This window comes from Shewanella nanhaiensis (assembly GCF_019457885.1).
GTDB lineage: Bacteria > Pseudomonadota > Gammaproteobacteria > Enterobacterales > Shewanellaceae > Shewanella > Shewanella nanhaiensis.
In genome coordinates this window covers 1-49,073 of the sequence record NZ_JAHZST010000025.1, presented here as the reverse complement: position 1 = coordinate 49,073, position 49,073 = coordinate 1, and the positions used below count along the sequence as shown (strand labels likewise).

Genomic DNA, 49,073 nt, shown 5'->3' with positions numbered 1-49,073 from the left:
CGCGGATCTCATCGTAGAGCTGGGACTAATGAAGGTCTCAATAGACTCTGAATACATTAGCGCAAACCAACTCCTGTTATCTTGCTTTATTATTTGCAATAACGGGGCGTACCATACATTCTGTCCAGAAATGAGTAATAACGATAAAGCCTAATTCGAAGAGATAAACACTCAGGTGTAGATGCGGCAGTGAGCTTCGATGACATGGATGTCATCGTAGAGACTACAGGGATTGTACTTGCGTCGTCTCACTGAAGTATCTGCACGGAAGCATGCTGCAAGCAATTAACTGGATTAAAGTAATAGCTTGCTGTCAGCTAACTAAGTACCAATCTCGCCCAATGAACCAAACCCCAAAAAATATTTGAAACTTGCTATCAGGAAAGTCAGCAAACTTTTGTCCATTTATGACTTAGAGTAACCGCTCTAAGCCTTGTGATCACCAAGGGACTTTGTCGTTTCAATCATTAGAAGTTGAGTCGAAGAAATAAACAATCAGGTGTGAACGCGGCTGTGGGCGTTGGTGGCAAGGCCGTTCTATGACATCCTGTCACCACGGCATTTGTGAATCCATTCACATCAGATGCCACCGTCGAGCGTATAGGGATATATTTATAGCGTCCCGCAGAAGTATTCACACATAAGGGTCGTTCATTCACATCCATGTGATCACGACATTGGTGCATCCTTGCACAGCACATGCTGCAAGCAATTAACAAGATTGAAGCTATGGTTTCCTAGATACCATCAAATACCAAACCTGCCCAATGAAACCTCAAAAAGAGACTTACCACTTGTTATCTGGCAAGTGGCTAGAATTTGTTATCCGACAAGCTACTTCTTAGTGCCATAAAGTGAACTTTGTGGGTGCGGCTCACTTTCCGTCACTTCAACCTTAGCCTCTGCTTCTGTCGAGGAAGCCTCAAAAGGCTCTGCTTTCTTGCTAATCTTCTGTGCTTGCAAGATCACAAACTTACCGTTTGACGCCACTGTGGTGCAGTTTTTAAAGATGCGCTGTAACTTGATATGGTATGCCAAGTGACGATTGCCAACGACGTGTAAGATACCGCCATTCTTAAGGGCCCGCCAAGATTGTAGGAACATCTGCCAGGCGATGTGATCGGTAATCGCTTCACCTTGATGGAAAGGTGGGTTACATAGCACGAGATCGGGGCGTACACCTTCACTCATATGGGTTAAGCAGTCATCCCAGCCAAATGTGGCTTGCTCGCCGACTAGGCCTTGTGTGTCTAGTTTGTTGAGTGCCCAGTTCTGCTTAGCTGATTCAATAGCCATCTCTGAGTCGTCGACAAAGTGAATATAAGCTTGTGGGAACAGCTGCTTGGCGTGTAGGCCCAGTATGCCGTTGCCACAGCCAAGATCGATGATCGATTTAAAATCACCCTTAGGCATATTCTCTAACATGATCTCAGCGCCAATATCTAGCTTATTCGCTGCGAACACATTGCTTAGGTTGCGTATCTCAAGATTTAGCTGTGGTACTGACCATTGCACCTCTTTGGGAAGGGCGCGGCTCTTACCATCGCTGATGCAGGTGATCACTCGGGTCTTTTTCCAAGTTAAGCTGGCAGAAGCTGGCCCTAAGTTTTTACCAATCAACTCTAATACAGACTTGTTGATGGATTTGGCTTTGGCACTGATAAGCACTTGAGTGCCTTTAGGTAACGCTTGAGATAAACGATTAAGCTGGTGAGCAAAGTAAGTTAAGTTTTTTGGCAACTTCATCAATACCAGTTCAATTTGCCCTGGTAGTGCTTCACGGCTATTGAGCCACTCAATCCCCTCTGACGAAAGGCTATTTGTGGCCAGGTTTTGCAGGTTCCCTAAAAGGCTGGTCTTTGCATCGGTTTCAACCATGAGTGGCCAAGTTGGCGCGATTGAGCGAAGACAAGCGGTTAAGGCGCCGAAGTTATCATTGATAATGGCAGTAACAACAGGGGCTTGTTCAGTCTCTATAAGATGTTTTATCAGGTGTTCATCTGCAGCATCCCATGCTTGTAAATTTGATTCCTGATCTTTTGGGTAGCGGGCTAACTCAAGCTCGATACCAGCGACTGAAAATTGTGTTGTCATATGCCAAAATGTACCAATAAAATAGGGGCACGCATTATCGCAGATTAAGATTGGTAGGTATATACGCCTAAGGCCTCAGTTATTGGAGAGGATAATGAAGCAGCAAGGCCTGAGTTTTGAGCCATTTGAGGTGTTAGTTAATAGTAGTGACACTCAGCAGTCACAGCCTCCTATCACATTGATCCCCGGTTATCTCAATCAGGAGCAGCAAGCGGCCCTATTAAACGAAGTTAAAAGTTACCCGCTATCTCGCCCTGAGGTTCAGGTTTATGGTCAAGCTCATCCAATTCCTCGTACTCAGGTTTGGTTTGGAGATTCAGGCTGTGATTATCGCTACTCAGGCCTCTTTGTGAGCGCCTTACCTTGGCCTAAATACGCCAATAAGCTGAGGGAGAAGCTCTATCGTGATTTTAAGCTTGAGACCAATGGGGTATTGGTGAACCGCTATGCCGATGGGCGAGACTCTATGGGATGGCACTGTGATGATGAGGTTGAGATAAGAAGTGGAAGCGACATCGCCTCTGTGAGTATTGGAGCACGGCGTGACTTCTTTATTCGCCATAAGGTAAGCCTACAAAAGTACCAGATCCCATTAAACAGTGGCGATCTATTGATTATGCATTGGCCGATGCAGAATGAGTGGGAGCATAGTGTGCCTAAGCGGCTGAAAGTGATGGAGCCAAGAGTTAACTTTACCTTTAGGTTGCTGACAAAACATTATCACTCTAAGTAGTTTGGGATATGTTACTCAACTCTCACTATTCGGTGGGTAAATACTCTAAGCTGAATATGAAATCGCATTGAGGAGTATCAGATGAAAAAGTTATTTATTGCTAGCGTTGTTGGCCACATTGCTCCGGGAGTGATTAAGTCTCTTGCTGAAGTGACACGTCGCTTTGGTGGTGAGTGGGTGACGAGTAAGGTGATTAAGCTCGATGGCCATTTCTGCGCAATGATGAAGGTTGCGATAAAGCCCGAGGCTGAAGATGAGCTTAAATCTTGTTTAATCTCGGAGTTTGATGGACTGCACTTCATCTTTGAGCAAGTGCTTATTAATAGTGACTGCGTGTCTAGCTCCCTTCATTTGAGTGTAGATTGCGGTGATCGCTCAGGCTTAACCCGAGATATCGTCAATATCCTCACTAATCTAGATCTGGTGATTGAGCATATGGAGTTTAATCGGGTACATGTGTCGACTATCGGTCAAACTGTGTTCTCCTCAAGGTTAAATTTAGCGGTTCCTGAAGGGGTGAGCACTGAGAGTGTTGTTGAACTGCTTGAAGGGGTAACTGATGACGCGAGAGTTAAGGTACTTTGACTAATGTCATTGGTACTGCTCGAGGGGAGTTGACCTCAGCCCCTCTATCGCTGTAACCTGCCGCCATGAATTTTAGGCTGAATTGAGAGATCGTATGTCAGTAGCACAAAGCATCATTGAGCATTTAACCGCTAGTCTGTCACCCACTCACCTTGAGGTGATCAACGAAAGCCATAATCACCATGTGCCACCTAACTCAGAAACTCACTTTAAGGTGATCATTACCTCTGAGTTCTTTGAGGGTAAGCGTCTTCTTGCTCGCCACCGCGCTGTTAATGAAGCGCTGGCTCCTGAGTTCGCTAACGGCTTGCATGCGCTTTCTATGCACACCTACTCCCCCGATGAGTGGGCGGCCGAGGTGGCAGTGCCGGACTCGCCTAAGTGTAAAGGGTAAAGCGAACACTTTGCTGAAATAGCCTGAGAATAGCCCCTATTTTCAGGCTCTTTTGTTTAATAAGTCCCTATTATTTTTCATGTTATTGTCAACTGTCTCCTCCTCCCTCTATTTTCTGATTTAGCCTGCTTTTTGTTTATCTATTGCGTTATTTCTGTTATCAATAAGTTAAATGATGGCTAGTGATTAAAATGGATGAATCGAGTAGAGAAGTTAACTGAATTTATCGGTAAGGGGGTAAGCTGGTTTACACTCTTTATTGTATTGATGACCTTAGCGGTTGTTGTGCTTCGTTATGCCTTTGCTACAGGTGCGACGGCAATCCAAGAGGGCGCGTTATATCTTCATGGCGCGGTATTAACTTTGGCGGCAGGGTATACCCTTAAACATGATGGGCATGTTCGGGTGGATATCTTCTATCGACACTTCTCCTCCCGTGGTCAGCATTGGGTTGATCTGCTTGGCACTCTTTTTCTACTTTTCCCTGTTTGTATCTTTATCACCTACTCCTGCTTCGATTATGTTTTAGCTTCATGGCGTTATGCTGAAACCTCTGTTGAAGCGGGCGGTTTGGAATATGTTTATCTACAGAAAAGTCTGCTTTTATTACTGGTTGTGAGCCTGTTGCTTCAAGGCAGTGTCGAACTCGTGCGTCATGCATCGGCTCTGTGGTTTAAGAAGAGTGCAGAGAGTGAAAAGAGGGGAGAGCAGGGTTAATGGCTATCTTACTCTTTTTAGTTGTCTGTCTGGTATTGATGCTGGGCTATCCGGTTGCATTAACGCTAGCGGGCGTTGCGTTGATGTTTGCAGGTATTGGGGAGTTAACGGGTACTTTTGATAGCAGTTTATTAGGCGCGCTGCCTAATCGCTTATATGGCGTGATCAATAACCCTATCTTAATGGCTGTTCCGCTCTTTGTGTTTATGGGAGTGGTATTAGAAAAATCAAAAGTGGCAGAGCAGCTTTTGACTAGCATGGCAGAGCTCTTTGGCCGTTTTAGAGGCGGGCTTATCTTCAGCGTTTTCTTTGTGGGTATGTTGCTTGCTGCTAGCACAGGGATCGTAGGGGCTACGGTAGTCACCATGGGATTGATGTCTCTGCCCTCCCTGTTGAAACGAGGTTATGACCCGGCATTCAGCGCGGGAGCTATCTGCGCAACAGGCACCTTAGGGCAGATCATTCCCCCTTCGATTGCACTTGTACTCTTGGGTGATGTGCTCTCTAACGCCTATCAACAGGCGCAGCTTAAAATGGGAATATTTAGCCCGAAATCTGTTTCTGTTGGTGATCTGTTTGCTGGTGCACTTATTCCTGGCTTACTCTTGCTGGTGATGTACTGTCTCTATACCTTGATATTAATTAAACGTAAGCCTGCGCAGTTTCCTGCAGTGCTCGATAAACGCAGCATAGATTTGAGTTTTGTGATGCAAACTATCAGCGCTTTAGTGCCACCATTACTGCTTATTTTTCTGGTATTGGGCTCAATATTACTGGGTATTGCTACGCCGACAGAAGCTGCATCTGTTGGCGCATTCGGTGCGTTAATGATAGCGCTTGTTAAGCGGCAGATGACTCTCCCCTTGTTAAAAGAGGTGATGCTCAGCACCACTAAGATCACCTCTATGGTGTTTCTTATCTTGATAGGTGCCTCTATCTTCTCTCTTGTTTTTAGGGGATTTGGTGGTGAAGTGCTTATCCATGACTTGTTCCACAATATGCCAGGTGGCTTGATTGGCGCTACGTTGCTGGTCATGTTAGTGATATTTTTGCTCGGATTTATCTTGGATTTTATTGAGATCACTTTCGTGGTTGTACCTTTAGTTGCTCCTATATTGCTAGCGATGGGACTCGATCCTATCTGGCTTGGGATCATGATAGCGGTCAATCTACAAACTTCATTTTTAACCCCACCATTTGGTTTTGCGCTCTTCTACTTAAGAGGAGTGAGTAAAGAGTTAGTGTCCAGCAGTCAGATCTATAAAGGTGTGATCCCCTTTGTTGGGATCCAGTTGCTTCTGATGTTGATATTGAGCATCTGGCCCGAGTTAATCACTTGGCTCCCTTCTCAAATATATGGTTAGAAACTGCGATTAAATCAAGGGTTATTCGCTCCTGTTTGATGGCCCGTTCTACGGATAGTAAGAAAGAGGAAAAGGATATGATAAAAAGAGTAACTGTGTGCTTTATCTCATTGGCAGTCTTGTTTATATCAGGCTGTCAGGAGAAAGAGGCGCAAGTGGCACAAACTGGTGCTGTTGAGGTTGAAACGATTGAGTGGAAGTTGGTGACCTCGTGGCCTAAAAACTTTCCAGGTCTTGGGATGGCGCCAGAGCGATTCGCTAAGCTGGTTGATGAGATGTCTGCGGGTAGGCTTAAAATTAAAGTCTTTGGAGCTGGAGAGTTGATGCCAGCGTTTGAGGTTTTTGATGCTGTGAGTCAAGGTACAGTGCAGGTGGGACACAGCGCAGCCTATTACTGGAAAGGAAAAACGCCTGCGGCTCAGTTTTTTACTTCAATCCCATTTGGGCTTAATGCACAGGAGATGAATGGTTGGCTGCATTATGGTGGCGGTCTTGCTCTGTGGGAGGAGGTTTACGAGCCCTTTGGCATACTTCCTCTTGCCGGCGGTAACACAGGTGTACAGATGGGAGGTTGGTTTAATAAAGAGATCAACTCCATGGAAGACCTTAAAGGGTTAAAGATGCGTTTGCCCGGTCTGGGAGGTGAGGTGCTAAAGCGTGTTGGTGGCGTGCCTGTGACACTGCCTGGTCGTGAACTCTATACGGCGCTGCAAACTGGCGCCATCGATGCCACTGAGTGGGTAGGCCCATTTAATGATCTGGCTTTTGGTCTGCATAAGGCGGCAAAGTTCTACTATTACCCTGGGTGGCATGAGCCAGGTACAACCCTTGAGTTTTTGCTGAATAAGGAGGCGTTTGCTGCTTTACCTGCCGATCTTCAATCGATTGTGACTATTGCGGCGAGAGCAATTAATCAGGATATGTTAGATGAGTACACCTCTAAACATATTATCGCGTTAGACTCATTGATAGATGAGCATGGCGTTATTCTTAAACAGTACCCTGATGAGGTGATGAAGAAGCTGGCTGAGGTGTCTAAAGTGGTTATCAAAGAGCAATCAGCTAAAGATGACACCATGAATAAGGTTTATAAAGCCTATATGGAATATGAAGCGGGTGTTCGCAAGTATCATAAAATCTCCGAAGATGCTTATAGTCGTCTAAGAGAGTAACAGTTTGTATAGCGATGATGCAGATACCTTTTTAGTGTTGTATAAAGGTATTGTAATAGTTCCTCTATCCGTTTAATGAGAATTAACTGGATAGAGGTGAATTAACTTGGAGAGTTGAGATGCCGTTACTGGATAGTTTTACCGTTGATCATACCCGAATGAATGCACCTGCAGTTCGTGTAGCTAAAACCATGAAGAGCCCCTCTGGTGATACCATTACTGTCTTTGATCTGCGTTTTTGTGCCCCGAATAAAGATATTCTAAGTGAGCGTGGGATCCATACCCTAGAGCATCTCTACGCAGGCTTTATGCGTAACCACCTTAATGGCGATAACGTTGAGATTATCGATATCTCTCCTATGGGATGCCGTACCGGCTTTTACATGAGCTTAATCGGTTCGCCAAAAGAGGCTGATGTGGCAGAAGCTTGGCTTGCTTCCATGAATGATGTGCTCACTGTTGCATCGCAATCGGAGATCCCAGAGCTTAATGAGTACCAGTGCGGTACATTTAATATGCATTCGCTTGAGCAAGCACAGGGGATCGCGCGTTCGATTATCGCTTCAGGGATCAGTGTTAACAAGAATGATGAGCTGAAATTAAGTGAGAAGATCCTTAAGGGTCTATAATGCTTACGTCACTGATAAAAAATGAGCGATTTAAGGTCGCTTTTTTTATACCTATGGTATAGAAAATGGCCTATCGATTTACTTTTTTATCAGTGAATCTTACAGATTATTAGTATTTTACCTTTTATCTTGATGAGCCGAGTCAAACTTTTGTTGGTTAAAAAATGCTCGGTTAGCACTGTGTTGAATTTTGTTGATTTAAGCGGTGTTTATGTATCTAAAATGCTTCCAAAATGGTGGCGAGCTTGCTAGGTCACGGCACGCAATTGCATAAGTTGACGCTAAATCAAATAAAAAATGAAAATGTGAGCTATATAGCCACGCATAAAAGAGGCCAATCCAGTGAAATGGCCCACATTTTTCATGGCGATACATTGATATTTACGGTAAAATGCGCGCGAACAGCGTGATTGCGGTCGCAAATCTGTGATAAATCTGCGCTAGCTCAATGAGATGGGCTTGGTATTTTCCCTGTCATTTATTACAGGAACGCGGCGCATTATCTTTCCTTCATAACGTAGTGCTTGTGGATATGATTACAATAAAGAAAGGATTGGACCTGCCCTTAGCTGGCGGGCCAGAGCAAGTCATACATAATGGCCCTGCCATTAAACGTGTAGCTACTTTGGGTGAAGAGTATATTGGCTTACGTCCCACGATGAAGATTAAAGTGGGTGATAAAGTTAAAAAAGGTCAGATTATCTTTGAAGATAAGAAGAACCTTGGTGTTAAGTATACGGCTTCAGCCAGTGGTACAGTAGTTGAAATTAACCGGGGAGCACAGCGTGTTCTCCAGTCAGTCGTCATTGAAGCTGAAGGGAATGAGTGTGTCTCTTTTGCTAAATATGATACTGCCCAGCTAGATACATTGGACGCGCAACTTGTTCGTGACAACCTGATTGAATCAGGGTTATGGACTGCAATGCGTACTCGTCCTTTCAGTAAAGCCCCTGCCGTAGATTCAAACGCAGCAGGTATCTTCGTTACTGCCATAGATACTCAGCCTCTTGCAGCTAACCCTGAAGTGGTTATCGGTGAGCATAAAGATGATTTTGCTAACGGACTTAAGGTTCTTGCAAGATTGACTGAAGGTAAGGTTTATCTATGTAAAGCGCCTGGTGCTGATATTCCAGCAGCCAACGCTCAAGTAGAAGAGTTTGCTGGTGGACATCCAGCAGGTCTGCCTGGTACTCACATTCACTTCCTATTATCTGCATCTGCAAACAGAACTGTTTGGCATGTGGGTTATCAAGATGTGATTGCCATAGGTCAGCTCTTTACTACCGGTGAGCTTAACTCTGATCGTGTTGTTGCAGTGGTTGGTCCTAAAGCGTTAAAGCCAAGATTAATTCGTACTCAAGTTGGTGCTTCAACGGCTGAATTAACAGCTGGTGAAATTGCTGACGGTGATGTGCGTGTGGTATCTGGTTCAGTGCTTAGTGGTCGTACTGCAGTTGGACCTCATGCTTATCTTGGTCGTTTCCATCAGCAAGTGTCGCTTTTAGAAGAGGGCAGAGAGCAGGAGTTTATCGGTTGGGCTATGCCTGGCGCCGAAAAGTACTCTATTACTCGCGCTTTCTTAGGTCACTTGTCACCTTCTCGTCTGTTTAAGATGACGACAAGTACTGGTGGTTCGGACAGAGCTATGGTGCCTATCGGTAACTATGAGCGTGTTATGCCATTGGATATTCTTCCAACTATGTTGCTTAGAGATCTCGTCTCTGGTGATTTTGATGGTGCCGCTTCATTAGGTGCACTTGAGTTGGATGAAGAAGATCTGGCGCTGTGTACTTTCGTATGTCCTGGTAAGTATGACTATGCTACTTATCTGCGTGACTGTTTAGATACGATCGTGAGGGAAGGCTAATGAGCTTGAACGATTTTTTTAAAGGTATTGAACCTCAGTTTGAAAAGGGCGGTAAATACGAAAAGTTTTACGCTATTTTCGAAGCTGCTTATACGGTTTTTTATACCCCAGGTCATGTGAACAAGGGCAGTACCCATGTTCGTGATAATTTAGACCTGAAACGTATGATGATCATGGTGTGGGCATGTACTTTCCCCGCTATGTTTGTTGGTATGTACAACGTAGGTTTGCAGGCTCAAGATGCGCTTGCTGCAGGTTTTGCAACTCCAGATGTATGGCAGGTTAGCCTGTTTGGACTGTTTGGTACTGAGCTTACTGCAAACTCAGGTATCGCAGCCTTGCTCTGGTACGGCGCCTGTTTCTTCCTGCCTATCTATGCGGTGACATTTGCCGTCGGTGGTATTTGGGAAGTCTTATTTGCCGCAGTGCGTGGCCATGAAGTTAACGAAGGTTTCTTCGTTACCTCTGTGCTTTTTGCATTAACACTGCCTGCAACGATTCCTTTGTGGATGGTCGCACTAGGTATTACCTTCGGTGTGGTTGTGGCGAAAGAGATCTTCGGTGGTACAGGACGTAACTTCCTAAACCCTGCGCTGGCTGGTCGTGCTTTCCTATTCTTCGCTTACCCGTTAAGCATGTCTGGCGACACCACTTGGGTCGCAGCCGATGGTTACTCAGGTGCAACAGCACTGAGTCAAGCGGCTCAAGGCACACTGGAATATGGCTTTAGCCAAGATTGGTGGGATGCATTCCTAGGTTTCATTCCAGGTTCCGTTGGTGAAGTCTCTACGTTAGCTATCTTGATTGGTGGTGCGGTTATCGTTTATGCACGTATTGCATCTTGGCGCATTGTTGCCGGTGTGATGGTGGGGATGATTGCGGTTTCTTATCTACTTAACTTTATCGGTAGCGACACTAATCCTATGTTTGCTATGCCTTGGTACTGGCACCTTGTATTAGGTGGTTTTGCTTTCGGTATGATGTTTATGGCAACTGACCCTGTTTCGGCTTCGTTCACGAACTCGGCTAAATGGGGATACGGGATCTTGATTGGTGCAATGGCAGTCTTTATTCGTGTCATTAACCCAGCGTTCCCTGAAGGTATGATGTTGGCCATCTTGTTTGCCAACCTGTTTGCTCCACTATTTGACCATTTTGTTGTTCAGGCAAATATTAAGCGGAGGATTGCACGTGGCTAGTAATAAAGATTCGTTCGGAAGAACCCTCTTTGTCGTCGTTGGCTTATGTTTTATCTGTTCAGTATTTGTATCTACTGCAGCGGTATTACTTCGCCCAACACAGATAGAGAACAAACTGCTAGATAAGCAGAAATACATTCTGGAAGCTGCCGGTCTGACTAACCCTAAAGAAGCGTCTATGGGGAAAGCCGAGGTACTTGAGACTTACAACAAATATGTTGTTGCTAGACTGGTAGACCTGAAAACCGGTAACTGGGTTGAAGGTGATGCTGATTCATTCGATGCCGATAAAGCTGCCCGTGATGTTGCTAACTCATTTAAGCCTCAAAACGATATTGCATCGGTGAAGCGAGTTGCAAACACTGCTGTGGTTTATGTGGTTAATGATGATCAAGGTAAGCCTAAGACACTTATCTTACCTATCAAGGGCTACGGTCTTTGGTCAACCATGTATGCTTTCCTAGCCGTTGAGCCTGATCTGAATACGATTCAGAGCTTAGTGTATTACTCATTTACTGGTGCCGGTGAAACTCCGGGTCTTGGTGGTGAAGTTCAAAATCCTCAGTGGATGGCGAAATGGCACGGTAAGAAACTCTATGACCCTCAAGGTAACTTAGCGATTAGCGTCACTAAGAACCCAGTGGTTGCAGCATCTGAATACGGTGTTGATGCGCTGTCAGGTGCAACTTTGACCGGTAATGGTGTTCAAAACTCACTTGAATTTTGGTTAGGTGATGAAGGCTTTGCTCACTTTATCGAGAAAGTTCGTAACGGAGGACTGAGCTAATGGCTAACGCTAAAGAACTTAAGCAGGTTTTATCGGGACCAATTGTTAGCAATAACCCGATCGCCTTGCAGGTACTAGGTGTATGTAGTGCACTGGCTGTAACCAGCAAGATGGAAACCGCATTGGTGATGACCATCGCACTGACTGCCGTTTGTGCTTGTTCAAACCTGTTCATCTCTATGCTACGTAACCATATTCCAAGCAGTGTACGTATTATCGTGCAGATGACGATTATCGCATCGCTTGTTATCGTGGTTGATCAGGTACTGCAAGCTTATGCTTATGATGTTGCTAAGCAGCTTTCAGTATTCGTTGGTTTGATTATTACGAACTGTATCGTAATGGGTCGAGCTGAAGCGTATGCGATGAAAACGCCGCCAATGATGAGCTTTATGGATGGTATCGGTAATGGCCTAGGCTACGGTGCTATTCTTCTGTCTGTTGGTTTTGTCCGTGAACTTTTTGGTAATGGTTCGTTATTTGGTGTTGAGATCTTAAGCAAGATTTCAGACGGTGGTTGGTATCAGCCAAATGGTCTGTTGTTGCTTCCTCCAAGTGCGTTCTTCTTAATTGGTACTCTGATCTGGATCATTCGTACTGTTAAGCCAGAGCAAGTAGAAGCAAAAGGGTAAGCGTGATGGAACATTATATTAGTTTGCTAATTCGCTCTATTTTCATCGAGAACATGGCACTTTCTTTCTTCCTAGGTATGTGTACATTCCTAGCGGTTTCAAAGAAAGTGACCACGGCGATGGGACTGGGTATTGCAGTTGTTGTTGTATTGACTATCTCTGTGCCTGTTAACCAGATCATCTATCAGGGACTACTCGCTCCTGGTGCGTTGGCTTGGGCTGGTGCGCCAGAAGCTGATTTGAGCTTTTTGAAGTTCATCACCTTTATTGGTGTGATTGCCGCTCTGGTACAGATCCTTGAGATGGTATTGGATAAGTTCTTTCCACCACTGTACAACGCTCTGGGGATCTTCCTTCCACTAATTACCGTTAACTGTGCCATCTTTGGTGCGGTATCTTTCATGGTTGAGCGTGACTACAACCTAGCTGAGAGTATGGTATTTGGTGTCGGTTCAGGACTTGGCTTTGCGTTAGCTATTGTCTTGTTAGCTGGTATCCGTGAAAAGCTGAAATATGCTGATGTGCCTGATGGACTACGTGGCTTAGGTATTACCTTTGTGACTGCTGGTTTGATGGCGCTTGGATTCATGTCGTTTTCTGGTGTGTCCCTATAAGCGGGGCCCTCTGGGTTCCTGTTTCGGACTTATAAGGATAAGTTGATGGATATTCTTAAATCTACTCCACTTGAGGTCTACCTTGGTGTGAGTATGTTTACTGCAATAGTCTTGGGCTTGGTATTGGTGATTTTGTTCGCCAAATCTAAGCTTGTAAATAGCGGTGACATTACAATTGGGATCAACGACGATCCTGATAAAGCCATTAAGTTGCCTGCCGGCGGTAAGCTACTTGGTGCTCTCGCTGAAAGTGGTATTTTCGTCTCCAGTGCTTGTGGCGGTGGCGGTACCTGTGGTCAGTGTAAGGTCAATGTAAAGTCTGGTGGCGGTGATATTCTGCCAACAGAGCTAGGTCATATCAGTAAAGGTGAGGCTCGTGAGGGCTGCCGTTTATCTTGTCAGGTAAACGTGAAGACAGATATGGAGATTGAGCTCGAAGAGGAGATCTTCGGCGTGAAGAAGTGGGAATGTACAGTTATCTCTAATGATAACAAAGCCACCTTCATTAAAGAGCTTAAGCTACAGATCCCTGACGGTGATTCTGTTCCTTTCCGCGCTGGCGGTTATATTCAGATTGAAGCGCCTGCTCATCATGTAAAATATGCAGATTATGATATTCCTGCAGAGTACCGTGGTGATTGGGACCATTTTGGTTTCTTCAAGCTTGAGTCTAAGGTTGATGACGAAACCATCCGTGCATATTCAATGGCGAACTATCCTGAAGAGGAAGGTATCATCATGTTGAACGTGCGTATCGCTTCGCCACCACCACGTGATCTAACCTTGCCTTGCGGCAAGATGTCTTCATACATCTTCAGTCTTAAGGCTGGTGATAAGGTGACTATCTCTGGTCCATTTGGTGAGTTCTTCGCGAAAGAGACTGACAACGAGATGGTATTTGTTGGCGGTGGTGCTGGTATGGCACCTATGCGTTCTCACATCTTCGATCAACTTAAGCGTCTTAAGACAGATCGTAAGATGAGCTTCTGGTACGGTGCACGTTCTAAGCGTGAGATGTTCTATGTTGAAGATTTCGATGGCCTAGCGGCCGATAATGAAAACTTCGATTGGCACGTTGCACTTTCAGATCCTCAGCCAGAGGATAACTGGGAAGGTAAAACAGGTTTCATTCATAACGTACTTTATGAGAGCTACCTACGTGACCACGAAGCACCAGAAGATTGTGAATACTACATGTGTGGCCCTCCAATGATGAACGCTGCCGTTATCGGTATGTTGAAAGATCTTGGTGTCGAAGATGAAAACATCTTACTCGATGACTTCGGTGGCTAATCACATCTAAAACGCTTTAATCTTGAGATAGTTGTTATTCGAGTTTGAATCAGAGAGTGAGGCAGTGGCCTCACTCTCTTTCATTAAATTAGAATATATCATCAGTGTTATAGTGATAAGGATTCAGGTCAATGCAAAAGACCGCTGTAAAATGGTTAGCTTTTATTGGGCTAGCCTTTTTTATTTCAGCTTGTTCTAAGCCAGTTGAAATTATCTCCCTCTCAGGTAATACCATGGGAACGACTTACCACATTAAAGTCGTGCCTAATGCACAGTTGCCAGAGCCCAATCTACTCCAGGCTGAGATCGATCTAGCGCTTGAAAAAGTCAACGATCAGATGTCTACATATCGTCCTAACTCAGAGCTTTCTCGTTTTAATTCATCTGGCTTTGAAGAGACGGTTACTGTATCTGCCGATACCGCTACTGTGATTAAAGAGGCGATTGAGCTCTTTCAAGTAACAGATGGTGCACTGGATATCACCTTAGGTCCATTGGTAAACCTATGGGGTTTTGGTCCAGACAAACGCCCGACTCAGATCCCAACAAGCGAGATGATAGATGAGGCGAAAGCAAGAACAGGTATTCAATACCTAAGTGTCGATGGTAATAAATTAAGTAAGACTAAGAGCGATCTTTATGTCGACTTGTCATCCATTGCAAAAGGCTTTGGTGTCGATATCGTTGCTGCAATTCTGGACAAGTACCATGTATCAGGTTATTTGGTCGAGGTTGGCGGCGAGCTTAGCGTTTTTGGCCATAAAATAGATGGCTCACCTTGGCGCGTTGCGATAGAGCGTCCCGACATGGATGATCGTGAAATTCAGCAAGTGATAACTCCTGGAGACATGGCTATTGCAACTTCGGGCGATTATCGTAACTATTACGAGGAAGATGGACATCAGTTTTCACATTTAATTGATCCTCGTACTGGCTATCCTATCGATCACAGATTGGCTTCGGTAACTGTACTTCATAAGCAGTCGATGGTCGCAGATGGCTACGCGACAGCTATGATGGTTCTTGGTACAGAAAAATCTCTTGAATTGGCTAAGCAGCAAAATTTAGCCATTATGTTGATTGAGAAGCAAGATGATGGCTTTAAAGTCTTCTATAGCGATGGGTTTAAACCTTTTGTAGGTAAGTAGTGAGGATACCTTCGGCGCTAACTGGGTGCCAGTATGCATCTGTTAGCGTACTGGTGAGTGATTTGATGGTATAATCTCTATTCACGCTATTGTTGGAGTGCATAATGAGTACATTTATAGCGGCATTTGTAGTGTTACTGCTGTTTTTTCTGTTAATGTCGATTGGCTACCTTGTAAAGCGGACTGCGGTTGCTGGTAGCTGTGGCGGTCTAGGTGCACTTGGTATCGAGAAAGCTTGTGATTGTGATGATCCCTGTGATAACCGTAAAGCTAAGATGGCAGCGGAAGAAGCTAGGCGTGAAAAGCTGGAAAAGAATCGCATTATCTAAATTTAAGAGATATGTGAAGTAAAGATAAATGGGGTATGACAGATGTCATGCCCTTTTTTGTGTCTGGCCATAAATGTTCCCTACATTTTAATGGCATTTCCTCCATCCCTGGAGGTCAGCTTATACCGTATCCCATGGATGGGTTAGAGGAGGTATTTGTGTCTGCTCATTTGTATTTTTTCGTGTCAGTTTCTTTTTCCTCTTTAACTGTCAACTATACTAAAGATCTTAAGCGCTATTTTCGCTATTAATTATCAATAAATTAAATTAACTCAATAAAGTACCTATTATGCCTAATGAGCCGGAAGCTGTATTAGAATCAGTCGTACAAATGACAGGGCAACGTCAACTCGATTCGTTGGCCGAAAGTTTAGTGTCGACAGTCAGGCAGATGGTGAACACTGAACAGGTTGAGATCTTTAAAATAGATAATGACATTGAGCTTGAAGATGCGGTTTCTAATCTAACGAAGCAGAGCAGTGAAGCTTCTCATGGGATTTTGCTAGAGTGTTTAAGAAGTCGCTCTACGGTTAGACTCTCTACCCAAGTGTTCGAACAAATTGCTATCCCCATCATGTTAAAAGATGTGGTCGTCATGATCTTATGGGTTACGAGTGAGCATCTATCGGAGCAAGACTCACAGATGCTTAAAGGCTTCTCCAAAGTTTATGAGAACTTTCTCTCTATCGTTATAGAGAGTGAAACCGACCCCTTAACTGGCTTATTAAACAGAAAGGCATTTCTGCCTCGTTTGACGAAAGTGGCAAAATTAATCAAACAGGAAGCGATTGACTGTGCTATCGAGCCAGCTACGTGTGATTTGAGTGCTAAGCGATATTGGCTGTGTATCTTCGATATCGACAAGTTTAAAGTGATCAATGATACTTTCGGTCATCTGTATGGGGACGAGATCTTGATTGATCTTGTGAAGGTGATGAAAACTACCTTTAATGAGCTCGATAGTCTTTTCAGGTTTGGTGGCGATGAGTTTGTGGTTATTTTGTCTAAACGTGAAAAAGCTGAGATGCTTAATCTATGCGAGTCTTTCTCTCATAAACTCTCCATTCATCATGGGCGTGAAGTTAAAGTCACTATCTCTATGGGAATTATCGAAATTAATAGCATTGAGGAGCCAAGTGAGCTCTTAGTGAAGGCTGACAAAGCCCTCTATTATATAAAAGAAACGGGCAGAGACCGAGTTGGTCTCTATGAAGATCTTGTTGCAGACGGCTCTATCATTCCACTTAAAATAGAGGATGATATCGAACTCTTTTAATGAGCATAAGCATAAGACTAATGAATAACCTGTTGCTGATCCAGTTTGCTTTTATGCTCGCCATTTAACGTATACCTTCCCTTCTCTAGTTACTCTCTTTTAAGTTCTTAAATCACTTTTCATTAAATAGCCCGCCTACTCCATACAGTAAAAATTGATATATTTGAGTCGCTTCTCTTCAAAATAGGTTTGGTAACCTAAATCTAAATGATAATGCTTAATGTTATCAAGTGTATGAAATATAAGGAGATTTGTCTTTTGTGTTGATATGTATTAGTCTCTGTTTATTGATGTAGATCAAGTTTTGTCACTAACGGCTTCTATGACTGCTTATCTACTACTTAGCCAATGTTTATTTTGGGAGACAATCAGATGAAAGGGCAACCTAAAGTACTTAGCCAACTCAATAAGGTGCTTACCTTTGAATTGACTGCAATAAACCAGTACTTCCTCCATGCCAGAATGTTTAAAAACTGGGGGCTCGATGCACTCGATAAAGCGGCATATAAGAAGTCCATTCAGGACATGAAGCATGCAGATAAGTTGATTGAGCGAGTACTATTTCTTGAGGGACTCCCAAACTTACAGATGCTGCAGAAACTGCGGATCGGTGAGCAGAGTGAAGAGATGTTAGCCTGCGATAAAGAGATGCTTGAGGAGCAGTTAGTTTTAATGCGTGAAGCGATTGAGATCTGCGAATCAGAGCGTGACTATGTGAGCCGAGATATTCTTGAAGATATCCTTGAGGATGAAGAGGAGCATTTAGATTGGCTTGAGGCTCAGCAGGAGTTGATAGGATTGACTGGAATTCAAAACTACTTACAATCAAAAATGGACAAATAAGAGGCGAGTATGAAAGGTAATCAAGAAGTTATCGATACACTCAATAAGCTATTGACCGGTGAATTGTCGGCAATGGATCAGTATTTTGTCCATGGGTTGATGTATGAAGATTGGGGGTTAAACGAGCTGCATGAGCGGATCTCCCATGAATCAGATGATGAGAGGGAGCATGCTGGTAAACTGGTTCAGCGTATTCTTTTCCTCGAAGGTACACCCGATGTGGCGAGTCGTGAAGCCCTTCACATTGGTAAGAATACCCAAGAAATGCTGCAAAATGATCTCAACTATGAGTATCAAGTTGCTGCTAATCTTCGTGATGCAATAGCGCTGTGTGAGGAGAAGAAAGATTTTCAGACCCGTGAGATCTTAGAGGTCTTGCTCGATGAGACCGAGTCTGATCACATGTATTGGCTTGAGAAACAGCTAGGCTTAATCGACAAAATTGGCTTGCAAAATTATCTGCAATCTAAAATGTAATGGTTTAGCTCTTTTGCGCAAAACAGGAAGGCTTAGCACTATGCTAAGCCTTTTTTGTACATCTAGCCCAATGATGAATAGGGGGATTGGGATAAAAAAGTTTCTCCATACAGCTTGAGTTCAGTCAGATCCTTTATCCTTAATAAACTTTAGGGGAAAGGTATGAATAAAAGTAAACCGACAGAATCAATGCCTGATGCGTTGCGTGAGCAGATCTTAGTGTTACAGGAGAAGGTTAACTCTTTAGAGTCTGAACTTGCTCAATCCGATCGACAATCATTGAACACTAGTAAGCTTGCACAGTTTCCATTGACCGAAGATGAACTTAAGATGATCTATGCTCAGTTTTAAGTGAGTTTTATCTAATCTGCTAGCACATAAATCCTCAGCGGCAGAGTGCTGCAACCTTACGTAAAAATTTAAAAACACTTTTCACTATAAACAGTTAGTTAGCTCTTCACTCTAATTTTAGTTCTGATAGATTAATACCTTAAAAAAATAATAACATTAAGGTTTTCTCTTATGCGGCAGCTAAAAACTTCCCTGAGCCTTCAGCTCGTCTTCTCAATTGTCGGTGCGTTAGCCATCTTACTTACTCTGATCTCTGTGTTTCTTGTTAAAGGTGAGAGTGAGCGAACCCGGGCGCAAATTGATAGGGATCTCGCTTCCCTAGTGCAGTTTAAATCTAATGAAGTGGAGAGCTATTTTATCGAGAAAGCGAAAGTGATCGACTCGGTGTTTGCCTCTCCTCAAGTACAAAATTGGTTTACTGAATATGATAAACGCTTAAGCAACTTAAGCGGTGACATAGAGTATGAGCGAGTTATCCAATATTTTAAGCATTTTTCAGACAGCGATAGCGATATTAAGTCTGTTTTCTTTGGCTCTGCAAACACCTATGAATATTTCGATTTGAATGGTCGTTACAACGATGCGAACTATTTTACCAATAAGCGTCCTTGGTGGCAGGAGGGGATAGATAAAGATGGCATGTATGTGACAGACCCTGCCGTTGATGCAAATGATGGCTCAATCTCTGCCACAGTAAAATCTGTGATTCGAAATCCTAGTGGGGAGTTTATCGGTATTGGCGGTATGGATATCTTAATCGATACCATAGGCTCTGAGCTGTTAGCTGCAATGAAATATCAGCACAAAGGTGAAGCCTTTTTAGTTACAAATTCTGGCCAACTGGTCTATTTCCCTGGATTTAATCAAGAGTTTCAGCCTGGATCGGAAGCGGAAAAAGTTGATAGCTATTTTAATGACACTCAAGGGTTTTCTGAGTTAAGCCGTATGATGAAAGCTAATCATCAAGGTGTTGCTGAAGTGACCTTTAAGGGCGTAGAGCAGAGGGTGAGTTATATCAGTGTCGGTGGTGATTATCCTCAGCAAAAGTGGCACCTAGCCTTTATGTTACCCGTGGAGGTGATTGAAGCGCCGGTGAATGATGCCGTTATCAGTGCTATCTGGTTTGCGGTTATCAGTATGCTGCTGGTCGGCTTTACTGTGTGGATGATGTTGCTTCCTTTCAGACGTCAAATTACTCGTTTACTTGAGGCGATGGAGGATATTGCTGAGGGAGAGGGCGATCTCTCAAAGCGGATCCATATGGAGCGGGAGGATGAACTGGGTAAACTAGGGGATGCATTTAACCGCTTCGCTTCCAAAGTACAGTTAATGTTAGAGCAGAGTCGTGAGCTGACTCAGAGAGTAGATAGTGGCATCACTGGCGCCGTTAATATTTGCGAGCAGGCGCTGCAATCGGTCGCACAACAAAAGCAGGAGATAGCTTCGGTTGCGACGGCGGCCACAGAGCTAGCTCACACCTCTCAGGAGATGGCAAACAGTGCTCAACGTGCCAGTGAGTTTTCAGAAAAGGCACAGAGTGAGTCCCAAGACGGTATGGCCATTGTTACTAAGGCAAATGATGGGATGCAGTGTCTCTCAGCGAAAGTGATTGAGGCGGCTAAAGTGGTTCGTCATCTGCGTACCAGCTCGGAGCAGATTGGTGAGGTGTTGAATGTGATCCGTGGTATTGCCGAGCAAACGAACCTATTAGCGCTTAACGCTGCTATCGAAGCTGCTCGAGCGGGTGAGCAGGGAAGAGGCTTTGCCGTTGTGGCCGATGAGGTTAGAACGTTGGCCTCACGTACACAAGACTCGACAGCCAACATTCAGGATATCATTCAGACTCTTCAGCAGGGCGCACTTCAGGCTGAGCAGGTGATGGAGGAGGGAGTTGAGCAAGCAAACCTTGGCAAGGAGCTGACTACCCAAGTTGAAACGGCGTTAAGTGGAATAACCGATGCGATTGTGGAGATCCAACATCAGACGGTTGAGATAACATCAGCGATTGGCCAGCAGGCTGTAGTGGCTGAAGAGGTGGCATGTAATGTCGAGAATGTCAGAGGCTTATCTGATGACTCTCTCACCTCTAGCCAAGACCTATCTGTAAGTTTGATTGAGTTTCAAGAGATGACTAAAGCGCTCTCAAAGAGTATTCAACAGTTTAAAATCTAAAATTAGATCCACTTCGTTGTTTCAATGCCAGTCACGTGATGACTGGCATTTTTATTTGCAAAATTGCCCTTAACGTCTCATTTTTATTGGACACTGTTTTTATATACAGTATCATAGCTGTGAGAGGGCAATGAATTGAACAAGATCATTCATATTGACATGGACTGCTATTTTGCAGCAGTTGAGATGCGAGACTTTCCTGAGCTGAGGGGCAAACCTATAGCAGTGGGAGGGAGGAGTGATCGCCGCGGTGTGATAAGTACTTGTAACTATGAAGCTCGCGCCTTTGGGGTTCGTTCGGCAATGGCATCGGGTTATGCATTAAAACTGTGTCCAGATCTTATTCTCGTACCGGGTCGTATGTCTGTTTACAAAGAGGTGTCCGCTCAGATCCGAGATATTTTTGCCCGCTATACCGATCTGATAGAGCCGCTTTCTCTCGATGAAGCTTACCTAGATGTCACCGAATGTAAGCAATGTCATGGCTCGGCAACTTTGATTGCCCAAGCGATAAGGCAAGAGATATTTGAAGCGACAGGGCTAACAGCATCAGCGGGGATAGCCCCTGTTAAGTTTCTCGCTAAGGTCGCTTCAGATTTAAACAAACCTAACGGTCAATACGTGATCACACCGGATATGATCTCCTCTTTTGTAACCACACTTCCCCTGACTAAGATCCCTGGAGTTGGCAAGGTCACAGGCAAGAAGCTTGAAGATATTGGATTGACAACTTGTGGTGAGCTACAAGCTTACCCAAAATCTGAGCTTATCGAACGATTTGGAAAATTTGGCAAAATATTGATAGAAAGAGCACAAGGTATAGATGAGCGAGCTATCTCGCCTCATAGAGAACGAAAGTCGGTTGGCGTTGAGACAACGTTAGCTAAAGATATTTACACCCTTGAGCAGTGCCATGGTGTGATGCCTCAGTTGATTCAGGAGCTAGGCGCTCGGATGAATCGCAGTGCGAAAGGCAGAAATATTAATAAGCAGGTGGTTAAGCTTAAATTTAATGACTTTAAACAGACCACAATAGAGCATAGAGCCGATGAGATGTCGGTGAAGCTATTTTATGAACTACTTGCCCAAGCACTCGAACGTCAGCAGGGAAGAGGGATACGTTTGTTAGGTGTGTCGGTAGGCTTGGCCTGTCAGGCTGATATTAACACTGCTAAAGATAATCAAGTGAGAGAGTCGCAGCTGGATCTTGGTTTTTAAAATATTTGGCTATAAGAAATAATTAGGCCCTAGGTTCTAGAACCTAGGGCCTAATACTATTTTTACTTAGCGGTTACGCTACTAACCTTTCTCTGGAATACGCTCCAGTACCGCTAACAGCAGTTTGTAATACTGATCAACGGTTTCAATCAATACCTTCTCATCTGGACTGTGAGGGTAGCGAATAGTTGGGCCGATAGAGACCATGTCCATCTCAGGGTATGGCTTCTTAAATAGACCACACTCGAGACCTGCGTGGATGACCATGATAACAGGCTCTTTGTTATAGATGCTGTCGTAGGTTTCACGTACAAGGGCCATAACCGGTGAGCTATTGTCTGGTTTCCAACCTGGGTAAGCACCACTAAACTCAATTTCAGCGCCTGCTAAGTTTGTTAGTGAGGTTAAAACGGTTTCTACATCCTGACGACCTGAATCGATAAGAGAGCGTATTAAACAAAGTACTTCAACACTTTCAGTTTCGGTGCTTATCACACCAACATTGAGGGATGTTTCTGTTACGCCTTCAACTTCATCACTCATGCGGATCACCCCATTAGGGCAAGCGTTAAGTAGATCGATGAGGGTGTTTTGAGCGTCTTCGCTCATCACTTGTGTCGCAGCTGGAACTTCTGCTAATTCGAACAGCATGCCTGGGTCGGCAATGGCCAGCTCCTCTCTCACTAATGCTTGAAATGTTTGAGTAAGCTCTTTAAGTTTTGAGACATTCTCTGCGGGTAGCATAAAGCTGACGCTGGCTTCTCGTGGAATGGCGTTGCGCAGTGAACCACCGCTGAAATTGGTCAGCTCAAGTGCTAGCTCATCTGCATGGTTAAACAGGAAGCGAGCAAGCAGTTTATTGGCGTTACCACGTCCAAGGTGAATATTCACTCCTGAGTGACCGCCCTTTAAACCTGATAGGGTCAATGTGTAAGTGGCGTTAGATTGCTCAGGAGACTGCCACACCATAGGGACACTTATCTGTGCATCAACGCCACCGGCGCAGCCCATGTAGATCTCACCCTCTTGCTCTGAATCTGTGTTGATTAAGATCTCAGCATCTAGGTAGCCAGCTTCAAGACCAAAGGCGCCAGTCATGCCAGCTTCTTCATCTATGGTCAGTAAGACTTCAAGTGGTCCGTGCGGAATATCATCAGAGCCTAATACGGCTAAAGCCGATGCCATGCCGATACCGTTATCGGCACCTAAGGTCGTGCCCGTTGCTTTTACCCATTCACCGTCCACGAGAGGAATGATTGGGTCTTTTTCAAAGTCATGCTCTTTGTCTGCATTCTTCTGTGGCACCATATCGATATGGGCTTGCAGAGCAACGACTTTACGGTTTTCCATACCAGGTGTGGCAGGTTTCTTGATGATAAGATTCCCCACCTTATCTTCAACTATATCGAGCTGCTTATCTTTAGCCCAAGCTTGAATGTGAGCACTTAATGCCTGCTCATGCTTTGACGGGTGCGGAATGGCACAGATTTGATCAAACCACTGCCACAGGGCTTGAGGTTGTAGTTGGTTTATTGCAGTCACTGATAGTTCCCCTTTTATAATGTGTAAACCCAAACAGCTTAATCTCTGCGCGATTGATATCTGTTAGCCAGATATAACACCCGCATTGCGAGATTAGTTGGGCGTGCGAGGCTAGAAATGGGCATAGTCTATCACAGACTTTGCAGTACTTTTTGTCTCTGCTTTCACTCAGTTTTAACGCTTAACCCCTAAGCTGTCATTGAAAGTTGCCAAGCATGAGTTTCTCATCGAAAGAGGTTGGCATTAGCATGAGTAAAAGGCATATTGTTTGCCAAATAATAAAATTTAAGACATTTACCTTTGTATTTTTAGTCAGGTAAGTGCTCACAAGCGAAAGGATGGTTTATGGGTCAGGTTAACTTTATTGATGTACACGACGAGGATGCAATATTTGAAGGTAGTGGCTGGGATGCGCTCGTCGTCGTTGCCAGCGATATTATGCAAACTGGTGTCGATGAGATCTCACTTCTGGCAGATCACGGCGTAAAAATTGATAATCGAGTTGGGCGTTCTGCCACCATGTTATTTGCACCAGGTTTGGCTGGTGGGCGTTTAATTCTATCGCCAGTACTCAATAGCCAAGATGACGTTGAAGATGTCAGAGTATTTGCCGATGCGGCAAGAGCTGGCATAGCGTTAGCACAGCAAGCTGGTGCTAAGCGTCCGTTATTATTGGTGGCTAAGGAGAGTGATACCCGCTATCAGTTTTCCGCTGAAGTTGCCGCACTCGCCTGTGGCCAGGAGCTATGGCAAGCTTTAGAGTCTCGAGAAGCCAAGGGAGATAAACCTGCGTTTGAGTCGATAGGCTTATTGTGTACCGCAAATATGAGCCAGAGCCTAAATGCCCTTGAAGCGGGACGTATTCTTGCCAGAGATCTTTGTGGCACAGAGCCTGAGCGCATGTCTGCTGCCGCCTTTGCTGATTATTGTGTGGCAGCATACCAAGACTCAGGGCTTAAGGTTTGTGTTATCGAAGACAGAGACGTCCTTGAGCGTGATTACCCGCTGTTAAGTGCGGTGGGACGTTCATCGTTTGCGGTTTCTCGTCATCAACCTCGTGTGGTTAAGCTTGAGTATGTGGGAGAGGGGGAGATTGAACGCACCTTCTTCTTTGCTGGTAAAGGGGTTATTTACGATACTGGCGGCGCAGATATTAAAGTGGCTGGTGGAATGGCGGGCATGAGCCGAGATAAAGGTGGCGCTGCCGCCGTTGCAGGTTTGATGAAAACCCTCTCTATGCTAAAGCCTAAAGGTATTCGAGTTGTCTCAGAGCTAGGCTTAGTGCGAAATAGTATTGGTAGTGAGGTGTTTGTCACAGATGAGATCATCACAAGTCACGCTGGTGTAAGAGTCCGGATCGGTAATACCGATGCTGAGGGACGTTTAGTGTTAGCGGATCTCCTGTCACACTTGCGTATCAAGGCTGAAAAAGCGGTTAAACCTGAGCTGTTTTCTGTGGCGACTTTAACCGGTCACGTGGTGCGCTGTTATGGTGGCTACACTGCGACGGTTGAAAACAGCGTCGCTAAACACTCTGGTGTGGCATCAAGTATCGCAAGTCAAGGACAAGCTTGGGGAGAGCCTGTTGAGCAATCAGTATTGCGCCGTGATGATTATGCAAAAATTGTCGACCCATCTGGCGCTGCCGATATTCTCTCCTCTAACAATGGTCCATCATCAGTGACAGCGCGAGGGCACCAGTATCCAGCGGCATTTTTGTTAAAAGCATCAGGATTAAGTGAGCATGGGGTTCAATCTGAGAAGCCTATGGCCTATGTTCATGTGGATATTGCTGGTAGTGCAACAGAGGGGCACCCACTATATGGTAAGCCTACAGCTACACCATTAGTCGGCTTGTATAAACATATGACCGTGAAGTAGTCATACCAATTACTCTTAGTCAGCAGGTACTCTTGCTCAGATTTTCAAAAGGTGAGCATGAGTACCTTGATTTATAATCGCAGTCCTTGTTTTTGTAAGTTTTAGTCATTTATGCTCGATAAGATGGCGCTTTTATCTGCTGATCCGCTATTTGTGACGACTAAATAGGTCAGGTTAGGTGGTCAAATTACACATTTTGACTTTTATTAAATAAAAATCAAAAAAAGCTTGTAATAAAATTACACGGATCTATACTCCCCTCCCTCGGTTAAGCACAGGGTTAACGCCATGCTTGCCTCGAAAGATTTATCTTTCACAAATTTCAGGGCTGACTACTCCTTTAAGTAGTTTCTATCATCCATCAACCTTTATCCCTTTTTGGGATGTTTAGACTCAAGTTGCATCTTGTTTGGTTTTCTAAATGATATGCACGTGTAACTGTTAGCGCGGAAACTCTTCCTTTTGGAACACTTGAAATTAGTCTTGCCTGCTCATTGAGCAGGCTTTTTTTTGTTTGATTCTTTAAATTCATTTTGATTTGAAAATTACGGTTTGTGCCAATTGGTATACTATTTGTGTGGTAAAATTACAGTTTTAGTGGCTATTTTGACTTTTTAGGCTCTTTTTTAATAAAAAGCTTGTAATAAACTTTCAGTTTGGCTATAGTTATCTCGTTGGTTAGGCAATGACGCCTTCCACCTCTAAGTCTATCCAGGAAGGATAATTCTCCAAGGAATCGAGCGACAAGTTGACTCTAAGGTCAGTCACTTTAAGACGTGTACTGCCAAGTTAGACTAGAGTATTTTTTTACAACTTTGTTAGGAGTATTGATTATGTCTTATACCGGAATTCAGCACGTTTATTGGCAGAACACTTGGTTTTGTACAGATTCATTACGTGGCGGTTTATACGCCATGAGCTTTAAAGGTTAATTATTTAACCTTGTTTAAACTTTAGGGTTTACTGCCCCTACTAGGTACTCTTAAGTGAGTGATAGAAAGTTAGTTACCATCCATAGACCCTTTATCCCCTTTTGGGGAGTGTAGACTCAAGTGGTGGTTTGATTTGACCAAATATCAAACTGCCAGTGTAACTGTTAGCGCGGAAACTCTTTACTTGAAATTAGTCTTTGCCTGCTCATTGAGCAGGCTTTTTTTTGCCTCTAATTTAGTGCTGTCGCTTGCAGCTAGTCTCCAGCGAGTAAATTCCCTATAATCCTTGAATGTTAATTTTTTGTGGCTCTATTGGCCTCGCTAATTTTGCAGTTATTACCTATCTGTTTATCGCTATTATAAAAATAAAAAAGGGTCTGTTTCATGTTAGAAAAACTGTTCAAACTCAAAGAAAATCAAACAAATATAAAGCAGGAGATGGTGGCGGGGTTAACGACCTTTCTTACAATGGCCTATATCATCTTTATCAATCCTATGATGCTAGCCGATGCGGGAATGGATCATGGCGCTGTATTTGTTGCGACCTGTTTGGCTGCAGCCATTGGTTGTCTGATTATGGGGTTTGTCGCTAACTATCCGATAGCACTTGCCCCAGGTATGGGCTTAAACGCCTTCTTTACCTATACCGTTGTGGGTGAGATGGGTTACAGCTGGGAGACGGCTTTAGGGGCTGTGTTTCTATCAGGGATCTGCTTCTTAATTCTCTCTCTCGTCAAAATTAGGGAGTGGGTGGTCAACAGCATACCTATGTCATTACGATTGGGTATTGCTGCAGGTATAGGGTTGTTTTTGGCACTGATAGGACTAAAAAGTGCGGGGATTGTGGTGGCAAGCCCAGCGACTTTGGTCACTATGGGGGATATTACCGCCTTTCCTGCTGTGATGGCGATGTTGGGTTTTTTCTTGATTATCGCTATGGTACACAGAGGGATGAAGTCGGCAGTGATTGTCAGTATTCTTGCCGTGACCTTACTCGGTCTTCTTTTTGGCGATGTGCAGTACCAAGGTGTGGTTTCCTTGCCCCCTTCGGTAATGCCGACATTTATGAAGATGGATCTCTCTAATGTGCTTGAGATCAGCATGCTCTCCGTGGTGTTTGCTTTCCTGTTTGTTGATCTATTTGATACTTCAGGCACTTTAGTTGCGGTTGCACAAAGGGGAGGCTTTTTAGATGATAAAGGGCGCCTGCCAAGACTCAACCGTGCTTTAACGGCTGATAGCACGGCGACGATTGCGGGTGCGATGTTGGGAACTTCTACGACAACCAGCTACATAGAGAGCACGGCAGGGGTTAGTGCAGGTGGTCGTACTGGACTGACGGCTGTTGTTGTGGGGATTTTATTTCTGCTAGCGCTATTTATCTCTCCTTTAGCTGGCATGGTGCCCGCGTATGCGACCGCTGGTACGCTGTTTTATGTGGCCATCTTGATGATGTCTGGACTGGTGCATGTGGCTTGGGAAGATCTGACTGAGGCTGCACCCGTTGTGGTGGTGTGTATCTTGATGCCATTAACTTTTTCAATTGCGACTGGCATTGCATTGGGCTTTATCTCCTACGCTGTGATCAAATTGATGAGCGGTCGCTATAAAGATCTCAGTGTGGGAGTCGTGATACTCGCGGCTCTCTTTATTGCAAAATTCATTTATGGATAGTTGACGCTATATTTAGCTGATAAGTTAAAGGTCACACTTTTATGTGGCCTTTTTATTGTTATATCTTCACTGTTTTTGCAAAAACTTCTCTCTTTTACACTCATAGCTACCATTTAAGCGCTGGATTGGGTATAACGCTAAGTTCGGCTTTATTTACTATTTTGACAATGAACTTAAGTGAGATTGGTTACCGCCGCGTGGTGGTTAAATTGGGAACGAGTGTATTAACCTCCGGCAGTAAGCAGCTGGATAAAGCACATATGGTTGAGTTAGCGAGACAGATGTCAGCGTTAATGAAAGCTGGTGTTGAGGTGGTACTGTGTACTTCGGGCGCGATTGCTGCCGGGCGTGAGCATCTTGGTTATCCTAAGCTTGCCGATACTGTTGCCAATAAACAGCTTCTGGCTGCGGTAGGACAGAGTCAGCTTATTCTTGCCTGGTCTCAACTTTTTAGTATCTACGGGCTTCATGTCGGTCAACTTCTTTTGACTCAGGCCGATCTCCATGACCGTGAGCGTTACCTCAACGCCCGTGATTCTCTCAATGCACTGCTCAATAATGGCATTATTCCCATTATCAATGAAAATGATGCCGTTGCGACCAATGAGATTAAAGTGGGTGATAATGACAACCTGTCGGCTCGTGCAGCGCTGCTTTGCCATGCGGATCTGCTGATACTCCTGACAGATCAACAGGGACTGTTTGATTCAGATCCAAGATCAAACCCAGATGCCAAGCTGATAAAGCAAGTGGTTAATATTGATGATAGTTTACGTCAGCTTGCAGGTGGAGCCGTTTCCGGTTTAGGAACGGGCGGTATGGCTACTAAATTGGAAGCCGCTGATATTGCCAGAAGAGCAGGTATCGAGGTGGTTATTGCCTCTGGACATCGCCGTCAGGTGATACTCAATGCTGTATGCAAAGAGGATGTGGGCACTCATTTTACCGCACTTGAAAACCCGCTAGAGAGCCGAAAACAGTGGATTTTGGCGGGACAGGCGGCTAAAGGTAAGCTGGTTCTGGACGTTGGTGCCATCAAGGCGGTGACCGAAAAGGGGCGCAGTTTGCTCTCTAAAGGCGTTGTCAGTGTGATTGGTGAATTTGACCGTGGTACCACGCTACAGCTTATCGACAGTGATGGTCGCGAATGCGCGCGCGGGATCAGTCGCTACAGTGCTGGGGATCTGAACAAGATTGTAGGTAAACACTCAGATGAGATTGAATCTCTACTGGGTTATGACTACGGTGATGCAGTGGTTCATCGTAACGATATGGTTGTGCTATAAACGAAAAGAGCTAGGCCCTAGCTCCTTTAAAAAATTTAGGATGATGTGACGTGATTGAGAATAATGAGCTTTATCTGCAAACTCTGGGTCAAAATGCCAAACAGGCAAGTTATGGGTTAGCCAGTTTAACTGGAACCCAAAAAAAGGCGCTACTATCAGCGATTGCCGCGAGTCTTACAGCAAAGAGCCAAGCTATCTTAGCGGCGAACCAAAAAGATATTGCAGCTGCGCGTGAAAATGGCCTCAGTGAAGCCATGATAGACAGGTTATTGCTCGATGAGACGCGCCTAAAAGGTGTGATTAGTGATATTGATAATGTCATTAATCTTAATGATCCCGTAGGCACTGAGCTTGAGAGTCAGCTGCTGGATAATGGCCTGCGTTTGTCACGTCGTCGTGTGCCCTTAGGTGTGATTGGCGTTATCTATGAGGCGCGTCCAAATGTGACCGTGGATATTGCAGTGCTAGCACTTAAAACCGGAAATGCAGTTATTCTTCGGGGTGGCAAGGAGACTTTAAATTCAAATAAGGCGCTGAGCGAAGCGATACGCGAAGCCATAGTCGAGCAAGGGTTAGCAGCCGACAGCGTACAGCTGATTAAAAGTCCAGATCGTGCACTAGTGTCTGGTTTGTTAAAGCTTGATCAGTTTGTGGATATGATAGTGCCTCGCGGAGGACAAAATCTGCAGCGCTTGTGCGCTGAACAGGCAACGATCCCGGTGATTTTAGGTGGGATCGGGATCTGTCATCTTTATATGGATAAAGATGCCAACCTTGCGAAATCTATCGAAGTGATCGCCAACGCCAAAGTGCAGCGACCCACAGTATGTAATGCGCTGGATACTGTGCTTATTCATGAGTCACTTGCCGAGACGGCATTACCACAACTTCTCTCAAACTTGAGTGGGCAGGGTGTGAGTTTTTATGGTTGTGAACAGACTAAGGCCATTGCGGATAAGCTGGGGATTTCAATCTTTACGGCAACCGATGAAACCTATGGACAGGAGTGGCTATCACTGACCTTAGGCATTAAAATCGTTGCCGATATTGATGCAGCGATTGGGCATATTCGTCGTTACTCAAGTGGACATTCTGAGGGGATATTAACCGATAATATTCATGCGTCGGCCCATTTTATCAATCAGGTGGACTCAGCTGCAGTTTATGTCAATGCGAGCACTCGTTTTACTGATGGGGGGCAATTTGGACTTGGCGCAGAAGTGGCTGTGAGTACACAAAAACTTCATGCACGTGGACCTATCGGACTCGAAGCACTGACCACTTATAAGTGGATTGGGGTGGGTGAGTATACTGTTCGAGGTTAGGGTTTAGCGTTTGTTGTGTATAAAAAGGAGGCCAATTGGCTTCCTTTTCTGTTTTTAGGTAGGAGTGATACCGATTGGTATTAGGCTTTTATTAAATTATTACGAACCAATCCGCGACGCACATTTTTACATAGCTTGCCAAAGCGAGTTATCTCATCAAAATTTGGCGTGACTCCTCTCTCGATTGCCGACTCCCAATAGGTCAGCTCGGTATCGACTAATTCGAGCAGCTTTTTAGGACACCCTTGACAGTTATTATCTGGGCCGCAGATAAAAGTGTCAGATTCATACAGAGGCAACTCATCTTTTACCTGCTCAATGATCTGCAGCATCGCACTCTGTCTATCTGGTTTTTTACTCATATGCGGTCACTTAATCATGACTAACTCGATGGGAACTGGTAGGGGATTTTATTTTAATCCAGTCTCAATGGCGAATTAATTACAGTTTATGATTATTTAGTATCTATTGATAAAGGAGAAAGCCACTCTGTTATAGATTGGTCTAATATTGAGTTAAGTTACTTGAATTTAAGTTAAATAAGCAGGAATATTGTTTCCGGTTTTAAAAGGAATTTAAACGGATGAAAACGCGCTTTTTATGTCAACAACTTGGAACACAGTATCCTATTATTCAAGCGCCCATGGCTGGTGGGATCTTGTCTGCCGACTTTATCGCTAAAGTGTGTGAGTTTGGCTTGCTGGGTAGTATCCCATCTGGTTATCTGACATTAGCTCAGCTGGATAGCTTAATTCAGTCTGTTAAATCGAAAACGGATAAGCCCTTTCAGGTAAACCTTTTTGTTGATCACTGTGAGTACCCTGACAAGCTTGCTAAGCCCGCCGAGGTGATTGAGATTGAGAAACGCTTGGGGATCTTCACCTCTCAGGATTGTCAGCTTCCCAAGCACCCTTCGGCCAGTGATATTATTGACTTAGTGATCGCCCATCAAGTTCCCATTATCAGCACGACCTTTGGTTTGTTACGGGAGCAAGACTATCAGCGTTATAAAGATGCCGGTGGTCAGGTGATGGTCACAGTGAATTCACTCGATGAAGCCCACAAGGTGTTAAGTGAGGCTAATGCTGACATGATTGTGTATCAAAATGCACTTGCTGGTGGTCATAAAGGGGGATTTAACGATGCCGAGTATGATGCTGAGGCCGTGATGTTAACGCTAAAACGGGATTACCCGTACACTCAACTGATAAAGTCGGGGGGGATTGTTAATCAGAAGGATATCTTATTTGCCCTTGAACAAGGCTTTGATGGAGTACAGATAGGGACAGGATTTTTAATGACTCAGGAGAGCAGCGCATCCCAGACCTATAAACAGGCTCTATTAGGTGTTTGTGACGATAACCAGTTGATGCAAACTACAAGTATTACTGGCAGACAGGCTCGTGGCATCGTCAATGAGCTGGCGATGTTAGAGTTGGAGCGATCACCGCTCTTTCCCCAGCAACATTATGCGACTAAAACGATACGTGAACATGCAAAGAGCCATGATCTGCCTCAGTATCAATCCCTGTGGGCGGGAAATGGTGCAGTTAATATTACCAGTTTACCTGAGCTTGAGGATTATATGTTTTCCCTAGTGAACGGTTAGCCTGTAAAAATAAGATCGCCACAATCTTGCTAGATTTTTGCCACAATTACTCTGTATATTCAGAGCAACTTTACTAATTATAAATCCCAATTATGTCTAAACTGATCGAACTCATTATCGCAAGGCTCAAAGTCACTCGGTTTTTTACCTCTCTACTTCCCCTTTTATTTTTGCTGGGAGTCAGCTCAACAGCTGTTGCAACTCCAGCTTCTTCACAAGTTAATTGGTCATCAGAATTGATAAAGATAACTGAAGTCTCTCCGACCCTGTATTTAGTTAAATCCTATAAGTCGGTTCAGCTTTATCAAGACAAACCCGCACAAACCTTCGATTCAAATTCATTTATCTATGTCGATAACAGTGATGCGTATCTTATCGATACCCCTTGGAGCGAGTCGGATATGCCAGATCTGATGCGCTGGCTTGAGATGAATAAATTACAACTTATGGGCACTATCGTCACTCACTATCATCAGGATAGAGCGGGTGGCTTGGGTTATCTCGATAAATTGGGTTATGCCACTTACGCATCTGAGATGACCAATCAGTTGTTGGTTAACGATAAACAGCCAACATCGAATCACAGTTTTTCAGGCGACAGATTCGAGCTGCTTAAGGGAAAGATAGAGGCTTTTTACCCAGGTTCTGGCCACAGCATGGACAACCTTGTTATCTGGTTACCAGAGGAGAAAGTGATCGTTGGTGGCTGCTTATTAAAAGACAATAAAGTGAATAACCTAGGCTGGACAGGCGATGCGGATCTTGCAAATTGGTACCACAGTATCAATAAGGTCAAAGCAGAGTTCCCCCACGTTGAGTTTATCTTCCCTGGACATGGAGAGGGGGCCAAAGGTCAATCGATATTGGATCACTCTTTGTCTGTCACAAAAGGGGTCGCCAGCTTCGAATGAAGCTAGGTTTCATTTTCATCAATCATCCTGATTAACTTCGCAGGCGTTCCACCATACAGTGAATTAGGCGGTACATCTGTATTAACGACAGAGTTAGCTGCAATCACAGATCGCGCACCAATGGTCACACCTTTGTTGATCACAACATTGCCACCAATCCACACATCATCCTCAATGGTAATGGGAGCGCAGATGGTTTCCCAGTTACGACGTTTAAGATAGTTCAAGTCGTGGCTTGCAGAGTAAAGCTGCGTGTTTGGGCCTATTAATACGTTATTACCAATAGTAATTTTAGCGCCATCGAGCATAGTTACATTCATGTTGATGAAGGTTTTCTCTCCAATCGAAATCGTCTTGCCAAACTCACAATAAAATGGAGAGCGGACTATGCTAGAAGCTGAAATATTGCCCATTAGCTGTTGAAATAGTTCACTACGTTGAGAGTCATCTGTATTTTGGTTAATGGCCTGCAATAAATTCGAAGCATTTTGACGGATATGATTAATACAGTCTGCACCGCCGTCAAAGTCTTTTCCTGCGAGCATCTTTTCGAATTCGGACATGTTATCTGTCAACTTTGTTGTATAGGTATGTTGGAGCAAGATTGTATCACTTGTGGTGTCACCGACTCGCCACCTCATTCGTAACTTAGCGCTAGTACACATTTTTTGTTAGCCTTCGAATGAAGGCTGATTACATTTTTTGGTTTAGCTTCTGGCTGGTTTGATATTTGGTGTTGTGTTTGAAGGTCGTACCTTCATGGTTATCTATCGCCTCCAGCGGGTGCCGTGCATGGATGCACCAATGTCGTGATGGCAGGATGCCAAAGAACGACGAATGTGTAGATACTTCTACGAGACGCTGTGAATATATCCCTATACGCTCTACGATTTCCAATAACTTCCCTGTTAAACGGCCAGCTCGGTATCCTTACCTCGCGCTCAAAGAGTTTCACAGGGTGAAACTTCGCCCTGAAGTCGAAGCTCGCAGCCGCATCTACACCTGTTCATGAATCTCTTCGATTTTGACTTATCTGGGTAAATCGGTAACACGGAAATGCCCCAAAGTTAGCTAGCCTTCGAATGAAGACTGATTACATTTTCTGGTTTGGTTCATTTGAATTTTTTGGTATTGGGTGAGTAGTTGAAAGTCTGAGCTGCATTGTTACCTATCGCTTCTCAGCGAGGAATGTGCAGTTACTTCTGTGACACGACGCAAGTATATCCCTATAGTCTCGGTCGTGACGTCCATGTCACGGACGGTCACAGCCGTATCTACACCTGTTCATTTGTCTCTTCGATTTAGCTTTACTGGCAGAATTTGGTAAATGTTTTTTGCCCCAAAGTTAGCTAGCCTGCGAATGAGGGCTGATTACATTTTCTGAGTTGGTTCATTTGACTTTTTTGGTATTGGGCTGGGTTGTTGAAGGTTCTACCTACATTGGTTTTCCGCAAGCTATTACTCTTTTCGATTAAAATATGAGTTGCCCGATAAGACAACTTAGCCAACTCATGATATTTTATTGAGCTTGATAGTAAGTAACCACTAACGTTTGTGACACTAAGTGTAACAGTTTAATGAGAGCTATGAATGGCAAGTTCAGCAGCTAATACTTAGCGACTGAAGTAGTGATAAATGTCTATACTTTTGTTACTAGCAAAGGAGGTGGGTATGTTAAAAAGGAATTTAATATCTTTAGTTATTCTGATTTTTTTATCGGTTCTTGCTGGGGGTTGTAACTCCAAGCCTAAATATAAAAAACTACCTGTACCTAATGACGTTTATGACCTAGATGCATGTATGATATATACGTATGACTATGATACATGTACTGAAACTGTTCTCAGAAATGCAAAAATAGAAGCCAAAAAACGTAAAGAGGGTTTATCTGCCTCATATCAATTTTTTTCTAATTACAGAATGCTCGAGCTATTTTACACCACAGCCCCTCAAGTTAACCATAAAGGTGAGTACACTCCTTACGGGAGGTTTGAATTTGTGGATACTAGCTTTGTAGATGAACAAAGTGTATACCTCAGCTTCTCTCATCCATCTTATGCATATGATCTATTATTAGCTGTACCAGCAGAATTCAACTTAAGGCAAGTTAGGAGGAGCGATGCTTTACGCCAATTCATTACTTGTGGTGCACTTCATAAGCCTATAGAAAGCAAAAGCGGGAAACAAATATACTTAGTAACGAGAATAGATTGCGAGTAAAAACTATATCGCTTTATTTAAAATATCATCATGTATGGCAATCACTTTATCAACATACTCGATTGCAAGATCGAGAAAAAATTCTCTGGACTTGTTTATTCGATATGAATCAAGGATTTTATGCAGTGACTGCTCTAATTCAGCATAATTTTTTGTTTCATGCTGCTGAATTAGCCTAAATTTATATGGAACACCTGTAGTGTATAGTTGGTTGATCCTATCCTCAATACTGCCAGTTGTTATGCCTATCTTAATAATTTCATTACCATCCTTGGTAAAAAGATTCGTCCCTAATACATACAGAACTCCTTCACCAGACTCAAGCTTACTAATACTTTCAGGCGAAACAGTTTCTACATGAAGAGGCACATCTAGCTCCTCTCCAATAGATAGTAAACTTAGCTTGACAGGTTTTACTGATTTATCGACATAAACATCGCTTAATGAACGAGATGTTGTATATATCTGCGCCAACAAAGCATGTTCTAAATTCTGATAATGACCTTTATCCACATTGTTTTGATGGGCCTCTGTACCATACAATTGTGGAAACTCAGTCTTAATACGCTCTCTAATTTCTTGCGGTGTTAAACCATCGGGTTCATCTCGAAGTAAAACACGTATAGCCTCAGAAACCTTCATATTCAACCTCTTATTTACTAATAATCGTAAACATTAGCAGCTGATCAGTAAACTTTCCCAGTCCCTCACAATATTTAAAATCAAAACTATACAACTTAACGATAATAGTTATTACTATTAAGCCATGAAGTTACCTATAAACAGCTATTTATTCTCAATTAAAAGGTAAAGTCGAAGAGATAACGTTTTGGTGTAGATGCGGCAGTGAGCTTCGATGACAGGGATGTCATCGTAGAGACTACAGGGATTGTGCTCGTGGCGTCTCACTGAAGTTTCTGCACATTAGGCCTGCTGCAAGCAATAAACACCAATGAAGCTTTGGTACTCAGTAAATAAGCCAAGTACGAAACTAGCCTAATGAAACTAATCAAAAAGATATTTGAAACTTGTTATCCGACAAGTAACCAAACTGTTGGTAAAAACAACCAATAATTAGTGAACTCAACATTTAACTAAATAGTGAATTACTTTATATCATTGTAATAGCAATGACTTACAACTTTGGCCTACCTCTTGCTTTATCTAGTTCATATCAGGATTTTAATTCACAGGATGACCCTATTATGACCATGCTAATAAAGAAAATAACCACAGCCACCCTTAGCAGTTTGATGGTGATCTCTGCTGCATTCTCAACCTTGGCGATAACGCCTGTTCAAGCAGAGGCAGATAGAAGCTTATCTCAGACCTATGGCTATGATGGTCAACAGGTGTTGCTGGATATGGATGTTGGCTCTGCTGAAGTGTTTGCCACCGATGACAAAGAGATTAGGGTTGAGGTGCTTGTGTCTCAATCAGATAGCAGCTGGTTTTCATTCTGGGACAATGTAGATCTTGCAGATGTTGAGCTAGACGTTGATCAGGCATCGAAACGCATTACGCTGAAATTGAACGATCAGGACGATCTGAAGCAGGAGTGGAAAATCTATCTACCTCGTGAGGCTGCGGTTAATCTCAATGTTGGTGTAGGTCAGGTAGAGGTGAATAACATGGAGAGTGATGTGGATATCGACCTAGGTGTTGGTCATGCGCAGATTAAGCATAGCATCATCTATCACTCTGTCTCTCTTGAATCAGGTGTTGGTGAAGTCAGTGTTGAAGATGATGGTCGCGCGCTTGCGATAGAGCGTAACTTTGTTAGACAAGCTTATTATAATGAAGATAATACGGGCTTTGGCGAATTAAGCGTTAATGTTGGTGTTGGTCAAATTGAAGTTGAACACTATTAATATTTAGACTTTTACATGAAAAAGCCCATCTCGATGGGCTTTTTTGTGTCTGCAGTTTAAAGTTCGCAATTAATGAGAGTGGCTGGTACCACTCTTTATCTTTAGTTTGTTGAGCAGTGGCAATAGTTGCTGTAGTGCTAACGCCGATAGGATAAGGCCTAATCCTATGTAGGTGGAGTGAGCAATCTCCTCCTGCAAAATCCAGGCGATAAAGCCGATACTCATGACAGGAGACATAAAGGCCATGGTGCTAATACTGGCAGTGCGATCGGCTTTCTTCAGCGCCACTAACCAGAGTACGAAAGTGACCCCCATTTCGAACAGTCCCACATAGATGCCAGCTGCAACTGCTTTTAGATCCCAGCTTGGTAACTCTTGTGTCAGCAGTAGTGTGCCAAGAATGAAGGGGAAACCCACAAGGAAACTTAATAGCAGGCTGACGACAGGATCGCCCTTGTCTTTGGTGTTGATTATCCAGTAAAGAGACCAGAGCAGGGTACTGGTTAGGGCTAACATGACCCCTGTACCACTCTCAAACGTAAAGCTTGTGAGGTTACCGTTGGTGGCAATAACGAATACACCAAAGTAGGCGATGATGGCGGCGACCATGTCACTTTTACGAAGCCTTTGTGCCAGCATAGGCACAGAAAGAAGAGGTAAAAGTATGGCCCAAGTATAGTTAAGAGACAGTGCCTGCTGGGCGGGGAGAAGATCATAAGCCTTAAAGAGCACTAGATAGTAGAGAAATGGATTAATTAACCCTGTCTGAAGGTAGAAAAAGGGTCTAGCTTTAAGTTGGGTCTTAATCAGGCTGAGCTTTCCTTGAACCACTAGAATGAGTCCAAGAGCGATAATTGATGTGGTGACCGCCACTAACACTAACTGCAGAGGGCTGAAATGTGCCAGTGCCAGTTTAAACGCGGTGGCAACGGTGGACCACAAACAGATTGCACCTACGCCGTAAACGTAAGCCTGATTAGATTGCTTCAATGTTTTTACTCTATTAAAGATACGACTGGGTCGCAGCTCGCGTTTTATCTGCATGAACTACAACTACTCTTAATTGCATGCATTATACATTGCTGGAGTGGGAAGAGTGAGTGACAGATCAAAAAAATGCGGGTTTAGATCTTTTTTGTATCTTTGCCCCTTGTAATCGATATCCGAGGCCCAATATAGGGTGTTAAGGAAAGATATTGAGACATTTTGGACCTTAGCTAGCGCTTTAAGTTAAGCATTCATATTTTAGCTTGAAATTAGTTTAGTCCGTCCCCATATCTCCATCAGATGACAAAATTAGCTTTTATATAGAAAAGATTTCAGGAGCACCACAATGGGTAAAATTATTGGTATCGATTTAGGCACAACTAACTCTTGCGTAGCTGTATTAGACGGCGACAAAGCGCGCGTATTGGAGAATGCCGAAGGCGATCGTACTACCCCTTCAATCATCGCTTACACAGGTGAAGAGACACTAGTAGGTCAACCTGCAAAGCGTCAGGCAGTTACGAACCCAACTAACACTTTCTTCGCAATCAAGCGTCTTATCGGTCGTCGTTTTAAAGATGACGAAGTTCAGCGTGATGTTGACATCATGCCATTCAAGATCATCGGTGCTGATAACGGCGATGCTTGGGTTGAAGCACACGATAAGAAGATGGCTCCACCACAGGTTTCTGCTGAAATCCTTAAAAAGATGAAGAAGACAGCTGAAGACTTCCTAGGTGAAGAAGTTACTGAAGCCGTTATTACTGTTCCTGCATACTTTAACGATTCACAGCGTCAAGCAACTAAAGATGCTGGCCGTATCGCAGGTCTTGAAGTTAAGCGTATCATCAACGAGCCAACAGCGGCTGCACTTGCTTACGGTATCGATAAGAAGCAAGGCGATAATATCGTTGCTGTATACGATTTAGGTGGTGGTACATTCGATATCTCTATCATCGAAATTGACAGTGTTGATGGCGAGCAGACTTTCGAAGTTCTTGCTACTAACGGTGACACTCACTTAGGTGGTGAAGATTTTGATAACCGTTTGATCAAGTACCTAGCTGATGAGTTTGAAAAAGAGCAAGGCATGAACTTGCGTAACGATCCATTAGCGATGCAGCGTCTAAAAGAAGCAGCAGAAAAAGCGAAGATCGAGCTTTCAAGCACAACACAAACTGAAGTGAACCTGCCATACATCACTGCTGATGCATCAGGTCCTAAGCACTTAGTGGTTAAAGTTACTCGTGCTAAGCTTGAGTCTTTGGTTGAAGACCTAGTGACTCGTACACTTGAGCCACTAAAAGTTGCACTAGCTGATGCTGACCTTAGCGTTTCTGACGTTAACGAAGTGATTCTAGTCGGTGGTCAGACTCGTATGCCTAAAGTACGTGCTGAAGTGTCTGCTTTCTTCGGTAAAGAGTTACGTCAAGACGTTAACCCTGATGAAGCGGTTGCAATCGGTGCTGCAGTTCAAGCTGGTGTACTTTCTGGTGATGTGAAAGATGTTCTTCTACTTGACGTTACGCCTCTGTCTCTAGGTATTGAGACTATGGGTAGCGTAATGACTAAGCTTATCGAGAAGAACACCACTATCCCGACTAAAGCTTCACAGACTTTCTCTACAGCTGATGACAACCAAGCTGCGGTAACGATTCACGTACTACAAGGTGAGCGTAAGCAGTCAAGCGGTAACAAGTCTCTAGGTCAATTTAACCTAGAAGGTATTGAGCCTGCTCCACGTGGCATGCCACAGATTGAAGTTGCCTTCGATATCGATGCCGATGGTATCTTGCATGTTTCTGCTACCGACAAGAAAACCGGTAAAGCACAGAACATCACCATTAAAGCCTCTTCTGGTTTAAGTGATGAAGAAGTTGAAGCTATGGTTCGTGATGCTGAAGCTCATGCTGATGAAGATGCTAAGTTCGAAGAACTAGTCACTGCACGTAACCAAGCTGATGGCATGGTTCATGCGACTAAGAAGCAAATTGAAGAAGCTGGTGAAGCACTGCCTGCGGAAGATAAAGAGAAGATTGAAACTGCAATGTCAGCGGTTGAAACTGCTGTTAAAGGTAGTGATAAAGAAGCAATCGAGAAGTCAACTCAAGAGTTGATGGAAGCCTCTTCTAAGCTGATGGAAATTGCTCAAGCGAAAGCACAAGCAGAGCAAGGTCAACAAGCTCCAGAAGGTGAAGCACAAGCTGCTAAGCCAGACGAAGACGTTGTTGACGCTGAGTTTGAAGAAGTAAAAGATGACAAGAAATAATAGAGGCTAACCCCTAGATTATTGAATACGGGCGTTAGGGGAAACTCTAACGCCCGTTGTCACAAGATTAGCTACGAGATCAGCTACAACTTCATCAAAGAAAGCGTGAGATTATGTCAAAGCGAGATTATTACGAAGTACTAAGTGTTGGACGTGATGCCAGCGAACGTGAAATTAAAAAGGCTTACAAACGTTTAGCCATGAAGTTTCACCCGGATCGCAATCCAGGAGATAAAGCTGCTGAAACCAGTTTTAAAGAGGTTAAAGAAGCCTACGAAATCCTGACCGATAGCGATAAAAAAGCCGCCTATGACCAGTTTGGTCATGCCGGTGTCGATCCAAACCGCGGTGGCGGTGGATTCGGTGGCAATGCCGATTTCGGTGATGTATTCGGCGACGTGTTCGGCGATATCTTCGGTGGTGGACGTCGCGGTGGCGGTCAACGTCAAGCAGCACGTGGTAGCGACCTGCGTTATAACCTTGAACTCTCTCTTGAAGAGGCTGTTAAAGGTTTGACTAAAGAGCTACGCATTCCAACTTTGGCTCATTGTGATACTTGTGATGGCAGCGGCGCCAAGAAAGGCACATCGCCTACCACATGTGGTACCTGTCATGGTCAAGGCCAAGTGCAGATGCGTCAGGGGTTCTTTGCGGTTCAACAAGCCTGTCCTACCTGTCATGGTCGCGGTAAGATCATTAAAGATCCATGTAATAAGTGTCATGGTGAAGGCCGTGTTGAGAAGAGTAAGACACTCTCTGTTAAGATCCCTGCTGGGGTTGATAACGGCGATCGTATCCGTCTATCTGGCGAAGGCGAAGCGGGCGAGTTTGGTGCACCTCCAGGTGATCTTTATGTGCAGGTTAGTGTGCGTGAGCATGCTATCTTTGTTCGTGATGGTAATAACCTCTACTGCGAAGTGCCAATCTCATTTGGTAAAGCAGCCCTAGGTGGTGAGATAGAGGTTCCTACTTTAGACGGTAAGGTTAATCTTAAGATCCCTGCTGAGACGCAAACGGGCCGTATGTTCCGTATGCGCGGTAAAGGCGTTAAGTCTGTTCGCAGTCATGCGGTTGGCGATCTACTTTGTAAAGTTGTGATGGAGACGCCTGTTAAACTTAACGAGCGTCAAAAAGAGCTACTTCGCGAATTTGATGAAACCTTAGCGGGTTCATCGTCTAAGAAACACAGCCCTAAAGCTGAAGGTTTCTTCGATGGTGTGAAGAAGTTTTTTCAAGACTTAAATAGCTAACTTTAATTCATAAAGCGAAATTAAAGTTGATAAAGCCCCGTTTGCTAACGCATACGGGGCTTTTTTGCACATGGATGTGCTTATCCCTGATCGCAGGAACAGCGATGGAGGAGATTTGCGTAGGGATATCTGGATGTTTATAGAGGGAGGAACTTCTCTTAAACTTAAACGCATGACACCTGTAAGGCTCTTTGCTCCAGTAGCACAAAAGTTAATAAAAGTTTGATAGAATCTTGCCTAGAACCTAGACGTATTTACATAAAGGATTATCGCCCGATGAAATTGCTACCTGTGTTACTTCTTTCGACTTTAGCGCTAACAGGCTGTGTCACTACTGAATCTCCGACGGGACGAAATCAGATTTTACTCTTCTCCTCTCAAGAGATAGATCAGATGGGGGCGAGCTCATTTGAGCAGATAAAGAAACAGGAGAAGGTGAGTCAAGACCCTAAACTAAATGCTTATGTGGATTGTGTGGCGAACAGGATAACTAGCGTGCTGCCTAAATCTAACCTTCCATGGGATGTGGTGGTGTTTGAATCAGATCAGGTGAATGCTTTTGCGTTGCCTGGTGGCCATATCGGTGTCTATACCGGTTTGTTAAAGGTGGCTGAAAATGAAGACCAGCTAGCGACGGTGATTGGACATGAAGTCGCCCATGTATTGGCTAACCATAGCAATGAGCAGGTTTCTCGTGCCAAGTTGACAGGTACGGGAATGCAGTTGGCCGATGTCGCATTGGGTGCTGGCGGCGTGAGTAATAAAGATCTCTATATGGCGGCTCTTGGTTTAGGGACTCAAGTAGGCTTTATTCTTCCCTATGGACGCGAGCAGGAGAGTGAAGCGGATGTGATGGGGGTTGAGTTGATGGCAAGAGCGGGGTTCGATCCGAGTCAGAGTATGGTGTTGTGGCAAAATATGGCAAAACAAGGTGGCGAGCAGGGTCCAGAGCTGCTTTCCACTCATCCATCCCACGGTCATAGAATCGATGAGTTGACTCAAATGCAGTCTCAAGTCATGCCACTTTATCAGGCAAGTAAAGGTCAAGTGCAAAATCGCTGTCAAAAGACGAAATAAATATTAAGGTTATCAAGATCACTCTTTTTAACTATGGTAGACTGTCGCGCGAAAATTAATTTGAATCATTGAGAGTAGAATCATTATGTCTGACAAGTTTACTACTATTGAAGCGCAAGCAAGTTATGGCGTTGGTCGCCAGCTTGGTGAGCAGCTAGCTGCTAACTCTTTCGAAGGTATCGATATTTCAGCTGTACAGCTAGGTCTATCTGATGCGTTTGACGGTAAAGAGAGTCAAGTTGCTATGCAAGATCTTCAGGTTGCATTTACTGAGATCAGCCAGCGCATTCAAAAGGTACAGGAAGCTGCCGCTGAAGCTGCTTCAGCTGAAGGTGAAACATTCCTTGCTGATAACGCTAAGCGTGATGGCGTTCAGACATTAGAGTCTGGCTTACAGTATGAGATCATCACCGAAGGTACTGGTGGTAAGCCAAGCCTAGATGCGACTGTTCGTACTCACTACCACGGTACTTTCATCAGTGGTGATGTTTTCGATAGCTCTGTTGTTCGTGATCAGCCTGCTGAATTCCCAGTATCGGGTGTTATTGCTGGTTGGACTGAAGCACTTCAGCTAATGCCAGTTGGTTCTAAGTGGAAGCTATATGTCCCACATCACCTAGCTTACGGCGAGCGTGGAGCAGGCGCTTCAATCCCGCCATACTCGGCACTCGTATTTGAAGTCGAGTTACTCGATATTCTGTAATATTAAGAGCCTAAGCTAATGCTTAGGCTTTTTTTTGTGGAAATATTAGTGCTAAGACTTTGTGCATTGAGAAAGGTTATCTGAGGAAGTTTATGATGAGTGAAAAAGTAAGAGTCGCAATTACTGGTGGCAGTGGCCGCATGGGCAGAACTCTTATTGAAGCCGCAAGGCAGCAACCTATGATCTATTTAGGTGCCGTTATTGAGCGAGCTGGCTCCACCTTAATTGGTGTTGATGCTGGGGAACTTGCTGGTGTCGGTTCGATGAATGTACCTATTACTGACTCACTAGATCTTGCAGTTGATGATTTCGATGTTCTAATTGACTTTACCTCTCCAGAGGCGAGCTTGGTGCATACAGATTGGTGTGCCAAACATGGTAAAGCGATCGTTATCGGAACCACAGGTTTTAATCACTCTCAAAAAGAACAGATCTCAGCGTATGCTGAAAAGACACCTGTGGTGATGGCACCTAATATGGCGGTCGGCGTTAATCTACTGTGGAAACTGCTTGAGGTTGCAGCAGAGGTGATGGGAGATTACACCGACATCGAGATTATCGAAGGTCATCATAGATATAAGAAAGACGCCCCATCGGGCACAGCACTTAAGATGGGAGAGGTGATTGCCGAAACTTTAGGCCGTGACCTTGATAAGTGCGCAGTTTATGGTCGTGAGGGGATAACCGGTGAGCGTGATCGTCAAACCATAGGTTTCTCAACCATACGTGCTGGTGACATAGTGGGTGAGCACACCGCCCTGTTCGCCGATATTGGTGAGCGAATTGAGATCACCCATAAAGCTTCAAGCAGGATGACCTTTGCCAATGGAGCAATGAGAGCTGCTTCCTGGCTGGTTGAGCAAGATGCGGGTCTTTATGATATGCAGCAAGTCTTAGGGCTTAAGTAGTTATTTTAAAAAATCGTCTATTTGGCGATTTTTTTTCATATTAAAAAAATTAAATCTATAGACCAAGACTGCTAATTCATATATGCTTGTCCGAATTTGTCAAAATTTCGTATTTGAACGGATATTGGTATTTTAAAAGCAAGAAAAAACATTATATTTTAGTGGCTTGGCTCTTTTTGGAGGTCGCGTTGACAAAGTCTGCCTTACTCGTACTCGAAGATGGAACTGTATTCTCTGGCACAGCTATTGGTGCCGATGGACATGCTGTTGGTGAAGTTGTTTTTAACACTTCAATGACAGGTTACCAAGAGATCCTTACTGATCCCTCATATTCTCGCCAAATTGTAACTTTAACCTACCCTCATATTGGTAATACCGGAACCAATGATGAAGACACAGAATCTGATTCAGTTCATGCCTGTGGTCTAATCATTCGAGATCTTCCTTTAATTGCCAGTAACTTCCGTAATCAACAATCCCTCAGTGACTACCTAAAAGCCAATAACATTGTTGGTATTGCTGATATTGATACGCGTAAGTTAACCCGTATTCTACGAGAAAAAGGCGCACAAGCTGGGTGTATCCTAGTTGGTGAGCAAGACGTGGAGAAAGCGCTCGCAGAAGCAAAAGCTTTCCCTGGTCTAAAAGGCATGGATTTAGCTAAAGAGGTCACTACTGATACTCAATATCAGTGGCGTAACGGAAGCTGGCGCTTAGTCGGTGGTTTACCTGATGATTCGCCTGAGTCTGATCTTAAATATAAAGTTGTTGCTTATGACTATGGTGTAAAACGTAACATCCTGCGTATGTTAGTTGACCGTGGTTGCGATGTGACTGTCGTTCCAGCTCAAACACCTGCATCTGAAGTACTCGCGATGAATCCTGATGGGATCTTCCTGTCAAATGGTCCTGGTGATCCGGAGCCATGTGATTACGCTATTGCAGCAATTCAAGAGATTCTGAAAACAGATATCCCAGTATTTGGGATCTGTTTAGGCCACCAGTTACTGGCTTTGGCTTCAGGTGCTAAGACCTTGAAGATGAAGTTTGGCCATCACGGTGCAAACCATCCTGTGAGTAATATCGAGCAAGGTAATGTGATGATCACCAGTCAAAACCATGGTTTTGCTGCTGATGAATCTAGCTTACCCGCTAACATCAAGGTGACACATAAGTCACTGTTTGATGGCTCTCTGCAAGGTATTCATTTAACAGATAAACCTGCATTTAGCTTCCAGGGTCACCCTGAAGCGAGTCCAGGTCCAAATGATGCCGCACCTCTGTTCAATCACTTTATTGAACTTATCGAATTGTATCGTCAGAACGCCAAGTAGTCAGGGAGAAGGTTTAAGCAATGCCAAAACGTACAGATATAAAAAGTATTCTTATCCTAGGTGCTGGTCCGATTGTTATCGGTCAGGCATGTGAGTTCGATTACTCTGGTGCACAAGCGTGTAAAGCGCTACGCGAAGAGGGTTATCGAGTTATCCTGGTGAACTCTAACCCTGCAACCATTATGACTGATCCTGAGATGGCCGATGCGACTTATATCGAGCCGATCCATTGGGAAGTTGTTCGTAACATTATTGCAAAAGAGCGCCCAGATGCGATTTTGCCGACCATGGGTGGTCAAACTGCACTGAACTGTGCCCTTGAGCTAGAGAGCAAAGGTGTACTGGAAGAGTTCAACGTAGAGATGATTGGTGCGACAGCTGACGCTATTGATAAGGCTGAAGATCGTAGTCGTTTCGATCAAGCTATGAAAGCGATTGGTCTTGAATGTCCTCGTGCTGGTATCGCCCATAGTATGGATGAAGCGAATGCTGTTGTGGCTGAGCTTGGATTTCCATGTATTATCCGCCCATCATTTACCATGGGCGGTAGTGGCGGTGGTATCGCGTATAACAAGGAGGAGTTCGAGGAGATCTGTTCTCAAGGCCTTGAACTTTCACCAACCAGTGAGTTACTCATCGATGAGTCGCTAATCGGTTGGAAAGAGTACGAGATGGAAGTGGTACGTGATCGCAATGATAACTGCATCATCGTCTGCTCAATTGAAAACTTTGACCCTATGGGCGTGCACACTGGTGACTCTATCACTGTAGCACCAGCACAAACGCTGACAGATAAAGAGTACCAGTTGATGCGTAATGCATCGCTTGCAGTGCTTCGTGAGATTGGTGTTGAAACGGGTGGCTCGAACGTCCAGTTTGGTATTAATCCAAAAGATGGCCGTATGGTTATCATCGAGATGAACCCACGTGTATCACGTTCATCGGCACTAGCTTCTAAAGCAACGGGTTTCCCGATTGCAAAAATCGCCGCAAAATTGGCGGTAGGCTTTACCTTAGATGAGCTTAAAAATGATATTACTGGTGGTAATACACCTGCATCATTTGAGCCTGCTATCGATTACGTAGTGACTAAGCTTCCACGCTTTAACTTTGAGAAGTTTGCTGGTTCAAATGACCGTCTAACGACTCAGATGAAGTCGGTAGGTGAAGTGATGGCCATTGGTCGCACTTTCCAAGAGTCTCTGCAAAAAGCCCTTCGCGGTCTTGAAGTTGGCATGAATGGTTTAGACCCGATTATCGATATCGATGAAGCGGATTCGATGGCGCGTATTCGCCATGAACTGCAGGAGCCTGGTGCTGATCGTATCTGGTACATTGCCGATGCATTCCGTGCTGGTTTATCTATCGATGATATCTTCGGCTTAACCAAGATTGACCCTTGGTTCCTAGTTCAAATCCAAGATCTGTTGCAGCTTGAAGATCAAGTGAAAGAGTCTGGTATGTCAGGAATGAATAACACATTCCTACGACAGCTAAAGCGCAAAGGTTTCTCTGACATTCGCTTATCTAACCTACTTGGGATCAGTGAGTCAGAGATGCGTAAAATGCGTCAAAGACATGAGATCTTCCCAGTTTATAAGCGAGTTGATACCTGTGCTGCAGAGTTCTCGACAGATACCGCTTACATGTACTCTACCTACGAGGAGGAGTGTGAAGCTGCTCCGTCAAATCGTGACAAGATCATGATTTTAGGTGGCGGTCCTAACCGTATTGGTCAAGGTATCGAGTTTGATTACTGTTGTGTTCACGCAGCTTTAGCACTACGTGAAGATGGTTACGAGACCATTATGGTTAACTGTAACCCTGAGACTGTATCGACGGATTACGATACCTCCGACAGACTCTATTTTGAGCCAGTAACCCTTGAAGATGTGCTTGAGATAGTGCGTATCGAAAAGCCAAAAGGTGTGATTGTTCAATATGGTGGTCAGACGCCTCTTAAACTAGCTCGTGAGCTTGAAGCCGCAGGTGTACCGATTATTGGTACCAGCCCTGATGCCATTGACCGCGCCGAAGACCGTGAACGTTTCCAGCAAGCGATTGAGCGTCTTGGTATGAAGCAGCCAGAAAATGATACGGTTACAACCGTTGAAGGTGCTGTGCTTTCTGCTGAGCGTATCGGTTATCCTTTGGTTGTTCGCCCATCTTATGTATTGGGTGGCCGTGCAATGGAGATTGTTTATGATGAGCCGGACTTACGCCGTTACTTCAATGAAGCGGTCAGTGTTTCTAACTCATCGCCTGTACTTCTCGACCGCTTCCTAGATAACGCGATTGAGATCGATATCGATGCAGTATGTGATGGAGAAACAGTGGTTGTTGGCTCTATCATGGAGCATATTGAGCAAGCCGGTGTTCACTCTGGTGACTCAGGTTGTTCACTGCCGCCATATAGCTTAAGTGATGATATTCAAAACCGTATGCGCGAGCAGGTCGGTAAGCTTGCGATGGAGCTGGGTGTTATTGGTTTGATGAACGTCCAGTTTGCCGTGAAGGATGATGAGATCTATATGATTGAAGTCAACCCTCGTGCTGCGCGTACTGTGCCGTTTGTATCAAAAGCGACGGGTGTTCCTTTAGCTAAAATTGCCGCACGTGTGATGGCTGGCCAAAGCCTTAAGTCGCAGAACTTCACTCAGGAAGTTATCCCGCCTTACTACTCTGTAAAAGAGGTGGTGCTGCCATTTAACAAGTTCCCTGGTGTTGATCCTCTGCTAGGTCCTGAGATGCGCTCTACGGGTGAAGTTATGGGGGTTGGCGAGACATTTGCTGAAGCCTATGCAAAAGCTCAGCTTGGCGCGACTTGTGAAGTGCCTAAGTCTGGCCGTGCACTGCTTTCAGTACGTAACAGTGATAAAGCGCGTGTTGTCGACTTAGCCGCTAAACTTATTGAGTTAGGTTATGAGATTGATGCGACTCACGGAACAGCGGTTGTGCTTGGCGAAGCGGGCATCAACCCTCGCTTGGTAAACAAGGTTCATGAAGGTCGTCCTCATATTCTTGACCGTATTAAGAATGATGAGTATACCTATATCGTCAATACAACCGAAGGACGTCAGGCGATTGAAGATTCACGTCAACTTCGTCGTGGTGCATTGCGTTATAAAGTGAACTACACGACTACCTTAAATGCAGCTTTTGCTACCTGTATGGCTCACGCAGCAGATGACAGAACCAATGTGAACTCTGTCCAAGAGCTACACAGATTAATTAAGTAGTTTTTACTTTCTTTGTAAAAAGGCCGCATATGCGGCCTTTTTTGTTTTCAGCCCTAAACCACCTACTTCAGTAGGTGGTTATCATCAATTAGGCTTTGCCTGAATATCTACTCATGTTAATTGAACTCTAACTTTTAGCGAAGTCATAGAGGATAAAAAAC

42 protein-coding genes are annotated in these 49,073 nt (G+C 44.3%); 36 read left to right on the top strand and 6 right to left on the bottom strand.

Annotation, left to right across the window (positions count from 1 at the left end):
• Positions 1–834: 834 nt before the first annotated feature.
• Complete coding sequence (locus K0625_RS22395; protein WP_220111669.1) at positions 835–2,094, bottom strand: methyltransferase; 1,260 nt, start codon at positions 2,092–2,094, stop codon at positions 835–837.
• A gap of 94 nt (positions 2,095–2,188) precedes the next feature.
• Here K0625_RS22395 and K0625_RS22390 point away from each other — a divergent pair, with 94 nt between their 5' ends.
• The 21 genes from K0625_RS22390 to dinB all read left to right on the top strand — a co-directional run bounded on the left by K0625_RS22390 (position 2,189) and on the right by dinB (position 21,894).
• Positions 2,189–2,827, top strand: coding sequence for an alpha-ketoglutarate-dependent dioxygenase AlkB family protein (locus K0625_RS22390; protein WP_220111668.1), 639 nt, complete (start codon positions 2,189–2,191; stop codon positions 2,825–2,827).
• Positions 2,828–2,908: 81 nt separating this feature from the next.
• On the top strand, positions 2,909–3,412 hold the full coding sequence (locus K0625_RS22385) for an ACT domain-containing protein (protein WP_220111667.1): 504 nt from the start codon (positions 2,909–2,911) through the stop codon (positions 3,410–3,412).
• A 94-nt stretch (positions 3,413–3,506) separates the two neighbouring features.
• On the top strand, positions 3,507–3,806 hold the full coding sequence (locus tag K0625_RS22380; RefSeq protein ID WP_220111666.1) for a BolA family protein: 300 nt from the start codon (positions 3,507–3,509) through the stop codon (positions 3,804–3,806).
• A 195-nt stretch (positions 3,807–4,001) separates the two neighbouring features.
• Positions 4,002–4,523 carry a TRAP transporter small permease subunit gene (locus K0625_RS22375; RefSeq protein ID WP_220111665.1) on the top strand — a complete coding sequence of 174 codons (522 nt, stop codon included), beginning with the start codon at positions 4,002–4,004 and terminating at the stop codon, positions 4,521–4,523.
• The gene (locus K0625_RS22370) at positions 4,523–5,887 is read left to right on the top strand and encodes a TRAP transporter large permease (RefSeq protein ID WP_220111664.1); all 1,365 of its coding nucleotides are present in this window, start codon (positions 4,523–4,525) and stop codon (positions 5,885–5,887) included. Before K0625_RS22375 ends, K0625_RS22370 begins: the two co-directional genes overlap by 1 nt.
• 80 nt (positions 5,888–5,967) lie before the next feature.
• Positions 5,968–7,059, top strand: a complete 1,092-nt coding sequence (locus K0625_RS22365) for a TRAP transporter substrate-binding protein (RefSeq protein WP_438944518.1) — start codon at positions 5,968–5,970, stop codon at positions 7,057–7,059.
• Positions 7,060–7,178: 119 nt separating this feature from the next.
• On the top strand, positions 7,179–7,688 hold the full coding sequence (luxS, locus tag K0625_RS22360) for an S-ribosylhomocysteine lyase (protein WP_012326215.1): 510 nt from the start codon (positions 7,179–7,181) through the stop codon (positions 7,686–7,688).
• Between the two features lie 532 nt (positions 7,689–8,220).
• Entirely contained in the window at positions 8,221–9,555 is a 1,335-nt protein-coding gene (locus K0625_RS22355; protein ID WP_220111662.1) for a Na(+)-translocating NADH-quinone reductase subunit A, read from the top strand.
• Positions 9,555–10,754, top strand: a complete 1,200-nt coding sequence (locus tag K0625_RS22350) for an NADH:ubiquinone reductase (Na(+)-transporting) subunit B (RefSeq protein WP_065188096.1) — start codon at positions 9,555–9,557, stop codon at positions 10,752–10,754. The genes K0625_RS22355 and K0625_RS22350 overlap by 1 nt, the downstream gene beginning before the upstream one ends.
• Positions 10,747–11,541, top strand: a complete 795-nt coding sequence (locus K0625_RS22345; protein ID WP_065188095.1) for a Na(+)-translocating NADH-quinone reductase subunit C — start codon at positions 10,747–10,749, stop codon at positions 11,539–11,541. The genes K0625_RS22350 and K0625_RS22345 overlap by 8 nt, the downstream gene beginning before the upstream one ends.
• Positions 11,541–12,173: an NADH:ubiquinone reductase (Na(+)-transporting) subunit D gene (locus K0625_RS22340; protein WP_012326211.1), complete on the top strand. Its 633-nt coding sequence runs from the start codon at positions 11,541–11,543 to the stop codon at positions 12,171–12,173. Before K0625_RS22345 ends, K0625_RS22340 begins: the two co-directional genes overlap by 1 nt.
• 5 nt (positions 12,174–12,178) lie before the next feature.
• Positions 12,179–12,787: an NADH:ubiquinone reductase (Na(+)-transporting) subunit E gene (nqrE, locus tag K0625_RS22335; protein WP_012326210.1), complete on the top strand. Its 609-nt coding sequence runs from the start codon at positions 12,179–12,181 to the stop codon at positions 12,785–12,787.
• Between the two features lie 45 nt (positions 12,788–12,832).
• Positions 12,833–14,080 (top strand): NADH:ubiquinone reductase (Na(+)-transporting) subunit F, encoded by a 1,248-nt coding sequence (gene nqrF / locus K0625_RS22330; RefSeq protein WP_220111661.1) that lies wholly within the window; start codon positions 12,833–12,835, stop codon positions 14,078–14,080.
• A 131-nt stretch (positions 14,081–14,211) separates the two neighbouring features.
• A complete protein-coding gene (locus tag K0625_RS22325) occupies positions 14,212–15,228 on the top strand; it encodes an FAD:protein FMN transferase (RefSeq protein WP_220111660.1) in 1,017 nt (338 codons plus the stop codon).
• 104 nt (positions 15,229–15,332) lie between these two features.
• The gene (nqrM, locus tag K0625_RS22320; protein ID WP_012326207.1) at positions 15,333–15,557 is read left to right on the top strand and encodes a (Na+)-NQR maturation NqrM; all 225 of its coding nucleotides are present in this window, start codon (positions 15,333–15,335) and stop codon (positions 15,555–15,557) included.
• A gap of 289 nt (positions 15,558–15,846) precedes the next feature.
• Positions 15,847–16,833: a GGDEF domain-containing protein gene (locus K0625_RS22315; RefSeq protein WP_220111659.1), complete on the top strand. Its 987-nt coding sequence runs from the start codon at positions 15,847–15,849 to the stop codon at positions 16,831–16,833.
• Positions 16,834–17,205: 372 nt separating this feature from the next.
• Positions 17,206–17,676 (top strand): bacterioferritin, encoded by a 471-nt coding sequence (bfr, locus tag K0625_RS22310; protein ID WP_012326205.1) that lies wholly within the window; start codon positions 17,206–17,208, stop codon positions 17,674–17,676.
• 9 nt (positions 17,677–17,685) lie between these two features.
• Positions 17,686–18,153 (top strand): bacterioferritin, encoded by a 468-nt coding sequence (gene bfr, locus K0625_RS22305; RefSeq protein WP_220111658.1) that lies wholly within the window; start codon positions 17,686–17,688, stop codon positions 18,151–18,153.
• Between the two features lie 162 nt (positions 18,154–18,315).
• Positions 18,316–18,504, top strand: coding sequence for a hypothetical protein (locus K0625_RS22300; RefSeq protein WP_220111657.1), 189 nt, complete (start codon positions 18,316–18,318; stop codon positions 18,502–18,504).
• Positions 18,505–18,675: 171 nt separating this feature from the next.
• The gene (locus tag K0625_RS22295; protein WP_220111656.1) at positions 18,676–20,676 is read left to right on the top strand and encodes a methyl-accepting chemotaxis protein; all 2,001 of its coding nucleotides are present in this window, start codon (positions 18,676–18,678) and stop codon (positions 20,674–20,676) included.
• A gap of 135 nt (positions 20,677–20,811) precedes the next feature.
• Positions 20,812–21,894 carry a DNA polymerase IV gene (dinB, locus tag K0625_RS22290; RefSeq protein ID WP_220111655.1) on the top strand — a complete coding sequence of 361 codons (1,083 nt, stop codon included), beginning with the start codon at positions 20,812–20,814 and terminating at the stop codon, positions 21,892–21,894.
• An 81-nt stretch (positions 21,895–21,975) separates the two neighbouring features.
• On the opposite strand, the gene K0625_RS22285 is transcribed toward dinB, so the two are convergent.
• Positions 21,976–23,436: an aminoacyl-histidine dipeptidase gene (locus K0625_RS22285; protein WP_220111654.1), complete on the bottom strand. Its 1,461-nt coding sequence runs from the start codon at positions 23,434–23,436 to the stop codon at positions 21,976–21,978.
• A gap of 345 nt (positions 23,437–23,781) precedes the next feature.
• Here K0625_RS22285 and K0625_RS22280 point away from each other — a divergent pair, with 345 nt between their 5' ends.
• The 4 genes from K0625_RS22280 (at position 23,782) to K0625_RS22265 (ending at position 30,534) form a co-directional block, all read left to right on the top strand.
• Positions 23,782–25,317, top strand: a complete 1,536-nt coding sequence (locus K0625_RS22280; protein ID WP_220111653.1) for a M17 family metallopeptidase — start codon at positions 23,782–23,784, stop codon at positions 25,315–25,317.
• A 1,316-nt stretch (positions 25,318–26,633) separates the two neighbouring features.
• A complete protein-coding gene (locus K0625_RS22275; RefSeq protein ID WP_220111652.1) occupies positions 26,634–27,923 on the top strand; it encodes an NCS2 family permease in 1,290 nt (429 codons plus the stop codon).
• A gap of 167 nt (positions 27,924–28,090) precedes the next feature.
• A complete protein-coding gene (gene proB, locus K0625_RS22270; protein ID WP_012326196.1) occupies positions 28,091–29,209 on the top strand; it encodes a glutamate 5-kinase in 1,119 nt (372 codons plus the stop codon).
• Between the two features lie 50 nt (positions 29,210–29,259).
• Positions 29,260–30,534 (top strand): glutamate-5-semialdehyde dehydrogenase, encoded by a 1,275-nt coding sequence (locus tag K0625_RS22265; protein ID WP_220111651.1) that lies wholly within the window; start codon positions 29,260–29,262, stop codon positions 30,532–30,534.
• A gap of 80 nt (positions 30,535–30,614) precedes the next feature.
• Here K0625_RS22265 and K0625_RS22260 read toward each other — a convergent pair whose 3' ends face one another.
• Positions 30,615–30,896: a hypothetical protein gene (locus K0625_RS22260; RefSeq protein WP_220111650.1), complete on the bottom strand. Its 282-nt coding sequence runs from the start codon at positions 30,894–30,896 to the stop codon at positions 30,615–30,617.
• A 221-nt stretch (positions 30,897–31,117) separates the two neighbouring features.
• Here K0625_RS22260 and K0625_RS22255 point away from each other — a divergent pair, with 221 nt between their 5' ends.
• Together K0625_RS22255 and bla are read left to right on the top strand one after the other, a co-directional pair.
• A complete protein-coding gene (locus K0625_RS22255; protein ID WP_220111649.1) occupies positions 31,118–32,143 on the top strand; it encodes an NAD(P)H-dependent flavin oxidoreductase in 1,026 nt (341 codons plus the stop codon).
• 92 nt (positions 32,144–32,235) lie between these two features.
• Positions 32,236–33,054: a subclass B1 metallo-beta-lactamase gene (gene bla, locus K0625_RS22250; RefSeq protein ID WP_220111648.1), complete on the top strand. Its 819-nt coding sequence runs from the start codon at positions 32,236–32,238 to the stop codon at positions 33,052–33,054.
• A gap of 2 nt (positions 33,055–33,056) precedes the next feature.
• Here bla and K0625_RS22245 read toward each other — a convergent pair whose 3' ends face one another.
• Positions 33,057–33,617 carry a sugar O-acetyltransferase gene (locus tag K0625_RS22245; protein ID WP_220111647.1) on the bottom strand — a complete coding sequence of 187 codons (561 nt, stop codon included), beginning with the start codon at positions 33,615–33,617 and terminating at the stop codon, positions 33,057–33,059.
• 1,108 nt (positions 33,618–34,725) lie between these two features.
• Here K0625_RS22245 and K0625_RS22240 point away from each other — a divergent pair.
• Positions 34,726–35,274: a hypothetical protein gene (locus K0625_RS22240; RefSeq protein WP_220111646.1), complete on the top strand. Its 549-nt coding sequence runs from the start codon at positions 34,726–34,728 to the stop codon at positions 35,272–35,274.
• Between the two features lie 3 nt (positions 35,275–35,277).
• Here the strand turns inward: K0625_RS22240 and K0625_RS22235 are convergent, their stop codons facing one another.
• Positions 35,278–35,916: a GIY-YIG nuclease family protein gene (locus K0625_RS22235; protein WP_220111645.1), complete on the bottom strand. Its 639-nt coding sequence runs from the start codon at positions 35,914–35,916 to the stop codon at positions 35,278–35,280.
• A gap of 563 nt (positions 35,917–36,479) precedes the next feature.
• On the opposite strand from K0625_RS22235, the gene K0625_RS22230 reads away from it, so the two are divergent.
• A complete protein-coding gene (locus K0625_RS22230) occupies positions 36,480–37,145 on the top strand; it encodes a toast rack family protein (RefSeq protein WP_220111644.1) in 666 nt (221 codons plus the stop codon).
• 69 nt (positions 37,146–37,214) lie between these two features.
• On the opposite strand, the gene K0625_RS22225 is transcribed toward K0625_RS22230, so the two are convergent.
• Entirely contained in the window at positions 37,215–38,135 is a 921-nt protein-coding gene (locus tag K0625_RS22225; protein WP_220111643.1) for a DMT family transporter, read from the bottom strand.
• A 343-nt stretch (positions 38,136–38,478) separates the two neighbouring features.
• Here K0625_RS22225 and dnaK point away from each other — a divergent pair, with 343 nt between their 5' ends.
• The 7 genes from dnaK (at position 38,479) to carB (ending at position 48,912) form a co-directional block, all read left to right on the top strand.
• The gene (gene dnaK, locus K0625_RS22220) at positions 38,479–40,401 is read left to right on the top strand and encodes a molecular chaperone DnaK (protein WP_012326180.1); all 1,923 of its coding nucleotides are present in this window, start codon (positions 38,479–38,481) and stop codon (positions 40,399–40,401) included.
• Positions 40,402–40,514: 113 nt separating this feature from the next.
• Complete coding sequence (dnaJ, locus tag K0625_RS22215) at positions 40,515–41,651, top strand: molecular chaperone DnaJ (protein ID WP_220111642.1); 1,137 nt, start codon at positions 40,515–40,517, stop codon at positions 41,649–41,651.
• A gap of 276 nt (positions 41,652–41,927) precedes the next feature.
• Positions 41,928–42,728 carry a M48 family metallopeptidase gene (locus K0625_RS22210; protein ID WP_220111641.1) on the top strand — a complete coding sequence of 267 codons (801 nt, stop codon included), beginning with the start codon at positions 41,928–41,930 and terminating at the stop codon, positions 42,726–42,728.
• Between the two features lie 85 nt (positions 42,729–42,813).
• The gene (gene bamJ, locus K0625_RS22205) at positions 42,814–43,431 is read left to right on the top strand and encodes a BamJ family beta-barrel-assembly machinery protein (protein ID WP_220111640.1); all 618 of its coding nucleotides are present in this window, start codon (positions 42,814–42,816) and stop codon (positions 43,429–43,431) included.
• A gap of 95 nt (positions 43,432–43,526) precedes the next feature.
• Positions 43,527–44,339: a 4-hydroxy-tetrahydrodipicolinate reductase gene (gene dapB, locus K0625_RS22200; RefSeq protein ID WP_041417791.1), complete on the top strand. Its 813-nt coding sequence runs from the start codon at positions 43,527–43,529 to the stop codon at positions 44,337–44,339.
• A gap of 176 nt (positions 44,340–44,515) precedes the next feature.
• Positions 44,516–45,673 (top strand): glutamine-hydrolyzing carbamoyl-phosphate synthase small subunit, encoded by a 1,158-nt coding sequence (gene carA / locus K0625_RS22195; RefSeq protein WP_220111639.1) that lies wholly within the window; start codon positions 44,516–44,518, stop codon positions 45,671–45,673.
• A 20-nt stretch (positions 45,674–45,693) separates the two neighbouring features.
• The gene (gene carB / locus K0625_RS22190; RefSeq protein WP_220111638.1) at positions 45,694–48,912 is read left to right on the top strand and encodes a carbamoyl-phosphate synthase large subunit; all 3,219 of its coding nucleotides are present in this window, start codon (positions 45,694–45,696) and stop codon (positions 48,910–48,912) included.
• The last annotated feature ends 161 nt before the right edge of the window (positions 48,913–49,073 follow it).

What these genes read in the sequence shown, in the direction of transcription:
- carB (WP_220111638.1), top strand. Translation starts at nt 45,694, where the DNA reads ATGCCAAAACGTACAGATATAAAAAGTATTCTTATCCTAGGTGCTGGT.
- dnaK (WP_012326180.1), top strand. Translation starts at nt 38,479, where the DNA reads ATGGGTAAAATTATTGGTATCGATTTAGGCACAACTAACTCTTGCGTA.
- K0625_RS22325 (WP_220111660.1), top strand. Translation starts at nt 14,212, where the DNA reads ATGCAAAAGACCGCTGTAAAATGGTTAGCTTTTATTGGGCTAGCCTTT.
- K0625_RS22235 (WP_220111645.1), bottom strand. Translation starts at nt 35,916, where the DNA reads ATGAAGGTTTCTGAGGCTATACGTGTTTTACTTCGAGATGAACCCGAT.
- luxS (WP_012326215.1), top strand. Translation starts at nt 7,179, where the DNA reads ATGCCGTTACTGGATAGTTTTACCGTTGATCATACCCGAATGAATGCA.
- K0625_RS22390 (WP_220111668.1), top strand. Translation starts at nt 2,189, where the DNA reads ATGAAGCAGCAAGGCCTGAGTTTTGAGCCATTTGAGGTGTTAGTTAAT.
- dnaJ (WP_220111642.1), top strand. Translation starts at nt 40,515, where the DNA reads ATGTCAAAGCGAGATTATTACGAAGTACTAAGTGTTGGACGTGATGCC.
- K0625_RS22260 (WP_220111650.1), bottom strand. Translation starts at nt 30,896, where the DNA reads ATGAGTAAAAAACCAGATAGACAGAGTGCGATGCTGCAGATCATTGAG.
- K0625_RS22210 (WP_220111641.1), top strand. Translation starts at nt 41,928, where the DNA reads ATGAAATTGCTACCTGTGTTACTTCTTTCGACTTTAGCGCTAACAGGC.
- K0625_RS22375 (WP_220111665.1), top strand. Translation starts at nt 4,002, where the DNA reads ATGAATCGAGTAGAGAAGTTAACTGAATTTATCGGTAAGGGGGTAAGC.
- bla (WP_220111648.1), top strand. Translation starts at nt 32,236, where the DNA reads ATGTCTAAACTGATCGAACTCATTATCGCAAGGCTCAAAGTCACTCGG.
- nqrM (WP_012326207.1), top strand. Translation starts at nt 15,333, where the DNA reads ATGAGTACATTTATAGCGGCATTTGTAGTGTTACTGCTGTTTTTTCTG.
- nqrF (WP_220111661.1), top strand. Translation starts at nt 12,833, where the DNA reads ATGGATATTCTTAAATCTACTCCACTTGAGGTCTACCTTGGTGTGAGT.
- dapB (WP_041417791.1), top strand. Translation starts at nt 43,527, where the DNA reads ATGAGTGAAAAAGTAAGAGTCGCAATTACTGGTGGCAGTGGCCGCATG.
- K0625_RS22370 (WP_220111664.1), top strand. Translation starts at nt 4,523, where the DNA reads ATGGCTATCTTACTCTTTTTAGTTGTCTGTCTGGTATTGATGCTGGGC.
- K0625_RS22355 (WP_220111662.1), top strand. Translation starts at nt 8,221, where the DNA reads ATGATTACAATAAAGAAAGGATTGGACCTGCCCTTAGCTGGCGGGCCA.
- K0625_RS22230 (WP_220111644.1), top strand. Translation starts at nt 36,480, where the DNA reads ATGACCATGCTAATAAAGAAAATAACCACAGCCACCCTTAGCAGTTTG.
- K0625_RS22255 (WP_220111649.1), top strand. Translation starts at nt 31,118, where the DNA reads ATGAAAACGCGCTTTTTATGTCAACAACTTGGAACACAGTATCCTATT.
- K0625_RS22280 (WP_220111653.1), top strand. Translation starts at nt 23,782, where the DNA reads ATGGGTCAGGTTAACTTTATTGATGTACACGACGAGGATGCAATATTT.
- K0625_RS22245 (WP_220111647.1), bottom strand. Translation starts at nt 33,617, where the DNA reads ATGTCCGAATTCGAAAAGATGCTCGCAGGAAAAGACTTTGACGGCGGT.
- K0625_RS22350 (WP_065188096.1), top strand. Translation starts at nt 9,555, where the DNA reads ATGAGCTTGAACGATTTTTTTAAAGGTATTGAACCTCAGTTTGAAAAG.
- bfr (WP_220111658.1), top strand. Translation starts at nt 17,686, where the DNA reads ATGAAAGGTAATCAAGAAGTTATCGATACACTCAATAAGCTATTGACC.
- nqrE (WP_012326210.1), top strand. Translation starts at nt 12,179, where the DNA reads ATGGAACATTATATTAGTTTGCTAATTCGCTCTATTTTCATCGAGAAC.
- proB (WP_012326196.1), top strand. Translation starts at nt 28,091, where the DNA reads ATGAACTTAAGTGAGATTGGTTACCGCCGCGTGGTGGTTAAATTGGGA.
- K0625_RS22315 (WP_220111659.1), top strand. Translation starts at nt 15,847, where the DNA reads ATGCCTAATGAGCCGGAAGCTGTATTAGAATCAGTCGTACAAATGACA.
- K0625_RS22340 (WP_012326211.1), top strand. Translation starts at nt 11,541, where the DNA reads ATGGCTAACGCTAAAGAACTTAAGCAGGTTTTATCGGGACCAATTGTT.
- K0625_RS22380 (WP_220111666.1), top strand. Translation starts at nt 3,507, where the DNA reads ATGTCAGTAGCACAAAGCATCATTGAGCATTTAACCGCTAGTCTGTCA.
- K0625_RS22300 (WP_220111657.1), top strand. Translation starts at nt 18,316, where the DNA reads ATGAATAAAAGTAAACCGACAGAATCAATGCCTGATGCGTTGCGTGAG.
- K0625_RS22240 (WP_220111646.1), top strand. Translation starts at nt 34,726, where the DNA reads ATGTTAAAAAGGAATTTAATATCTTTAGTTATTCTGATTTTTTTATCG.
- K0625_RS22275 (WP_220111652.1), top strand. Translation starts at nt 26,634, where the DNA reads ATGTTAGAAAAACTGTTCAAACTCAAAGAAAATCAAACAAATATAAAG.
- K0625_RS22295 (WP_220111656.1), top strand. Translation starts at nt 18,676, where the DNA reads ATGCGGCAGCTAAAAACTTCCCTGAGCCTTCAGCTCGTCTTCTCAATT.
- K0625_RS22395 (WP_220111669.1), bottom strand. Translation starts at nt 2,094, where the DNA reads ATGACAACACAATTTTCAGTCGCTGGTATCGAGCTTGAGTTAGCCCGC.
- K0625_RS22385 (WP_220111667.1), top strand. Translation starts at nt 2,909, where the DNA reads ATGAAAAAGTTATTTATTGCTAGCGTTGTTGGCCACATTGCTCCGGGA.
- bamJ (WP_220111640.1), top strand. Translation starts at nt 42,814, where the DNA reads ATGTCTGACAAGTTTACTACTATTGAAGCGCAAGCAAGTTATGGCGTT.
- bfr (WP_012326205.1), top strand. Translation starts at nt 17,206, where the DNA reads ATGAAAGGGCAACCTAAAGTACTTAGCCAACTCAATAAGGTGCTTACC.